At 56.7% G+C, this 55,961-nt stretch carries 54 protein-coding genes and 4 pseudogenes (1 of these 58 only partly in view); 25 read left to right on the top strand and 33 right to left on the bottom strand.

The annotated features are described in order from the left end of the window. Together fhuB and fhuF are read left to right on the top strand one after the other, a co-directional pair. Nucleotides 1-1,102 carry the 3' portion of a Fe(3+)-hydroxamate ABC transporter permease FhuB gene (gene fhuB / locus QFZ34_RS06665; protein WP_307278474.1) on the top strand. Its footprint begins 884 nt before the window's first position, so 1,102 of the gene's 1,986 nt are visible here — the last part of the coding sequence; its start codon lies off the left edge, out of view; its stop codon occupies nt 1,100-1,102. After that, nucleotides 1,099-1,839 carry a siderophore-iron reductase FhuF gene (fhuF, locus tag QFZ34_RS06670; RefSeq protein ID WP_307278477.1) on the top strand — a complete coding sequence of 247 codons (741 nt, stop codon included), beginning with the start codon at nt 1,099-1,101 and terminating at the stop codon, nt 1,837-1,839. Before fhuB ends, fhuF begins: the two co-directional genes overlap by 4 nt. Nucleotides 1,840-2,309: 470 nt before the next feature. Here the strand turns inward: fhuF and QFZ34_RS06675 are convergent, their stop codons facing one another. Together QFZ34_RS06675 and QFZ34_RS06680 are read right to left on the bottom strand one after the other, a co-directional pair. Then, the gene (locus tag QFZ34_RS06675; protein WP_307278480.1) at nt 2,310-2,708 is read right to left on the bottom strand and encodes a nuclear transport factor 2 family protein; all 399 of its coding nucleotides are present in this window, start codon (nt 2,706-2,708) and stop codon (nt 2,310-2,312) included. A 140-nt stretch (nt 2,709-2,848) separates the two neighbouring features. Next, nucleotides 2,849-3,802: an NmrA/HSCARG family protein gene (locus QFZ34_RS06680; protein WP_307278483.1), complete on the bottom strand. Its 954-nt coding sequence runs from the start codon at nt 3,800-3,802 to the stop codon at nt 2,849-2,851. Between the two features lie 132 nt (nt 3,803-3,934). Here QFZ34_RS06680 and QFZ34_RS06685 point away from each other — a divergent pair, with 132 nt between their 5' ends. Beyond that, complete coding sequence (locus QFZ34_RS06685) at nt 3,935-4,357, top strand: winged helix-turn-helix transcriptional regulator (protein WP_307278486.1); 423 nt, start codon at nt 3,935-3,937, stop codon at nt 4,355-4,357. A gap of 276 nt (nt 4,358-4,633) precedes the next feature. Here the strand turns inward: QFZ34_RS06685 and QFZ34_RS06690 are convergent, their stop codons facing one another. The 7 genes from QFZ34_RS06690 to QFZ34_RS06720 form a co-directional block, all read right to left on the bottom strand. Beyond that, the gene (locus tag QFZ34_RS06690; protein ID WP_307278488.1) at nt 4,634-5,173 is read right to left on the bottom strand and encodes an alpha/beta hydrolase family protein; all 540 of its coding nucleotides are present in this window, start codon (nt 5,171-5,173) and stop codon (nt 4,634-4,636) included. 117 nt (nt 5,174-5,290) lie between these two features. Next, on the bottom strand, nt 5,291-5,455 hold the full coding sequence (locus tag QFZ34_RS06695; protein WP_307278490.1) for a hypothetical protein: 165 nt from the start codon (nt 5,453-5,455) through the stop codon (nt 5,291-5,293). A gap of 153 nt (nt 5,456-5,608) precedes the next feature. Then, entirely contained in the window at nt 5,609-6,565 is a 957-nt protein-coding gene (locus QFZ34_RS06700; protein WP_307278493.1) for a quinone oxidoreductase family protein, read from the bottom strand. Nucleotides 6,566-6,970: 405 nt separating this feature from the next. After that, nucleotides 6,971-7,315 (bottom strand): hypothetical protein, encoded by a 345-nt coding sequence (locus QFZ34_RS06705; protein ID WP_307278497.1) that lies wholly within the window; start codon nt 7,313-7,315, stop codon nt 6,971-6,973. A 123-nt stretch (nt 7,316-7,438) separates the two neighbouring features. Beyond that, nucleotides 7,439-7,840 carry a RidA family protein gene (locus QFZ34_RS06710; RefSeq protein WP_028733444.1) on the bottom strand — a complete coding sequence of 134 codons (402 nt, stop codon included), beginning with the start codon at nt 7,838-7,840 and terminating at the stop codon, nt 7,439-7,441. 117 nt (nt 7,841-7,957) lie between these two features. Then, complete coding sequence (locus QFZ34_RS06715) at nt 7,958-8,698, bottom strand: SDR family NAD(P)-dependent oxidoreductase (protein WP_307278502.1); 741 nt, start codon at nt 8,696-8,698, stop codon at nt 7,958-7,960. A 260-nt stretch (nt 8,699-8,958) separates the two neighbouring features. Beyond that, a complete protein-coding gene (locus QFZ34_RS06720) occupies nt 8,959-9,816 on the bottom strand; it encodes an alpha/beta fold hydrolase (RefSeq protein ID WP_307278505.1) in 858 nt (285 codons plus the stop codon). A gap of 132 nt (nt 9,817-9,948) precedes the next feature. Here QFZ34_RS06720 and QFZ34_RS06725 point away from each other — a divergent pair, with 132 nt between their 5' ends. Beyond that, nucleotides 9,949-10,509 (top strand): TetR/AcrR family transcriptional regulator, encoded by a 561-nt coding sequence (locus QFZ34_RS06725; protein ID WP_307278508.1) that lies wholly within the window; start codon nt 9,949-9,951, stop codon nt 10,507-10,509. Nucleotides 10,510-10,640: 131 nt separating this feature from the next. Here the strand turns inward: QFZ34_RS06725 and QFZ34_RS06730 are convergent, their stop codons facing one another. From QFZ34_RS06730 to QFZ34_RS06740, 3 genes are read right to left on the bottom strand one after another with little or no spacing between them, the layout of a single operon-like run. Beyond that, a complete protein-coding gene (locus QFZ34_RS06730; protein WP_307278513.1) occupies nt 10,641-11,156 on the bottom strand; it encodes a nuclear transport factor 2 family protein in 516 nt (171 codons plus the stop codon). A 40-nt stretch (nt 11,157-11,196) separates the two neighbouring features. Next, nucleotides 11,197-12,675, bottom strand: coding sequence for an aldehyde dehydrogenase family protein (locus QFZ34_RS06735; RefSeq protein WP_307278516.1), 1,479 nt, complete (start codon nt 12,673-12,675; stop codon nt 11,197-11,199). A gap of 47 nt (nt 12,676-12,722) precedes the next feature. Next, nucleotides 12,723-12,995 carry a putative antibiotic biosynthesis monooxygenase gene (locus QFZ34_RS06740; RefSeq protein ID WP_307278519.1) on the bottom strand — a complete coding sequence of 91 codons (273 nt, stop codon included), beginning with the start codon at nt 12,993-12,995 and terminating at the stop codon, nt 12,723-12,725. Nucleotides 12,996-13,169: 174 nt separating this feature from the next. Between QFZ34_RS06740 and QFZ34_RS06745 the strand changes: the two genes are divergently transcribed. After that, entirely contained in the window at nt 13,170-14,081 is a 912-nt protein-coding gene (locus tag QFZ34_RS06745; RefSeq protein ID WP_307278522.1) for a LysR family transcriptional regulator, read from the top strand. A 597-nt stretch (nt 14,082-14,678) separates the two neighbouring features. On the opposite strand, the gene QFZ34_RS06750 is transcribed toward QFZ34_RS06745, so the two are convergent. From QFZ34_RS06750 to QFZ34_RS06760, 3 genes and pseudogenes are all read right to left on the bottom strand, one after another. Beyond that, a complete protein-coding gene (locus QFZ34_RS06750) occupies nt 14,679-15,416 on the bottom strand; it encodes an SDR family NAD(P)-dependent oxidoreductase (RefSeq protein WP_307278524.1) in 738 nt (245 codons plus the stop codon). A gap of 95 nt (nt 15,417-15,511) precedes the next feature. Further along, complete coding sequence (locus tag QFZ34_RS06755; RefSeq protein ID WP_307278527.1) at nt 15,512-16,465, bottom strand: zinc-binding dehydrogenase; 954 nt, start codon at nt 16,463-16,465, stop codon at nt 15,512-15,514. Between the two features lie 68 nt (nt 16,466-16,533). Beyond that, nucleotides 16,534-17,132: pseudogene (locus QFZ34_RS06760) on the bottom strand (NADPH-dependent F420 reductase). A gap of 192 nt (nt 17,133-17,324) precedes the next feature. Here QFZ34_RS06760 and QFZ34_RS06765 point away from each other — a divergent pair. From QFZ34_RS06765 to QFZ34_RS06775, 3 genes and pseudogenes are all read left to right on the top strand, one after another. Continuing rightward, nucleotides 17,325-18,255: pseudogene (locus tag QFZ34_RS06765) on the top strand (LysR family transcriptional regulator). 173 nt (nt 18,256-18,428) lie between these two features. Continuing rightward, complete coding sequence (locus QFZ34_RS06770) at nt 18,429-19,193, top strand: 3-oxoacyl-ACP reductase family protein (RefSeq protein WP_307278530.1); 765 nt, start codon at nt 18,429-18,431, stop codon at nt 19,191-19,193. Nucleotides 19,194-19,380: 187 nt separating this feature from the next. Then, nucleotides 19,381-19,563: a hypothetical protein gene (locus tag QFZ34_RS06775; RefSeq protein WP_307278533.1), complete on the top strand. Its 183-nt coding sequence runs from the start codon at nt 19,381-19,383 to the stop codon at nt 19,561-19,563. Between the two features lie 171 nt (nt 19,564-19,734). Here QFZ34_RS06775 and QFZ34_RS06780 read toward each other — a convergent pair whose 3' ends face one another. Next, entirely contained in the window at nt 19,735-20,661 is a 927-nt protein-coding gene (locus QFZ34_RS06780) for a LysR family transcriptional regulator (protein WP_307278537.1), read from the bottom strand. Between the two features lie 141 nt (nt 20,662-20,802). Here QFZ34_RS06780 and QFZ34_RS06785 point away from each other — a divergent pair, with 141 nt between their 5' ends. Then, the gene (locus tag QFZ34_RS06785; RefSeq protein WP_307278541.1) at nt 20,803-21,801 is read left to right on the top strand and encodes a zinc-dependent alcohol dehydrogenase family protein; all 999 of its coding nucleotides are present in this window, start codon (nt 20,803-20,805) and stop codon (nt 21,799-21,801) included. Further along, nucleotides 21,798-22,127, top strand: a complete 330-nt coding sequence (locus tag QFZ34_RS06790) for an antibiotic biosynthesis monooxygenase family protein (protein ID WP_307278544.1) — start codon at nt 21,798-21,800, stop codon at nt 22,125-22,127. Before QFZ34_RS06785 ends, QFZ34_RS06790 begins: the two co-directional genes overlap by 4 nt. A gap of 483 nt (nt 22,128-22,610) precedes the next feature. Here the strand turns inward: QFZ34_RS06790 and QFZ34_RS06795 are convergent, their stop codons facing one another. From QFZ34_RS06795 to QFZ34_RS06810, 4 genes are all read right to left on the bottom strand, one after another. Next, entirely contained in the window at nt 22,611-24,032 is a 1,422-nt protein-coding gene (locus QFZ34_RS06795; protein WP_307278548.1) for a sensor histidine kinase, read from the bottom strand. Next, entirely contained in the window at nt 23,965-24,639 is a 675-nt protein-coding gene (locus tag QFZ34_RS06800) for a response regulator transcription factor (protein WP_307278550.1), read from the bottom strand. Before QFZ34_RS06800 ends, QFZ34_RS06795 begins: the two co-directional genes overlap by 68 nt. 4 nt (nt 24,640-24,643) lie before the next feature. Continuing rightward, complete coding sequence (locus QFZ34_RS06805) at nt 24,644-25,258, bottom strand: hypothetical protein (protein ID WP_307278553.1); 615 nt, start codon at nt 25,256-25,258, stop codon at nt 24,644-24,646. Between the two features lie 165 nt (nt 25,259-25,423). Further along, a complete protein-coding gene (locus QFZ34_RS06810; RefSeq protein WP_307278554.1) occupies nt 25,424-25,729 on the bottom strand; it encodes a hypothetical protein in 306 nt (101 codons plus the stop codon). 434 nt (nt 25,730-26,163) lie between these two features. Here QFZ34_RS06810 and QFZ34_RS06815 point away from each other — a divergent pair, with 434 nt between their 5' ends. Together QFZ34_RS06815 and QFZ34_RS06820 are read left to right on the top strand one after the other, a co-directional pair. Next, nucleotides 26,164-27,081 carry a LysR family transcriptional regulator gene (locus tag QFZ34_RS06815; protein ID WP_307278556.1) on the top strand — a complete coding sequence of 306 codons (918 nt, stop codon included), beginning with the start codon at nt 26,164-26,166 and terminating at the stop codon, nt 27,079-27,081. 127 nt (nt 27,082-27,208) lie between these two features. Beyond that, a complete protein-coding gene (locus QFZ34_RS06820) occupies nt 27,209-27,928 on the top strand; it encodes a L,D-transpeptidase (protein WP_307278558.1) in 720 nt (239 codons plus the stop codon). Nucleotides 27,929-27,983: 55 nt separating this feature from the next. Here the strand turns inward: QFZ34_RS06820 and QFZ34_RS06825 are convergent, their stop codons facing one another. The 4 genes from QFZ34_RS06825 to QFZ34_RS06840 form a co-directional block, all read right to left on the bottom strand. Next, nucleotides 27,984-28,952, bottom strand: a complete 969-nt coding sequence (locus tag QFZ34_RS06825; RefSeq protein WP_307278560.1) for a LysR family transcriptional regulator — start codon at nt 28,950-28,952, stop codon at nt 27,984-27,986. Between the two features lie 38 nt (nt 28,953-28,990). Beyond that, a complete protein-coding gene (locus QFZ34_RS06830) occupies nt 28,991-30,007 on the bottom strand; it encodes an aldo/keto reductase (RefSeq protein WP_307278561.1) in 1,017 nt (338 codons plus the stop codon). A gap of 138 nt (nt 30,008-30,145) precedes the next feature. Then, on the bottom strand, nt 30,146-31,246 hold the full coding sequence (locus QFZ34_RS06835; protein WP_307278564.1) for a Gfo/Idh/MocA family protein: 1,101 nt from the start codon (nt 31,244-31,246) through the stop codon (nt 30,146-30,148). A 123-nt stretch (nt 31,247-31,369) separates the two neighbouring features. Then, on the bottom strand, nt 31,370-31,627 hold the full coding sequence (locus tag QFZ34_RS06840; RefSeq protein ID WP_307278567.1) for a hypothetical protein: 258 nt from the start codon (nt 31,625-31,627) through the stop codon (nt 31,370-31,372). Nucleotides 31,628-32,085: 458 nt separating this feature from the next. On the opposite strand from QFZ34_RS06840, the gene QFZ34_RS06845 reads away from it, so the two are divergent. The 5 genes from QFZ34_RS06845 to QFZ34_RS06865 all read left to right on the top strand — a co-directional run bounded on the left by QFZ34_RS06845 (nt 32,086) and on the right by QFZ34_RS06865 (nt 36,763). Continuing rightward, nucleotides 32,086-32,940, top strand: coding sequence for a pirin family protein (locus QFZ34_RS06845; protein ID WP_307278570.1), 855 nt, complete (start codon nt 32,086-32,088; stop codon nt 32,938-32,940). A gap of 317 nt (nt 32,941-33,257) precedes the next feature. Beyond that, nucleotides 33,258-34,376 (top strand): NAD(P)-dependent alcohol dehydrogenase, encoded by a 1,119-nt coding sequence (locus QFZ34_RS06850; protein WP_307278572.1) that lies wholly within the window; start codon nt 33,258-33,260, stop codon nt 34,374-34,376. 47 nt (nt 34,377-34,423) lie between these two features. Continuing rightward, the gene (locus tag QFZ34_RS06855) at nt 34,424-35,503 is read left to right on the top strand and encodes an MBL fold metallo-hydrolase (protein WP_307278575.1); all 1,080 of its coding nucleotides are present in this window, start codon (nt 34,424-34,426) and stop codon (nt 35,501-35,503) included. 133 nt (nt 35,504-35,636) lie between these two features. After that, nucleotides 35,637-36,362 carry an alpha/beta fold hydrolase gene (locus tag QFZ34_RS06860; RefSeq protein WP_307278578.1) on the top strand — a complete coding sequence of 242 codons (726 nt, stop codon included), beginning with the start codon at nt 35,637-35,639 and terminating at the stop codon, nt 36,360-36,362. A gap of 194 nt (nt 36,363-36,556) precedes the next feature. Beyond that, a complete protein-coding gene (locus QFZ34_RS06865; protein WP_307278580.1) occupies nt 36,557-36,763 on the top strand; it encodes a hypothetical protein in 207 nt (68 codons plus the stop codon). A 388-nt stretch (nt 36,764-37,151) separates the two neighbouring features. On the opposite strand, the gene QFZ34_RS06870 is transcribed toward QFZ34_RS06865, so the two are convergent. Further along, nucleotides 37,152-38,051: a LysR family transcriptional regulator gene (locus tag QFZ34_RS06870; RefSeq protein WP_307278583.1), complete on the bottom strand. Its 900-nt coding sequence runs from the start codon at nt 38,049-38,051 to the stop codon at nt 37,152-37,154. Nucleotides 38,052-38,531: 480 nt separating this feature from the next. Between QFZ34_RS06870 and QFZ34_RS06875 the strand changes: the two genes are divergently transcribed. Both QFZ34_RS06875 and QFZ34_RS06880 read left to right on the top strand, forming a co-directional pair. Then, nucleotides 38,532-39,125: a nitroreductase family protein gene (locus tag QFZ34_RS06875; RefSeq protein ID WP_307279024.1), complete on the top strand. Its 594-nt coding sequence runs from the start codon at nt 38,532-38,534 to the stop codon at nt 39,123-39,125. Between the two features lie 1,433 nt (nt 39,126-40,558). Beyond that, nucleotides 40,559-41,503, top strand: coding sequence for an aromatic alcohol reductase (locus QFZ34_RS06880; RefSeq protein ID WP_307278586.1), 945 nt, complete (start codon nt 40,559-40,561; stop codon nt 41,501-41,503). A gap of 126 nt (nt 41,504-41,629) precedes the next feature. On the opposite strand, the gene QFZ34_RS06885 is transcribed toward QFZ34_RS06880, so the two are convergent. Further along, nucleotides 41,630-42,109, bottom strand: coding sequence for a winged helix-turn-helix transcriptional regulator (locus QFZ34_RS06885; RefSeq protein ID WP_307278588.1), 480 nt, complete (start codon nt 42,107-42,109; stop codon nt 41,630-41,632). A gap of 36 nt (nt 42,110-42,145) precedes the next feature. On the opposite strand from QFZ34_RS06885, the pseudogene QFZ34_RS06890 reads away from it, so the two are divergent. The 3 genes and pseudogenes from QFZ34_RS06890 to QFZ34_RS06900 all read left to right on the top strand — a co-directional run. Beyond that, nucleotides 42,146-42,579, top strand: a pseudogene (locus QFZ34_RS06890) (DNA helicase); the annotation flags it as partial. Nucleotides 42,580-43,100: 521 nt separating this feature from the next. Continuing rightward, complete coding sequence (locus tag QFZ34_RS06895; protein ID WP_307278591.1) at nt 43,101-43,661, top strand: ATP-binding protein; 561 nt, start codon at nt 43,101-43,103, stop codon at nt 43,659-43,661. A 259-nt stretch (nt 43,662-43,920) separates the two neighbouring features. Further along, a complete protein-coding gene (locus QFZ34_RS06900; protein WP_307278593.1) occupies nt 43,921-44,829 on the top strand; it encodes an agmatinase in 909 nt (302 codons plus the stop codon). A 577-nt stretch (nt 44,830-45,406) separates the two neighbouring features. Here QFZ34_RS06900 and QFZ34_RS06910 read toward each other — a convergent pair. Further along, a complete protein-coding gene (locus tag QFZ34_RS06910) occupies nt 45,407-46,534 on the bottom strand; it encodes a hypothetical protein (protein WP_307278596.1) in 1,128 nt (375 codons plus the stop codon). Between the two features lie 152 nt (nt 46,535-46,686). Here QFZ34_RS06910 and QFZ34_RS06915 point away from each other — a divergent pair, with 152 nt between their 5' ends. Then, on the top strand, nt 46,687-46,917 hold the full coding sequence (locus QFZ34_RS06915; protein ID WP_307278599.1) for a helix-turn-helix domain-containing protein: 231 nt from the start codon (nt 46,687-46,689) through the stop codon (nt 46,915-46,917). A 231-nt stretch (nt 46,918-47,148) separates the two neighbouring features. Here the strand turns inward: QFZ34_RS06915 and QFZ34_RS06920 are convergent, their stop codons facing one another. Then, nucleotides 47,149-47,406 carry a hypothetical protein gene (locus tag QFZ34_RS06920; RefSeq protein ID WP_307278602.1) on the bottom strand — a complete coding sequence of 86 codons (258 nt, stop codon included), beginning with the start codon at nt 47,404-47,406 and terminating at the stop codon, nt 47,149-47,151. A 203-nt stretch (nt 47,407-47,609) separates the two neighbouring features. On the opposite strand from QFZ34_RS06920, the gene QFZ34_RS06925 reads away from it, so the two are divergent. Together QFZ34_RS06925 and QFZ34_RS06930 are read left to right on the top strand one after the other, a co-directional pair. Then, nucleotides 47,610-47,942: a type II toxin-antitoxin system RelE/ParE family toxin gene (locus tag QFZ34_RS06925; protein ID WP_307278604.1), complete on the top strand. Its 333-nt coding sequence runs from the start codon at nt 47,610-47,612 to the stop codon at nt 47,940-47,942. A 4-nt stretch (nt 47,943-47,946) separates the two neighbouring features. Beyond that, nucleotides 47,947-48,273, top strand: a complete 327-nt coding sequence (locus tag QFZ34_RS06930) for a helix-turn-helix domain-containing transcriptional regulator (protein WP_307278607.1) — start codon at nt 47,947-47,949, stop codon at nt 48,271-48,273. A gap of 640 nt (nt 48,274-48,913) precedes the next feature. Here the strand turns inward: QFZ34_RS06930 and QFZ34_RS06935 are convergent. From QFZ34_RS06935 to QFZ34_RS06955, 5 genes and pseudogenes are all read right to left on the bottom strand, one after another. Further along, nucleotides 48,914-49,054: a hypothetical protein gene (locus QFZ34_RS06935; RefSeq protein ID WP_307278609.1), complete on the bottom strand. Its 141-nt coding sequence runs from the start codon at nt 49,052-49,054 to the stop codon at nt 48,914-48,916. Between the two features lie 22 nt (nt 49,055-49,076). Then, nucleotides 49,077-52,238, bottom strand: coding sequence for an efflux RND transporter permease subunit (locus tag QFZ34_RS06940; protein WP_307278612.1), 3,162 nt, complete (start codon nt 52,236-52,238; stop codon nt 49,077-49,079). A gap of 11 nt (nt 52,239-52,249) precedes the next feature. Next, nucleotides 52,250-53,449: an efflux RND transporter periplasmic adaptor subunit gene (locus QFZ34_RS06945; RefSeq protein WP_307278615.1), complete on the bottom strand. Its 1,200-nt coding sequence runs from the start codon at nt 53,447-53,449 to the stop codon at nt 52,250-52,252. Nucleotides 53,450-53,525: 76 nt separating this feature from the next. Beyond that, nucleotides 53,526-53,690, bottom strand: a pseudogene (locus tag QFZ34_RS06950) (2Fe-2S iron-sulfur cluster-binding protein); the annotation flags it as partial. 343 nt (nt 53,691-54,033) lie between these two features. Further along, nucleotides 54,034-55,911, bottom strand: coding sequence for an adenylate/guanylate cyclase domain-containing protein (locus QFZ34_RS06955; RefSeq protein WP_307278617.1), 1,878 nt, complete (start codon nt 55,909-55,911; stop codon nt 54,034-54,036). Between the last annotated feature and the right edge of the window lie 50 nt (nt 55,912-55,961).

Consider the following 55,961-nt stretch of genomic DNA (forward strand, 5'->3'; position numbering starts at 1 on the left):
GGATCAGGGGGCAAAACTCGCTTTCGGTGGCATGGAGATTCCGGCCGGATCGGTTACTGCTCTGCTTGGCGTGCCATTGCTATTCTTTCTATTGAAGAGACTGCGCCCGATGCCGCCCGCGGCAGCCGATATCTGGACTGCGAAACTTACCAGAGCGGGCAGCACCGGGCGAAGAATGACCGCGCTGCTTGTTCTGCTTGTGGCTTCTCTGGTCCTTGCACTATGGGTTGGTCACGATGCCAATGGATGGCAGATGGCAATGGGAGATAACTTTGCCGCACTTTTGCCATGGCGTCTTTCCCGTGTGATGGCTGCTCTCGGCGCAGGATTCCTGCTCGCGGTCGCCGGTACCTTGCTGCAACGGCTTACCGGCAACCATATGGCGAGTCCGGAACTTTTAGGAATATCGTCGGGCGCTGCGCTTATTCTGCTGGGGGCGACATTCTTTCTTCCTGAACTTGGCAGGCCGGCAATGATGATGCTCTGCTCCCTTTGCGCCGGGCTCATCCTCATGGCATTTTTCCGCATCGACAGTCGGGCGGCATTGTCACAGGAAGCGATGCTGCTGGGCGGCGTGGCAATTGCAACATTATTATCTTCCTTCCTTGCCATCCTTCTGTTTCTTGGGGATCCCAGGGTGCTTCGCGTCCTCAGCTGGCTTTCCGGTTCAACCTACTCGGTAACGGGCGGAGAAGCAGCTATCCTGCTGATTGCCAGTCTTGTCGCCGTTGCAGTGTTGCCTTTCTTTGCACGGTGGCTTGCAATTCTTCCCCTAGGACCCGCTGTGCCAATGGGAATAGGTGTGGCGCCCGAAAAGAGCCGTATGCTCATTGGTGCGGCAGTGGCCTGCATGACAGGAATGGCAACCTTGATCGTTGGTTCCTTGAGTTTTGTCGGTCTCATGGCTCCGCATCTGGCGCGCATGTCCGGGATGCGGTCGGCTCTTGTACAAACTTATGCAGCAGGGCTGATCGGTGCCATCATAATGGTTTTCGCTGATTGGCTTGGCCGACATATTGCTTTTCCCTGGCAGATTCCCGCCGGATTGCTGGCAACCGGTCTGGGAGGGGTCTATTTCGTCATGCTGGTGCTCCGACGTTGAGCGACCTGTCCGGCATATTCCGAGGCCCTTTGGCCGAATTCCGTCACGTCTTTGCCGGCGAAGGGGATTTGCGTCCGATGGTCGACGGGAAAAGCATACTCGCGCCGGAGTTCCTGGAATCGTTGCTTAGCCAATACGCCAGCGTTTATCCAAAACCTGATACTGTCGCCGTGGCCACGCAATGGTCCAAATGGCATTTCTCGCTTTTGCTGCCACCCGTGGTTGCTGCCCTGCTCGTGGCGCAGCATGAACTGCCGGTGGATCTGTCTGATACGGCTATTGTCTTGTCGGACGATGGACGGGTGGAAGCCTTTCGCCTTTCAGGTCGCGGGCGCGACATAACTGCCGGTGACGTATCAGATAGCCTGAAGAGGCTTATTGACGGACACTTGGCTCCGCTGATTGCTTGTCTGGCAGCAGTCACCAAAGCCCCGGAAAAAGTTCTGTGGAGCAATGCGGGCAATGTGCTCGAAAGCGTGCTGAAGGAATGCGGAACATGGCTCGCGCCCGACCATTCGGGGCTTGCCAATGCGAACAGGCTGCTGACCCGGCGTGTTCACACAGATGGCACACGCAATTTTCTGTTCGAGCCTGTACGGTATGTAAAACACGGAAACGAGTTGATAAGGCGACGGAAAATATGCTGCCTGCGGTACCGTCTTCCGTCACTGAGTCTGTGCAAAAGTTGCCCCTTGGCGTTCTCGAGAAAGAACTCGACAGGGGATATCCGTTCGTAGAATACTGGGACGCGCAGATGCTGTTCCATCGCGGAATTTATCAGATGAGCGAAACTAGCTAGACGATCCCAATGAATTTGTTTGTCACAAACGCGCCGCAAAATTCATTGATGCAAAGGAACGATTGCTGATTCAACAAAAACTTGCGAATGTTTAGCTGTAACAGAAAATCAAAGGGCCGACTTAACTACAGTCGCTAAGGACTGCACTAGCGGGTCTGCGGTTCAATTCCATTCAAGACCGAGGCTTCGGCATTCCCAAAACTGGACAGGATGGATCGCGGAGTTTCGCGAGGTGGCAGCGAAAAACTTTTCAGGTGCTTCTGTATCAGAAGCGGCCATGTGCAACCCGCCGCACGCCGCTACGCTGTTAAGTCCCCTTCGATTGTTGGCGAGAAGGAGAGGTTGGCGTTTGACACTCCCGCCTGCCGCTCTGAGGCGGCGCTATCGGCGTCCCAACAAAACCAAAGATCAACCAAATGTCTCCTGCACATACATGAGGTCAGTATATTCCCTCACGATCGCGATTTTTCCGTCTCGGATCTTGAAGAGAAAGAAATACTCGTTCTCATAGATTTTGCCCAACTTTGTGGTCGCTCGCGATCGAACCTCTGCGGCGACACTGTCACCCTCGCCGACCATGTTGATGATTTTCATATCGAGACCAGTCGTGTAGGCCGAAAACATGTTACGGAACATGGATGCGGCCTCTGCTTTGGTCTTCGTTCCTGCGGACGAAAACAGGTTCGGCTTGCCGTTAACCCACCATGTGGCGTCCTCAGTCATGGCATCAATCAATCCGTCCAAGTTCGACGTTCTGAAATGGTCGCAGAATTCTCGTACGATTTGCTTGTTGTCTTCTGTGCTCATGGTTGTTTTTCCAATGTTGAGGCTGAGGGGAAATTGGGCGCCGCGCGGGCTTCGAATGCAGCCAAGGGCCTGACCCGTGCTGTCCGGCGTCGGCGTCCACGGGACGATCGTCCCACGCCTGCTGACGCCGGTGTGAAGGCTCACAGACCGAACTGTGTTTTGTCGCCGCGCCATCCAGTCGACTTCAGGAACTGCTCCCACGAGAGCGTCTCCGGATTCAAGCGACGGCTCCATTCCAGGTCGTGTTCCTTACCGAAGTAGCCATACTCGACGGCAAACTCGACCATGCCGATCAACTCGTCGACAAGCAGCTCATTGGCGGCGAAACCCGGGAAGAATTTCAGAAGCTCTTCGCGCTCAAAAGCGCTGCGGTACTCGGCTTTGACGCCGGTGACGCGCTGGAATGTATCGACCATCTCGCGAGGAGACAGGATGTCGCCGACGATCGGGATCGTCTTGCCCTTGAAGGTGTGAGGGTCGGAGAGCACGGAAAGCACTGCCGGGCCGGTCGCAGTGACCGGATCGACGAAGGGTGCACGGAAATCCTCCGGCAGGTAGATCGGCATGAGAAGCGTGTCGCCGTCCATCTGAGGTACATAATATTCCAGGAGGTTAGTGTAGAAGAAGGCCAGCGATACGAACGAATGCGTTATCGGCAGCGTGCGAATGTAGTCGGCGACAAGGGCCTTGTCGGTGAAGTGCGGGGTGAACTTTCTGCCGCCGGAGATTTTGTCGACATTTTCGAGGGTCGAGAAGACGATGTGACCGACGCCGGCCTCGACCGCTGCATCTGCCAGCTGTTTGCCGAGCACGAACTCGGCATTATCCTGCGGCAGGAGCTGCGGCGTCATAAGATACGCGCCGTCGGCGCCCCTGAAGGCCGTCACAAGGTCCTCCTCGTGGCCGAGGCCAAGCGGCGCGACTACGACTTCGGCGCCGAGATCCGCCAAGCTGCGGGCCCCGACAGAGTAACGATTGCGGGTGAGCGCCCGCACCCGATACTGTTTGCTCTTGAGCAGGGCAGTGGCGACACTCCGACCCTGCTTGCTGGTGGCGCCAACAACCGCGATTAGCGGCATTTGTTCGGTAGACATTGAAATTGGTTCCCTACTTTTGATGCGTGGCTGGAAACGCGGCGCATCAGGTAGCGCCCCTTCTTTCCATGCAACCCAAATAAGGATATGATGACTGTTGGTGAAGTACGTACAAATAGAGCATGTAGTATCATGAATGATAGTACCCCTTTAAAACGCAAACGCCGGACGGCTCATCGTACCGGCTGCGCTGTGGAAGCGACAATCTCTGTCATCGGCGGAGTGTGGAAACCGGTGATCCTCTTCCATCTGCTCGACGGCAAATTGCGCTTCAATGCTATTTGCCGCCTTACACCGGCGGCAACGCCAAGAATGATCACGCTTCAACTCAGAGAATTGGAGGCCGATGGCATCATCAGCCGGATCATTTACCCCGAGGTGCCACCAAAGGTGGAATATGAGCTCACCCAGTTGGGGCAATCACTGGCTCCGGTACTTGTCAGTATGTGCGAGTGGGGGGAGAAACTGCAGGAACTCAGCGGGCTCCCAGTCGATACGGGGGCATGTAGAAGCACGCTGAGGCAGGAGGCAGTTCTTCAAGAAAAGATCGCTTAGCTGCCGTCTAAAGCATCCTAGGTGTTATCCTTTAAAGACAGTAAGACTGTCCGGCTAAGAACCTTAGCGCGAAAGAAGATTGTCACGCGACAGGTCAAGAACGGTGATGCGGATGCGGTGTCCGACCCACCTGATCATCTGGTAATGAAGATTTTCGATAAGCGATACTCCTGTGCGTGTGACCAGCAAGCGGAAAGGGACTGACCGCTATACTCCTTCTCCGCAACTTGAAAAATGACTCGAACGTTGGGCAACGAACTGACACCTCTAGACGAATTAGTGCAGCGATATATCGGGCAGATTAGGGTTCAAGTAGCGCGCGTAAAATGCGGCCAGCCGATCAATCGCTTTACCCACGTACTCCGGCTTGTAGTACATGTCGTAGTGACCGGCACCTTCCACGACCATGAAATCTTTCTCGCTGGAAGGCGAAAGGTCAAACAGACGTTGGCCTGACTCGTACTGACCAGTGGTCCCCCGCCGACCTCCAACAATGACCTGCAGAGGTTGGGTCGATAGTTCCGGGACAAGGCTAGAAGCGTCGAAACTCAGTATGGAGCCATAGCTGACGAATAGCAGGCGGTTCGTGGAATTCGGGTGGCGATACTGGGACTCCCGGTAAAACCTGATGGCTTCGAGCACATCCGGGTCCGTTATGCCCACATTTTCGGCCTCCTTCAGACTATCAGGGATCCAAGGATCCCGACGCTGCTCGCCACCAAGCGCTTCGGCCGGTCCGCTGGTTCGCCACGTCCACCAGCGTTTGGCGATGGTCTGGCAGCAGGCGGCGAAGCGCTTCGCCGATGTCGTTGGCAACGACCGTTCCAACCGCTCTGAACCCGCATTCTGACAAGGCAGCGCTGATCGCGTAGCCTCCACCGGCGCAGATGCCAAGAAGACCAATGCGATCAGCATCCACGTAAGCCAACGTTGTTAAATAATCGATCGCGCAACGAAGATCTTCGATACGGGCAGCGGGGCCTCAAGGTCCCGTGGTTCGCCACCCCTTTCGCCCTGATGGGACGGATCGAAGGCAAGAGCTATAAAACCTTTCTTCGCCAACTTTTCCGCATATATCGCACCGATCTGTTCCTTCACGCTGCTTCCGGGCGTCGCCAGAACAATCGCCGGATACGACAGGCTGCCATCGAACACCCGGGAGGCAGATGTACATTGCCGGCAACTTCAATGTTTCCGTTTTTGAATGATGTTGGACTACCTGTCGATCTTGAATTTCTCATACTCAGGAGTTCAGACCTTCATTACGACCCGCCCCAGAGGCTTTGCCGTCTCTGCGTGCTCATGCGCGGAGGCTGCATCCTTGAGTGAGAACGTCCGATCAATAACGACCTCCAAGCGCCGGTCGGTCGCGGATTTCAGGAGGGCGTCGACCGTTTCGTGTACCGCGGGCCTTTCGAACAGGGCTCCCATGAACACGCCGTGTAGCGTTTGGTTATTCTGCATCGGTTGCCATAGTTCGACGGCTAGACCGCCTCCGCCTGCATTGCCGACGAAAACCAAGCGTCCTTCGGGGGCGAGCGCCGACAGCGAACCCTGCAAGGTCGAGCCGACCGGATCGATGACGAGATCTGCACCCTTGCAACCCGTCAGCCGCCGAACCTCTTCGACCACATCCTGGTTGTGGCGGTCGATGAGATGTGTCGCACCGAGCGCGCGCAGGCGCGCCTGCCTGTCATTGCCACTGGCAACGGCGATTACCTGCGCCCCAGCCTGACGTGCCAGCTGAACTGCAGCAAGTCCGACACCACCTGCTGCCCCATGGATCAGCACCGTCTCTTCAGCCTGTAACTGTCCCTTGGTGCTTACGCAGTGATAGGCCGTACCGAATGAGATCGGCAGTACCGCGCCCTCGGCCATGCTCAAGCCGTCGGGGACCAGCCATGTGCGGGTTTCCGGCACCGCCCAGAGTTCGGCATGGGATCCCTGCATGTCGAAAGCCGCCACCTGCTGTCCGACGGTTCGGTGCTTCACGTTTTCGCCGACGGCAACAATCGTTCCCGCGGCGGCGTAACCGACAATCCACCGGGATTGCTGTTTCGTCGAACGGCGATTGACTAGGTCGCCTCCCTCAATGGAGATACTCTCGACGGCAATGAGCACATCACCCGGCCCACAGGCTGGATCCGGCATATCGACATACTCGAGAACGGCTGGAATACCAGGGTTGTCATATACTGCAGCTTTCATCTGTTTCTCCTTTTCCGTAACGGCGGGCCCACTGTTATTCACCGACCCCAACTTGTAGCGCTCAGCCACTCTGCTGAAGCTGACTGGTAAGGGTTGCGCAACGCTTGAGGGGCCGGATCGTGGTCGTCTCCCGTACTACCGGGCACCATTTGGGTTGCTAAAGGGCCAGACGCCTGAAGCCTCCCAGTCGTTTGAGAGCTGCTACAGCGGCTGAGCTTTTCTTTTGAAATAATAATGAAAGACGAAGTGCGCTGGGGAAACGACCGCAACCAATTCCCACCCAGCGTCACCGAGTTCGTTCATCTGATGATTATCGAGCGTTTTGTCGACTGTCAGGTATTCCCATTTCATGATGGACCTCGTTTATTGCTGTTACCGATTGCTTGCGACAGGTGAAGGAGTTTGTCAGGGCGTCGTGGTGTGCGCAGACTGGGTCTTCCAATAGGTGTCGATGATGTTGCGACAGTTCTGAACGACATGATCGCCAACCTCCGGGTTTCCTCCCCGTAGCGTATCCGGATTGCCTCCGCAAAGGCGCACGAACGTTGCCTGTTGAACCGCAAACGTAAAATAGCCTTCACTGGTCGGTTCGAAGCTCAAACCGGCGTCCCGGACGCTCGCTGCAACTTCGATTGCTGCATCGGAGATGGCGCGAGCCACCTTCTCAAGCATCTTCTGTTCGGCTGCTTGCTGGATATCTAGGAAGGAGCGCTCTTGGGGTGTGGGAATGGGGCAGCTGTGGGTCTTCATCACGTTCTCGTTGGTGGAAGGCTGAGGTTCTGATCGCGGTGTGCGATCAGCTGGCTGCAGCCATGGTTCGCCCATTGCTCAGCGCGACTAGTCATTGTGCACTAATGCGGCCGTGGCAGGGTGTCATTCCAGGATGGCAGTGACACGAATCTCAATTCGCATGGCAGGGAGCCCAAGGGCTTCTACACCGGTTTGCGTCCAAATCGGAGCGCGATCGGGCATGTACCTACGGAAGAGACCGGCAATTGTGTCGTTCACAATCGGCGGAAAGCCTCCAACGTGGTAAGAATTAACGTGGACGACATCCCTCCACTCCGCCCCAGCCGCGGCCAAGGTTCGCTGGACATTCTCAAACGCTCGCTCGATCTCGCTCACGATCGAATCGGGGATTTCGAGTTCATCGTTCCATCCGCCTTGGCCGGATATCTCGACGCGATCACCGATCTTGAGCGCTTGTGAAAAGTGCAAAAGCTCGTGGAATTTCTGCCCGTATCCGGGTGTGACGAAAAGTTCAGGCTTGGCCATCAAGTTCTCCTATTGTCAAAAGTAGAAACATGGAGAAGGCGCCCACCGAAGTGATCAATGGCCGGCATGCACAGCCGATCAACGGTGGGTACCATTCTCCTATTCGGTACGAGAAAATCAGGCGATCGCACCGCCGTCCGCGGTAAGAATGGCGCCCGTGATGACACTCGCAGCTGGACTTGCGAGAAATACGACAGCGTTCGCGATTTCGCGCGGTTCGCCGTAGCGCCCCAAGGACGTCAAGCTCTTCTGCAAGTCTGCAGCTGGTCCATCCGCCGGGTTGCTCTCCGTGTCGGTTGCTCCGGGTTGCACGAGATTGACCGTGATGCCACTCGGACCAAGTTCACGCGAAAGACCGCGTGTGAAGGATGTGAGTGCTGCCTTGGACATTGCGTATGGTGTAATGCCGGGAAACGGTACCCGCTCACCCAGAGCCGAGCCGATTGTGACGATGCGACCGCCTTTGCCGAGATGCGGGATGACGGCTTTCGCGAACAGGACCGGAGCCCGTACGTTGACATCCATCAACGTCTGATACGCTGAGAGATCAAGGTCCGCGACCATTCCATTGTGGCCAATCGCGGCGCTGTTCACAAGGATGTCCAGCCCGCCCAAAACGGAGAGGGCCTCGCTTACTGAGCTAGCAATTGCCTCTGGGTCGGCACTGTCGGCCTGGATCGCAGCCACACGGCGTCCCAACTTTTCGATCGCTTCCGCTACCTTTGAAGCCTTTTCGGCGGAGCGTTGGTAGGTGAACGCAACATCCGCGCCGTTTTCCGCCAACGCCAATGCAATCGCAGCACCAATTCCTCGCGACCCGCCGGTTACCAATGCACGTTTGCCTTTGAGATTGATCATATTTCTGTTCCTTTCTCCTAGATAAGTTGATGTGTTCCAGACCATTTGCGAAATACCGAAGCTGCGAACCGAACTAGCGAACAATATTTTGTGGAGCCTGCTGGCATGCGGTAGGGGCGCGACGCGCAAAACTCTGTCGCGTGAGCTGGAACGCTGGGACTGGCTAATTAAACCTGTACCTGTCTCCCGCGTAGCTTCATCATTGTCTCCTTTTCTATGACCCTGAAGCTCAACTTGACCGCGAGACTGTCGTATCGAGCTCAGACATGTCTGATCAGGAAGCTCCGGATGAACTGAGCAATCTCATTCGCGTGTGTTTCCAAGGCAAAATGCCCCGTATCGAGCAGATGGACCTCTGCGGCGGGCAGGTCACGCTTGTAGGCCTCGGCACCCGCCGGTACGAATGCTGGATCATGTCTGCCCCAGACCGCCAGGAACGGTGGTTGATGATCCCGGAAATATGCCTGAAACTCTTCATACCGGTCGATGTTTGTTCTGTAGTCGAGGATAAGATCGAGCTGAATATCTTCCGCACCCGGCCGCGACATGAACGCGATATCAAGCTGGTAGCCATCGGGCGAAAGTCGCTCCTTTGATGTCCCGGTGCGGTATTGCCAATTCTCGATCACCTCAGGAGACAGGGACGCTCGACATGCCTCTCTGTTTTCGGCGGAGGGGTCCCGCCAATAGGTCTCCCAAGCGATCCATTCTTCACTGAACCCGTCGATGTAGGCGTTACCATTCTGGCTGATTATGGCAGTGATCCGCTCCGGATTGGCCGTCGCCATCCTGAAGCCCACCGGTGCGCCGTAGTCGAACACGTAAAGTGCATAGCGGCTGAGGCCGAGCGCCTCTGTAAAGCCTGTCATGATGGCGGCGAGGTTATCGAATGTGTAAGCAAACTCCCCACGTGGAGGAGAGATCGTTCGACCAAACCCGGGAAGATCTGGTGCGATGACCCGGTACCGATCTGCCAACAGCGGGATCAGATCACGGAACATGTGGCTGGATGACGGAAAGCCGTGAAGGAGAAGAAGGACCGGCGCTTCCTTCGAACCAGCCTCTCTGTAGAAAACCTCGATGTCTTTAACCTTTTGCGTTTTGTAGCTCACGACCATTTTGGAACTCCTTCTCAAAGGTCTCGGCAAACCAACAGTAACGGATGGATGTAAAATACGACCGAACGGTCGGTTGTCAACCCTTTAAGGTTGTTGTATCAAGTGTCGTAGAACTCGGCTCGGAGAAAACGTATGAAAGTCTTGAGAGAAACGATCGTATCAACTGCGAGGGAATTGTTTCGATCGAAAGGGTATTCCGGGGCGTCGATGAACGACCTCGCGGATGCCGTGGGCCTGAAGAAATCATCGCTATACGTCCGCTTTCCCAACAAAGAAGCTCTCGTTCCGGCGGTCCTCGATCTCACCTTGCAAGAGACATTCGGTCAAAGAGACCTCGGCTCCCGGCAATGGGACGTAGAATTCATCGAGGTCATAGAACTAATTGCAGCCACTCTCATTGATCGCGGGCGATGCGTAGGCCTGCATCTGGCTTACGGCACAAGTGACGATACCCCGATTGCGAAGGATGCTGTTCGAGCCTTTTTCCAAGCGCACCGCGATCATCTGTCGAGCATCTTGTCCCGCGTCATGCCTGTTGATGTGGCTCGAGACATCGCAACCGACACGTTAGCCCGATTGGAAGGTGCCACAGCTTTTGTTGCGATATTCGGCGAGAAGGATGCCATGAAGCGAGCGGTTCGACTTTCCATTGAAGAAGCCCAAAAGGCGGCCGAAACCGAAAGCTTGGTCTGACCGCTAGTTATTGATCAGTGGTATTGGCCGGAACGCTACCGCGTCAAAGTGGAGTGACGGGGTGGCGGGCACGGAAGTCATCGCAGCTCGGAAACTCCGACCTGCCACCTTGAGTACGAGGGCCATATTCCTCAGACGGTAATTTCGGACCCGTCCGGGTTCGCTTTGATGGAATACTCGCCGCTATATCTGAAACTGCGGACAGTTGCGAAAGTATCTTCCATAAACTGCACATAAGACAGTTTGCCGTTTTCACCGCGTGCCAGAACCGAGAAAGGCGACGTCACCTTTTTACCCAACACATTTGACGTGTAGGTGAACGTGCCGAAGATCGCTGCGCCGTCCTTATTTTCGAAACTGTCCTGGATTTCGAAGTTGTCTGTCGTCCAGTAACGGCCGACATCGATAAAAGTCTGAACTAGCCCTTCTGTACCTTCGTTGGTACCGGCCCAGGGCATGATCCTCTTCAGCTCCGGGTGCTCATAGTTCAGCGAAACGTAAATGAAATCGTCCGTCGTGAATTGTTTGACGAAATCTAGGTCAGTCGGGTTCGACAAGATCGACTGCAGGATTGCCAGAGGTGAGTTTGTCGACGCAGGCGCGACTGTGGAATGCTTCTGGGAAAGAACGTGTGCATTGGTGGACATTGATGGTCTCCTCGTTGCGGGTCATTAAGAAATTTAGGTGTCAGCGTTGCTTTAAGCCCGGGTTCAGCGCGATGTGCTTGTGTTCGATGAAATCGTCGAGCGCAGCAAGGCCGTTCAAGCGGCCAAGACCGGACTGCTTAAAGCCGCCTTCCTCGGTCCCGTCGTAAACTTTCGCCCAGTCGTTTATCCACACTGAGCCGACTTCAAGCGCTTGTGCGACACGCAATGATCGGTCTACATCGCGCGTCCAGATGCTAGCCGCGAGGCCGTACTCGTTATCATTGGCGAGTCGAATCGCGTCCGCCTCATCGTAAAATCTCTGGATCGTCAGCACCGGACCAAAAGTCTCCTCCTGTATGATAGGGAGACTATTGTCGGAGACTTCCAGAAGGGCGGGGCGGAAGAACGCTCCGCTTGCGAGCAAACCCTCTTTGATGGGACCGCCACGCTCGACCACCTTCGCCCCGGCTGCGATAGCTGCCTCGACAACACCATCAACCCGCTCGACGTTAGCGCGGTCGATCAAAGGCCCCATGTCGCTGGAGGGGTCGGCGGCGGGGCCGACTTTGACGTTGCGCAACCGCTCAGCCAAGCCGTCGCGAACGGCCTCGTATTTGCCATTCTCCACGAGCAAGCGGGAGCCCGTCATGCAGAATTGGCCGCTAAAGACCGTCAACGCCTTTTCCAGAACCGGCAAGGCGGCATCAAGGTCTGCATCGTCAAAGACGATCATCGGCGTTTTGCCGCCGAGCTCCATTCCGAAGCGCTTGAGATACTTTGCGCCGGTGCTGCTAATGGCTCGTCCCGTACGGGTTGATCCGGTGAAACTAACGACCGGAACCTCCGGCGAGTCTACGAGATAGGCAGAACCCTCAGGCCCGCTCTCAAAAAACAGATTGATCACGCCATTCGGCAGGTCTTCTGCTTCGGCCATAATCTCGGCCATGACGCTTGCCGTCTGTGCGACTTGCGCCGGGAGTTTGATGACGGTGGTGCAACCAGCAGCCAGCGCTGGAGCCAGCGAGCGGATCGTCAGAATAACCGGAGAGTTCCAAGGGGCGATGACTGCCGCGACCCCCATCGGTTGCCGAAGGATCAGGGAGATGCTCCCCGGCTTGGGTGTCAGTGCCCGTCCACCTTCGACCAGCGCAGTCGCTGCCGAGTAGCGAAGTTTGCTCGCAACCATGTCCAATTCGAACGCGGCTTCTGCCTTCACCTTGCCATTCTCCAACGACAGAATTTCAAGCAGTCTGTCGCGGTTTCGTTCAAAGGCGCAGGCTAGTTGATCGAGCACGCGCGCCCGTAATTCGTGATCGTGGGCCCACATGGTTTCACGAAATGCCTTAGAGGCTGCTGCCACCGCAAATTTCGCTGCCTCCAGACCATAGTCGGGGTAATGGCCGATTACGTTATAGGTCGCTGGGTCGATTGACTGTTGCAACTGACCTTCTTGGCACTGGGATCCGTTGATCCAATTGAAGGCTTTGCGGCTCGTTGCGCCGTCGGGAGTCATTATCATATCTCTGGATCCTCAAACGTTTGCGTGATCGTCCAAGAAGGACGAGATTAGAGCCGGCGTCTCGATTGCCACCGCACAATTGCCTTTTCGATTTTCGCGACAATTGTCCTCAGTGCGGGCTGGCTAACGTTGGTGACAATCGGCACGATCATGAGCGTTGCGGCCAATACACGCAGTGGCAGTGGCCAGTTTTGCGTACGGTCGCCCACAAGCCAAATAATCAGAAGGACGATCGGGTAGACGGCGAGCCAAACCATCACGGTCGTTTTCAAGCGTTCGAGTATCACCTGCCGCACGGGGTCATTGCTTGCTTGATCCATTATCCGTCGCGTTGAATGAACAACGATGGAGGATATGTGCGTGAGTGAATGACATGATTATCTCTTCCCAAAGCTTTGCTCGACACTCTGGCGGCGATTTGCGCCAGCGCTTGCATATTGGAGAATCTCAGCAATTGACGGAATGGGGGTACTCGTCGCATCATACCGGACATAATGTCGTCAATCGTCTCAATAGATTCCCTCAGCGGCCTTGTCGCGTTTTCAGTCGCCGTCGAAACCGGAAGTTTCGCGGCGGCGGGAAGGAAGCTTGGCCTATCCGCATCGGCCGTGGGAAAGGCGGTGGAGCGACTTGAAGCGCGCCTAGGTTTGCGGTTGTTAAACCGTACGACCAGATCACTAGCCGCGACCGGCGAAGGGGACATTCTATACCGATACGTCGCGCGCATCTTGAAAGAACTGCAAGATGCTGAGCAAGAGCTTCATCTGGTCCAAAAGGCACCCCGAGGTCGCCTCAAGGTGAGCGTGCCCACAGTCTTAGGACGCAAGATTATCATGCCGGCGCTCCTCGATTTTCGGACCCTCTTCCCAGAGGTGACGACCGATATCAGCCTTGATGATGTGAAGGTCGATATTATCGAGGGTGGATATGACGTGGTGCTGCGACTTGGTGAGCTAGACGACTCGATCTTACGCGCGCGAAGAATCGGACCACACACATTCATAACGTGCGCCTCACCCGAATATCTTGCCCGCCGCGGCATTCCGCAAAGTCCAGCAGATCTCCATGATCATTGTTGTGTTTATTATCGTTTCCCCACCACCGGTCGGCAGGAGGTTTGGGCGTTCAAGAATTCACACCAAGCGGTGCCAATCAAGCCCTGTGTCGTTCTGAACGACGGCGAGGCACTTGCATCCGCGGCACTTGGTGGATTGGGGATCATTCAGGCGCCAAGCTATCTCGTAAGCGATGATATTGCGGCGGGGCGTCTCCAAGCCGTTCTCACAGATTACACGGACGAACGTGGCAGCGTTTCGCTTGTCTGGCCCCCTATGTCGGCGAGAGCGCCTAAAGTTCGAGCCTTCATTGATTTTATGGCCGAGCGCGTTTCTCAAAAGCTTTATTGAGGTAGCACCCAAGATCCGTTGCCCATCGCCATCAGACAAACTGTCTGTTTAGTTTTTATGGCTTAGCGAAAGGGCAACGTGGAAATGCCTTTGATAAATCACGCAGAAATGCACGGACCGAAGGTTCGTATCAGTTCAAGGCGTGCATCTGAAGTGAGAATTCCAATGAGGCATGGATACGCATTAATTACCCACCGTCGTGGCAACTGAACAATGCCATCAACGACAAGATGGTGCCGCAAGCGGGCTGGCAGCTTACGGCATCCAAGGTTGAGATGGCGGACATTTGAGTATGGGTTAGTCGTGACTAAAACTGCTTTCACCACACTACGTCACTCCGCCGAGTGGTGGCGGATCGAGATAGATTGGCTTTCCGCTGGAGAAGCTTTGCTGAACCTCCCTCGTAAAATCATCAACGAGCACGCGATGCCCCGCGCGACGGGCCGGGCCGGTCCTATAAGACACGCGACCTAGACGACGTTCTAGCAGGCTATTTGATTATGGTGCAAAGTGGAATGAGTGGAGAGCTAGTAGGTGGTGGTATTTAGTTAGCTCCCACTCTCCCATGTTACAAGTCACGGACCCGCTGGCGTGTGTTTAGGTCAGCGTGCCGCCATCAACGGTCAGGATGGTTCCGGTGATTTGTCGGGCCGCACCAGATGCGAGGAATGCTACTGCAGCCCCGATATCCTCCGGCTCGCCGTACCGGCCAAGCGGAATTAAGGCACGCTGGAAATCTCCGAACTCGCCCTCGGCCGGGTTCATTTCCGTGTTGGTTGATCCCGGCTGAACGAGGTTGACAGTGATGTCACGAGGGCCAAGTTCTCGCGCCAGACCGCGGGTAAATGATTGAAGTGCCGATTTGGTCATTGAATAAACCGTCGACGGTCCGACAATGCGTTCTGCGCCTGCGGAGCCGATTGTGACGATCCGGCCACCTTTGCCAAGATACGGCATCGCGGCTTGCGATGCCAGGACCGGGGAGCGAGCGTTGACAGCAAAAAGGGCGTCGATCTCGGCGACGGTGAAATCCGCCACATCCTTGTAGATCGCGATAGCCGCATTGTTCACCAATATGTCGAGGCCGCCCAATGCCTGCGCCGCTTGATCAACCGACCGCTTGACCGCCTCGGGGTCCATGCTATCAGCCTGGATAGCCAACGCCTTGCGCCCTTTGCCTTCGATCGTTGCGACAACTAGCGCTGCCCGATCAGCGGCGCGTTCGTACGTGATCGCAACGTCGGCGCCTTTTTCGGCCAGAGCGATCGCGATCGCGGCCCCAATGCCGCGGGAAGCACCAGTCACAAGCGCACGTTTACCTGCTAATTCACTCATCGATCATTCCTTTCGTTATCGACAGGGGAAATGTTTCGCCCGGCCGCCTTGCGGTGGGCGTCTGTACGGCCTGCCGCCGTACGATTATTTTCAGGTTACGCGATCAGGACCGGCAGACCCCTCAAGCGGCGGTTGTCCATGTCGTCATGCGCTCGGGCTATCTCATCGAACGGATAGCGTGTGGTTTCGAGATCACTGAAAATGCCTGAGCGCAGCGCATCCCAGAGCTGAGAAGTTGCGATCTCGACTGCCGGTCCCCGGACGTATTGAGGAGAACCACCGCTGCGGACATCTATCTCCCGTAGCACAAGATCGGGGGCCGGCGCTGGCTGACCCGACGCCGCTCCAATCGCGGCAATCACGCCACCATCACGGACGCTTGACACGCCTAGCGGGAAGGTCGCCCGGCCGACCAAATCATAGACGACGTCGACACCGTCAGGTGCGATCGCACGGATCTTGGCGGCGATGTCCGGCTCGCCAGCGCGGAAAGCATGCGTGGCACCGGCCGCGACCTTGTCAAACTTGTCCGGCGATCCGGCGACGCCGATCACGATTGCGCCCAGCGACTTTGCCCAGCGAGACAGGATGGCGCCCACGCTTCCCGATGCCCCAAGGACCAGCACCGTGTCGGCGGACTTGAGATCGTGGAGACCACGCATCCCCATCCAGGCCGTCCCACCCTTCGCCAGGAAGGTCGCCGCAGTCTCGTTCGAGATATCGGCGGGCAGGCGGATGAGCGGCGCGGTCGGAATGATCCTCTCGGTGGCATATGCACCTTCCGAAAAGAAGTAAGCCACTCGGTCGCCGACCGACAGCCCCTCGACGCCGGATCCGACCTTGGTGATCGTCCCGGCTGCTTCGAAACCGGGAACCGCCGGCAACGCCATCGGATACTGGCCCTTTCGTATCATCGTATCGACAAAGTTGAGGCCGATCGCGTCCTGAATGAGCCTGACCTCGCCGGCTCGTGGCGCGCGCAGGTCTTTCTCGATGATTTGCAGGACGGAGGGGCCGCCGGTTGACTGCATTTGAATGAATTTTGACACGATATCGTCTCCCGGTTTCAGATGGCTTGCGGCGCTTCCGATTGCAGACGGATGGAGCGCAGCGATGTTCAGTCAAACTTGACGAGGTTGAGAGCAGGCAACGGACCGCGCCGGGGAACTGAACCAATTGGCCGCCGATCGATAGGGAGCCGAGATCGATCCCGAAGAAGCCGATGCGGTCGATGATGGCGGCGACCTCCGCTTTGGCCCTAGTGTCGTCGCCGGAATATAACAGGACTCGCCTGCCGCCTTCCGACTGGGGGTCGCCCGACAACTGTTCGGGCGTTAGATGGTTGAACGCCTTTACGACGCGCGCGCCTGGCACAAGGGCGGTGAAAATATCCGTGGAGGTGCGGCCGCCAAGGTCCGCAGGTCGGTAGAGCGGCGCTTCAATGGAGTTGTTGGCGTCGATTACGATCCTGTCGTCGAAGTTCAAACCGGCGAGCGCGCCAGGTATCTTTGACCACGGGACTGCCACAAGAACGATGTCTTGCGCTGCGGCCTCTTGCAGGCTTCCAGCCCGGATCGTGCTGCCGAGCTTCGAAACAAGCGTCGTGAGGCTTTCCGGTCCACGGCTGTTTGCGATCACGGCTTCGATTCCTGCCTTGCCGAGCGCCATGGCAAATGCGGCTCCTATGTTGCCGGCTCCGATGATTCCAACGGTCATGATCCAGTGCTTCCAAGTCAGTTAGCGGTTGTTTTGGCGGCGGCCGGTCCTTCTGCTCCATCCTTGGCCTGATGCCGCTGGTGTCGCAGAAACCCGGTGTTGCTGTTGACCCGAATATGACTGGCAAATACACGCAACATAAGTCATAGATGGATTGTTTTAGTTTCAATCAATGCTTGAAGGCTGATGATTATGGAAACCCTTGCAAACCTTGAGGCGTTCGTCCGAAGCGCGGAAGCGAGCAGCTTTTCCGGGGCTGCTCGGCGTCTTTCGATCACACCGGCCGCAGTCAGCCGGAACGTTGCGATGCTGGAACGGAACCTCGGCATACGGCTGTTTCACCGCTCGACGCGGAAATTGACCTTGACCGAGGCGGGAGAGTCCTTTCTGGCAAGCATCGGCGACAGCCTCAACCACCTTCAGGGGGCAATCGACGGGGCATCACAAACGAAGGGTGAGCCTGTCGGCGTTTTGAAGCTCAGCATGAGTTTAACGTTCGCTATGGGATACGTTCTTCCCGCACTGCCCGACTTTCTGGCCCGTTATCCGGGCATCAGACCTGACTGGCATTTCGACAGCCGCAAGGTCGATCTTATCGCCGAGGGCTTCGACGCCGCGATCGGCGGTGGTTTCGAACTCAATCCAGGCATCGTTTCCACGACGCTCGCACCCGTACACGTTATCGCAGTCGCATCGCCCGGCTATTTTGCTGGACGTCGCCGGCCGGCCAGCCCCGCCGATCTTGCCGATCATGCCGGGATCTTGATGCGATCCTCGAATTCGGGCCGGATCAGGCAATGGCTAATGCGCGACGCCCAAGGGCGCGAAGAGCGCGCGCTGCTCAACGAAACGATAGTGATGAGCGACGCCGCGCCCATGGCGCAGGCGGCAATTGCGGGGTTGGGCATTGCATTGTTGGCCGTACCCGATGTGCTGCCGCATTATGGAAAGTGGTGCGCTCGAACGAATCCTTCCAAAGTGGTATGCCGATGCCGGATCTATCTCGCTGTACTATTCAGGCCGCGTACTCCAACCGCTGAAAACCCGCGCTTTCATCGACTTCTATACTGAATATTTCCGTAGTGAGCGTCTTAGCGCCCGATTTGCAGGCAGTCTCCAATAGCGTCCACACTTCCTCGTCATATTCTCCGAAAACCGCGCATCGGGACCGCATCAAATCCTTCTATACTCAATAGATGCTTGAATATGATCCAAATGATATGTCGCTAATAGCTTAGGGAAGGAATGCGCAAATATTACTCCACAGAAGCACTAAGCACGAAAATGGAGTGAAGAATGACTGAAGTAACTTCTACCCGATCCCTCCCGCTGAGCGGCAAGACCGCACTTGTTACCGGTGGCTCGAGGTCTATCGGCGCATCGATCGTCCAGCGTCTGGCAGCGGATGGCGCCCAGGTCGCCTTCACCTATCGCGGATCGCCTGCGAAGGCCGAGGAAGTCGCTGTCGCAATCGAACAGGCAGGCGCGCGCGCGCTGGCCATCGCGGCTGATGCCGCTAATCCGGATGCGATACGCGCCGCCGTCGCCGCGACGGTCGATAAGTTCGGCGGCCTGGACATTCTGGTGAATAATGCCGGTATTGCCTTTGCCGGTCCGATCGACGAAATCGCATTCGATGACTATCAGGCAATGCTCGCAGTCAACGTAACAGGCGTTTTCGTTGCCACGCAGGAAGCCGTACGCCATATGAAGGATGGCGGCCGGATCATACAGATCGGCAGTTCGATCACGAAATATGCCGGGGTTCCTGGGCTGTCAGCATACGGCCTCACCAAGGGGGCAGTCGCCGGCTTCAACCGGAGCTTGGCTCATGACCTCGGGCCACGCGGCATCACAGTCAACACAGTGCATCCGGGCCCAACCGACACTGACATGAACCCTGTTGATGGCGAGTTTGCCGCTATGCAAATCTCGCGTATCGCGGCGGGCCGCTATGGAAAGCCTCACGAAATTGCGAGCGTTGTCGCATTCCTTGCAAGCCCGGAAGCCTCCTTTGTAACGGGTGCCGACATTCGGGCCGATGGTGGTTTTACGTCCTGAAAGATGCCGGAGCGAAATGCAACATTCGCTTCGACGACCCAATCGATTTCCACACCTCACCAACCAATCAACGGCTCAACGCGGGCTTTGACAGATACGGTTGCAAGACGCCGTTGGATGGTCGCGGGTTGGTGTGGCCGAAAACGACCACGCTGAGTCGAGTCTGCCTTAATCCGAAGGAAATCCCTTGTCTGAGGTAGCGAATTCAAAAGAGCGCAATGATCAGTTTGACGAGCCACCCGCTTCGTGGCTATCCGTGTTATCGCTCGCATTTGGAGCATTCTGTCTGGTCACTGCGGAATTTTTGCCCATTACTCTGCTGACGCCGATAGCGACTGAACTGGGTGTTTCCAAGGGTGTGGTCGATTAGGCTATCACGGCTACAGTTGCTGCAGCTGGATCGCCGGGCCATTTTTAATTTTAGTATCAGGTTTTCTGACCGTCAATAATACGTCAAATCATGCCTTTCAAGCGGAAAGCCGCGTCGATCCGCTATGACCTAGTGTTCGCGCGCGTGTCGGAAGCGGACAATAATCACGTGTCATCGACGGTGATCGAGGATGTTTTCTAGCCCTTTATCCCAGTAGGGTTTATTGCCGAACCGGTTGACAAGCCAATCGATGAACACCCTCACTTTCGGTGCCAGTTCGCGAGAACTTGGATACAACGCCCAAAGCGTCTGGGTTGAGACCAGTGGGTACTCTGGAAGGACTGGTACGAGGGCGCCAGACTGCAGCTCTTCCGATGCACACCACGTGGCCATAAGAGCGATGCCGAGCCCGGCAGAAGCTGCGTCGCGGACCGCGGTCCCGTCATTGATGCGAATGCTAGGGGTGATACGCCGCTCAATCACCTGTGCATCTTTTCCTCGAAACGTCCAAAGATCGAGCGTGCCAACGACGAGGCATGTGTGTTCAGCTAAATCGCCAGGTGTCTTTGGCCGACCGCGTTGCTCGATATACTCGGAGGACGCAACCAGCATCCGGTTGTCTGGTGCAAGCCGTCGCGCAATGAAAGACGAATCACTGAGCTCGGTGTAACGAACCGCCACATCAAAGGCACCTTCGACAAGATCAACGATGCTGTCCGAGATCCGGAGATCGAGGGTCAGTTCAGGATACTGCCTACAGAATTGGGGCAGACCTGGCACAATATGCATCCGCGCGAACGAGGCCGGAGCAGCAACCCGCAATGTGCCGCGAGGCGCGGCTTGCTCTCGCCCAAGCGCCGCTCGAGCGGATTCAGCCGCATTCACAACATTTTCTGCATGCGGCAGAAAGGCGAGGCCGTCCTCGGTCAGGGTCGCTTGCCGTGTCGTGCGATGAAGTAGTCTGGCGCTGAGCTTTCGCTCCAGCGCCGCCAGTCTGGCGCTGGCTCCCGCCGGCGTTAAGCCTACGTCGCGAGCTGCAGCGCTGATGCTGCGGAGTTGGGCGATGCGTATGAACAGGTTCAAGTCGTCTACATCCATGAGGTCACTTTCAAAGCTTTGTTGAAACTGATCCTAAAGCAGGTCAGCTACCAAAGGCAATCGTGGTAAATCATATATCAAGCATCACGACGGCGCCATGGTTGGTGAGCCCGTCAAAGCTTCTATTAAAGGGATATCACCATGACCAAGACCATGAAAGCAGCCGTCCTCACTCGCTTCGGTGGCCCGGAATCGTTCGAACTTTCCGACGTGCCGAAGCCAGTTCCCCAGGCGGGAAAAGTCCTGGTTCGCGTTCATGCCACGTCCGTCAATCCCTTGGATTATCAGGTTCGGCGCGGCGACTATCGCGACTATGTCCCATTGCCGGCAATTACCGGTCATGACGTTTCCGGAGTAGTTGAAGCCGTCGGTCCGGGAGTCACAATGTTCTCTCCCGGAGACGAAGTCTGGTACACGCCGCAAATATTCGATGGTCCGGGAAGTTACGCCGAGTACCACGTTGCAAACGAGAATATCATTGGAAGGAAGCCCGGCGCCCTCAGCCATCTGGAAGCAGCCAGCCTAAGCCTGGTCGGCGGAACAGCTTGGGAGGCCCTTGTCTCACGTGCTGCCCTGAGGGTGGGAGAAAGCATACTGATCCATGGCGGCGCGGGAGGGGTAGGTCATGTGGCAATACAGGTCGCGAAAGCCATCGGCGCAAAGGTCTTCACGACGGTGCGCGAATACAACTTCGAGTTTGCTCGAAGTGTCGGAGCGGATGTCGTCATTGACTACAGGAAAGAAGATTATGTCGACGTTATCATGCGGGAAACCGGAGGCCTCGGAGTCGATGTTGTGTTCGACACCCTCGGCGGTGACACATTGTCCCAAAGCCCGAAGGTGCTCGCGCAACTTGGCCGCGTCGTCTCGATCGTGGACATTGCACAGCCGCAGAACCTCATCGAGGCATGGGGCAAGAACGCGAGCTACCACTTCGTCTTCACGAGGCAGAACCAAGGCAAGCTCGACGAGCTGAGCACACTAGTGGAACGCGGTCAGCTGCGGCCGCACGTGGGCGCAGTCTATTCGCTCGCCGACCTTCCGCTTGCCCATACGCTGCTCGAGAAACCCAACAACGGCTTGCGGGGTAAGATCGCGATTGCCGTTGACCCATCGGCCGACACAGAGGTGCAACCATGATTTATGAGATCGCAGTGCTGCCTGTCCACAAGGACAAGATAAGCGAATTCAGGCAGGCATTCGGGGACGTTGTTCCTATGCTCACACGGGCGCAGGGTTACCGCGGCCATGTTCTCGCCCAAGGGATCGAAACGCCGGAGGTATTCAATCTGATCGTGCGATGGCGCTCGCTTGACGATCATATTCCGGGTTTCGAGGCGAGCGAAGACCACGAGCAGTTCATGGGAGGCATACAGGAATACTTTTCGGAGGAACCGACGGTCTATCATCTCGAGGGCGACGCCTTAGCCGCAAGCGAACACGACAAAGGAGAGGTCGCTGCCTAACACGAGCGACCTCCGCCATGCCAAGCAACAGAGCGTGTGCCAGAGAAGCGCAAGGGAGGAGCCTGTCAGTTTCTTCCGGTGCTCGATCCACACATCAAAAGTATGGGAGATGAGTTCACGGAGCTCTCCTGCGGCATTATCTTACCTGGAAGATAGCACGCAGAAGCGACGTAGGACGTTTGGGTTTCATCTCTTTCCGCGATCAGTTCGCGTCTTCATCAGGTAGGTTTTGCCGCTTGAAGAAGTAATGAAGGACAAAATGGGCTGGCGAAACGACTGCGACCAATTCCCAACCGTTTACGCCTAACTCGTTTAGCTGCGCGACCTGCAACGTCTTCTCAACTGTTAAATATTCCCACGTCATTTTCTACCTCGTCTTTTCTCAATCTACGTTCTCAACGTTTTCATCTCTGGCTCGATCTCGGCGTACGCGGATATCGTAGTCCGGATCCTCACCTTTGTTGGTGTGCGGTGCCAGTCCTCCTAACCACTCCCTGCAATCTGCAATGCGTTTCGCCAGCGGATAGCGAATACGCTGCCCTGGCCGGGTGAGGATTTCAGCTCTATAAAGCCGCCATGCTTTTCGATGATCTCGTTGACCATGCTCAAACCGAGACCAGCTCCGGATCCATGCGGATTCACGCGATAAAACGGTTCGAAAATGCGTGAATGACGTTCCGCCGCTATGCCGATGCCGTGATCTGAAATTAGGACAGCTCCATCGGCCTCCACCTTGACCGCGATGTCGCCGCGCCCGCCTCCATACTGAATGGCATTGCGAACGAGATTGGAAAAGGCGCGGTCCAACGCTTCGTCATCACCTTCTATAGACACTTTGGAGACATCGGTGTCGAAAGAGATTTCATAACCTTCGGAAATCGCGAACGGCGCGAGATCGGCGACGACCTTTGACAGGAGATTGGTTAATTCGATTTTCTTCGAGATCGGCGGGTTCTGTCGATATCGCTCGATATCCAGGAGTTGGTTTGTGATGGCGGTCAACCGCTTGATGCTCCTTTGAATATGATGTTTTTCTTCGCTTTGCGGCAACGTGTCTGCTCGAACCTGAACGATGGCGATGGGCGTGCGCAGTTCGTGGGCTGCGTTAACGAAAAAGCGCTCTGTTTTCTCGAACCCAGCGTCGAGCCGATTGAGAGCGAGATTGATCTCCCTGACGACCCGCAACAGCTCTTTGGGCAGTCCATTTTCGTCTACCACACCCCCACGGGCTTCGAAATCGACCTTGTTCAATCGGTCGGTGAGCTTCCTTAGGGAGCGGAGCGACCATTTTGTCACCCAGGGGACACCGACCAGGGTGACTAACAGAAGTATGAGGGCGGGGACGCCGATTGTTATTTGACCCACCACAAATACGAGCTGGTAAAGGGACATCGACACACCACCAGCCATAACCGTCGCTTCACCAGCTGCTGTCTGAATTTTATCAATTGTGGCCTGTCGATCGGGGGCATCGACGTAACCACGGAGTTCGACGCTGCGAAAATTGTCAAGGAAACCAGCGTTATCGCCGATATCTGTCGGGATCTCGCCGTGTGTGAGTGTTGTGCCATCTGCAAGACGAACCGCAAACCATGATGTAGGCCGCTCAGCCATCACAGTTTGGAGTGCCTGCGTGGGGCTGACCGCGACGACACCATTTTGGTCAATCGTGACGGATTTTGCAATTTCCTGCGGGTACCACGTCGATGGAACCGCGCCACGGGGCGCACTCAACATCGCGATGTATAGAACGAGCCCGAACGAGGCGATGATGGTGAGGAGCTGAAGCGTGATGAAGCCGAGTGTGAAGCGCCAGCGGAGAGAATGATGGGACATGTTATTTCTGCTCGTGGAGGAAGTATCCGACGCCCCGAATGTTACGGATGATGATATCCGCGCCAGCATCCACCAGTTTGCGCCGGAGGCGCGACATGTTGGCTTCCAGCGAATTTGACTGGATCTCGTCGTCGAAGGAGTACACACTTTCCTCCAACGAAGATCGCAGCACCGTTCGCCCGAGGTTCTTGAGAAGCGACTCGATGATCAGAAGTTCTCGTCGAGCAAGTTCCTGCCGGATGCCGTCAACGTAAAGGTCTCGTGTTACCCGATCATAACGGACATTGCCGGTCGTTATGACGTTTGCCTTGGCCTCAGGCGTTCGGCGTGCCACTGCATTAAGGCGGGCGACCAATTCATCGACCTCGAACGGTTTGGGCAGATAGTCATCGGCGCCCCCGTTAAGCCCGGCAATCCTGTCTTTTGTGGATCCCCTGGCGGAGATGATTATCGAGCGCGGTGGATTGGCTGTTTGCCTGATCTCGGCGAGCAAAGTGCTGCCGTCACCGTCGGGAAGCTGGCGATCGATAAGAACAACATCGTATCGTTCGATGGCGATCGCTTCTCGCGCCGTGGCGAGATCCGCCACCGCCGCCAGTGCGAAGTCATGTCTCGAAAGCGCTGTCCGAAGCGCTTCGGTCATTTCGGGATCGTCTTCGACCAGCAGGATTTTCATGTCGCTAAATAAAGTACCTTACGAGATAGATGATTTCAAAGACTTCATAGACTGCGCCTAACAAAAGGAGCGGGACGACAAGGGCGTAAAGCGATAGGACATGCGCGACTGCCGCCATGTATCTTTGGCCGACAGACCGCTTTTCTCCCGCCAAAGGCAGGAAAATGGTGCGACCGGTTAAATAGGCGCCGAAGGCCGCGACGATATAGGCTTGGAACTCAATCAGGACCGTGATGGAGTGAGGGATCATCGCAGCCGCATAAGGGCCAATCGGAGCCAGCGTGACACCATAAGCCGCCGCAAACACCATCGCGAACACGACGCCGAAAAAAGGTACAAGAAACGATGGGATCGAAATGAGCATCACTACGATCCCGAGATTGACCGCCAACGTTGCGGATGCTGCATAGAGGACGTTTCCGCTGATATAGACCTGCACGGCAAGGTCGGTGCGCACTATCCCAGATATCGCATCCAAAACGGATTGCTGTATTTCTGGGGTCAGGAGCGTCACTGTCGTCGTCGCTGCAAACAGGCCGTAAAATGCTGCATTGACGGTAATAAACTCAGTTTTGTGGAGCCGGATGAGACGTAGCGCGTCACGCAATGGATTGAACATGAGCCGTGAGTTCCCGTTTTTTTGGTGCCTTGATCAGATGCTGACTAGGATGCGCATGATCGGTCGAAGGCTGGCGCACATACGTCCCAAGACCGGCTTCCATTAGCCGACGGTTGGTCAATTAAGTCGGACTTGATCAGCTCAAGCCTCCAACCGAACTTGAGCCTAGTCCCGCTGTCTCTCTCTCCTCAAGCGCTCGTGCTGCCGGCGCGCATCTTCCGCCATGATTTGGCTTAGCCTTGCCGATTCAAGGGTCCGCAATTGCGCGTCGTCACGACGCTGCTGCTGCTGGAGCATGCATCCGGTATGAGATGATGATCCGTATCGCGCGCCCATTCCAGAGCAGGTGTCGAGGTCGGAGTAACGTTCCTGTTCCGGTGTCTGGCAGCCGGTCAGGATAAGGAGACCTGCGAAAACCGTTCCGGCACATAGGCGTCGCATGAAGACGTGATCTGGGGAGGCTTTGCTCATTTCATGTACCTTCATTTTAGCTAAGTTGTTCGATTGCGAGAACGAAGCGCGATCCCGCCGGAAGCTTATGGGATTTCACTGTTACGCAGAAATTACGTGATTGCCGGACCAAGTTTGCACTCACCGTTGACCCCGACGCGACGTCATAGTTTAGGCAGTGTGTCGATATTGTTTGAGTGTGGGCGGCTCGCGAGGCATCGAGGTCCGTCGACGATGCGAAGTTCGATATGACTGCACTTGAACTTATCCCAATTGAAACGCTGTTCGGCACACCGAAATTTTCGCGGGCGCAGATTTCTCCCGATGGCCGACTGGCAAGCGCTGCCGGATCGATAAGATTGAAATTTTTGGCGGTTTGCCGTTCCCAAACATCATCACGCCATATTCTAAACTCTTGGTTATGACCGAAGTCAGTTATAACCAAGAGTAATATTATGGATATCAACGTTGCTTTGAAAGCCTTCATCCGCACCGTCGAGAAGGGTTCGATTACTGCTGCGGCACGGGACCTCGGGGTAACGCAGCCGGCTGTTACAAAGCATATTTCGAACCTCGAACGGCACGTTCAAGCCAGGCTTCTGGAGCGCTCGTCGAAAATCGTTCGCCCGACAGCGCATGGGCTGGAATTATACGAGGCGAGCCGCATGGCGATCGCATCGATCGACGCCGCGCTGGAGGGCGTTCGCATCAACACGGGTGAGATTGAAGGCAATCTGAGAATTCACGCCCCATCTTGTATTGGTGTTGGCCATCTCGAGCGGATTGTTGGAGAGTTTCAGGATGAGTATTGCGGGATTTCCGTCGAATTAGCTCTCGACGAGCGCACAATCGATTTGGTCTATGATAACTTCGATTTGTCGCTTCATTACGGAAAAATCGAGGATCAGGAGGTCATCGTACGCCGCATCGGGTGGGTGGAGCGATTTCTCGTCGCGTCCCCTCGTTACCTGAAACAGGTGGGGGAGATTGAAGATAAACAACGGCTTTCGGAACTTGAAGTCATTGGTACCCCAAAGATGCTCGCTCAGCGCAGTACCATTTCCTTATTGGGACCTAGCGGGCGCGCTGAGGACGTTATCGTCAGGCCGATACTCACCACGAACAATGCGCATGTGATGATTGCAGCACTTTTACGTGGCCGGGGCGTCGGACTGGTGCAGAAGAACCTCGTATTGGATTTGTTGGCCAGCGGCGAACTTGTAAGGGTGCTGCCCGAATATTGGCTCCGATCTACCGAAGCTTTCCTTGCTTATCCGTCCACAAAGTTCATGCGACCGGTCGTTAGAGCATTTACGGACTTCGTCATGCCGCGCCTCAGAGCCATAGAAGGAATTTCCTCGGAGCAGCGGTAGCCGTCCCGGCATAACCAATGGTTATGAGGGCTATCACTCATGCAGATATGGAATAACAGGTCGGTGGGAGGATACTGTGCGATTCAGGCAATGTTTGCCAGGCGCAACCCGAAGGTCACTTTCCATAATGCAATATCGAAACAGTTTCATATCGCGCCGTAAGTTCATACTCGGTTCTCTGGCGGCGCCGGCCATACTCGGCGGATGCACAACAGTGCAGGAAAGGTCGGCGTCGAACTCGCCTCAGCCAATTACCGATCCAATGCCTTCACCGATCGAGCGGGAACTCGCTTCCCGATACGCTGCGTTTGAAGATGGCGGACATTTCGTTCCCGCAGTTCCTATTGAGCGAATGAACCCGGAATACCTCACGCAGCGCGTTGCCGACCCTACCGGCGAGGCGCCGGGAACTGTTGTCGTCGACACGCCAAGGCGATTTCTCTATCTGGTGGAAAACGGCGGAAGCGCGTTACGATACGGTGTCGGTATCGGGCGAGATGGATTTTCCTGGGAGGGCAACGGATATATCCACTGGCGTCAGCATTGGCCGCGATGGAAGCCCCCAAGCGAGATGATCGCGCGGCAACCCGAACTGGAAAAATACTCTGTAGCAAACGGAGGGATGGATCCTGGTCTCCATAACCCGCTAGGCGCTCGCGCCCTTTATATTTTCCAGAACGGAAAAGATACGCTATATCGTCTCCACGGCAATCCCGAATGGCAATCCATCGGCAAGGCTGTTTCATCCGGCTGCGTGCGCCTCATGAACCAGGACATCGTGGACCTTTATGAGCGCGTTCCGTTCCATGCGCCGATCGTCGTGCATCAGACGCCGATGGCCGTGTGATATTGAAACTAGCCTTCAGCTCCCGGTGCTACTATGCGGCGCTATGGATTGTCCGCTAGTAGTACTGCCGGGCAAGATCGGCGCAGATGTTTTCCGAAGGAAGCCATACATGAGGGAACGCTGCCAGGATGCCGTTTCTCAGCCATTGCTGCGCCGGATGCCCGTCATTGCGACGATGCCAGGACAGCACGAACGGGATTGGGTTCAGGGGGAGCGGAAAATCGAATACAGCGAGGCGCTCTGCAAAGCCTGAATGAGCAACGACGCTTTCGATGACGGTCGCAACCATGTCCGACGATGCAACCAGTGGCGGTGCCCCATGCATATGGGGAATGGTCATGGCCGACCGCCTGTTAAAATTCTTCGAGGCCAGCGCAGCATCCGCAACATCGAGGCCCTCATTGTCAGGCGCGACCAGGATATGTGTCAGAGATAGGAATGTCTCGGCATCGAACCGGCGGTCCAGTATCGGATGATCCTTCCGCAAGATACAGACGAACCGCTCCTGGAAAAGTCGGGCGCTAAGGATACGACTTGTGGGCGTCGGAGGAATTCCGACAGTCAGATCGACGCCGCCACTGTCGAGCATTGTAATCGCGTCATCGCGGCTGGCGTAATCCTTGACCTTGATATCGATGCCGGGGGCCTTGTCTTCAAGCAGCGACAGTAGGCGCGGCAACATGACGGAACCTGCATGGGCCGAAACGCCAATGGAAAAGGACATCGTTGACTTACCGGGATCAAAAACCTGAGTGAATTGCAATGTCCGCTGAATTTCCCGCAGCGCAAGCGAGATGGGTTCGGCAAGTTCCACCGCCCGAGGTGTAGGTTGAAGACCGTTCGGCCCGCGAACGAACAACTCGTCTCGCAGCAGAAACCGCAGTCTCGACAAGGCCGCGCTCATGGCCGGTTGGGTCCTGCCGATACGGCTTCCAGCGCGTGTCACATTACGCTCGGAATTAAGAGCATCAAAGGCAACAAGAAGATTGAGATCGATCCCATGTAAATTCATGGCATGGATCATTACGCACTTCCTTCATCGATCTCAAGCATGTTTCTGTTTCACCGCGAGTGTCCGTTTCCGTCATTCAGCAACCAACCCGGATATTCGACCGGAAGACGACTGACCGCATCGAGCTTCGCCATGTCATTATCATCCAGGTCAATCAATGCGGCCCGAATGTTTTCTTGCAATTGCTCGATGCGCTTGGCGCCAACGATGACAGTCGATACGACACTTTGCTTCAACAACCAGGCGAGTGCTATTTGTGCCGGACTGCAGCCGCGTTTCTTCGCGACAGCTTTCAGGACTGCGATCAGCGGCTCTCCCCGGATGCGGTCGATGGGTGGAAAATCCAGTTCTGTCTGCCGGCCAATGGCGGCATGACCGCCAGCGGAATATTTTCCGGTCAGATATCCGCCGGCGAGCGGACTCCAGACCATGAGGCCAACACGTTCCGAGGAAAGCAGCGGGCCGATCTCCCGCTCCAGATCGCGCCCGACCAGTGTGTAATACGCCTGCAGCGAGGTGATCGGTGCGAGGTTTCTGGCGCGTGTTATTCCGATCGCCTTCATGATCTGCCAAGCGGCCCAGTTCGACAGGCCGATGTAGCGGACGTCACCAGCCCGGACGAGCATGTCGAGCGCTTCCAACGATTCCTCTATCGGTGTCGCGGAATCGAATGCGTGGATCTGGTATAGATCAATGTGGTCCAGACCAAGTCGGCCGAGGCTTGACCGGCATTCGGAGATTATGTGCCCTCGCGAAGCGCCGCGGTGGTTTGGTCCATCGCCCATAGCGGAGGCGACTTTGGTGGCGATCACGACATCCCTGCGCGACACACCAAGGTTCTTCAGCGAGCGTCCGAGTATTTCTTCGCTGCGTCCGTGCGCATAGACATTTGCGGTATCGAACAGGTTTATGCCGGCGTCGAGAGCGGCCTTGACCAGTGCATCGGCATCCTCCTGTCCAAGTCTCCCTACTTTTCCCCATAAACCGTCAGTCCCGCCGAATGTCATGGCGCCGAAGCAAAATTCCGACACGAACAATCCGCTTTCACCGAGCTTGCGCATTTGCATGATGTTGTCCTTGCTTCCTATATCCCGAGTTCGGCAGATGCCGAGCCCTATGGTGTTCATGGCGTTGCTGTACCAAAATGTGATTGCAGAGGGACTCGGCATTCGTTGGCGGGCACCGAGCCCTTCCGCGACGACATATCAAATGATCTGCTGCCGCTCGCCCGTTCTTGCAGCAAGCTCGACTGCCGCGATCAAACGGCTGTTATGGCTGGCATGGTCGAACCCGGGAGTGGTGTACGTGCCGTTTGCGAGATCGCGTCCCAAGCACGCATAGACCTCCCCGACATTGATGGCGGCGCCTGACCAGAATTCGGCCGCGGTCGGGCCGACACCGTTGGCGACCGGCCTATCGGGCGCAGCGAATTCCAAGCTCGATGACAGTGAAATGTCGCCGACCTGTACGCCTGCCAGATGATTGCCGGTCAGCTTCAGCCAGCCCTTCGAACCACGGATCTCGAAAACAAAACTCGCCTCATCTACAGGGACGCCCGCCAGAATCTGCACGGATACAGGCGCCCCGCTTGCCGTCTTGGCGATCAGATCGAGATGATCGGGAATCTCTCGCTGTGAAGTCTCGCCTGTATCGACGATCTCGATCTCCGGCCAGAGCAACTCCGTGCGCGCATCAACCTCGACAATGTTGCCGAGCACAGCCTCGATGACGTCGAGCACGTGGCCTGCCGTGATCGTCATGAAGCTGGCGCCGGAAGCGGCCTTGTTGAAATAGTCGTACATACTCGGAGATTGCGGACCGTAGCCGAATGTGGTTGCGCCGACACGCGCGGACATCAGGCGACCAAGCTTTCCTGACGCGACCAGTCCCGCCGCACGTCGAACGGCAGGATTATGCCGGCCTTGCAGGCCGATCGCGGTATGTAAAGACCCGACTGCTGCAGCCATATCGTTTGTTTCCGTCAGCGTTGCGCCCAGAGGCGCCTCGCAATAGACGGCTTTACCCGCCTGCAAGGCGGCCATCACGAGATCCTTATGCGCGGGCACCTTCACGGCGACCGTGATGACGTCAATAGTCTCGTCGCTGATCATGGCGTAAGGATCGGCAAACCAGAGTTCTGCGCCGAATGCTTCGGCCGCCGCCTTGGCGCTTTCCTCGCGTCGGGTCGCGACAGCCGCCAGCGTCAGGTGAGGTTGTGACGCCAGGGCAGGCACGTGCGACGCGCCTGCCCAGCTTGCGTGAGTGTCTGCTCCGATAATACCCACACGGAATTTCTTATCCGCCATCTGTAATGCTCCAAATCACGTTGCGGAACGCGACCTCGCGCCCTGAGCGAGACGTAGCCGACCCTCGGTATTGCGATGAAATCGATAAATGGTATGCGTAAACATCCATGCCATGGATATTGCCTAGCGCGGCGGCAGCCATACCGCTGCCATAAGCAGTATTGCCCCGGCCGCCGCTATGGCAATCAAGACCAAGCGCACCTGCAACGGCACGGCCGGAGGATGCCAACGTATTCCTGTTTGCCGCTTGGCGCTGGCAGTCGCATCGTAAGGATATACATCTATGATGGGCGTTGGTTTCTCTCGGCGAATTTCCGCCAGCTTATGGCGGATACGAATTGCGAGGAGCACAGCCAGATAGGCCGCTGTTGTGAAAGCCAACACCGCTGCCGAGGGCGCCCATAGAATTGATTGCTCCAAAAAGGACGATGAAACTCAGGAGTTCTCGGCTGCCTTTCTGCAGTGCGCTCGTGATGCCGACACCAGTGCCGGCCAGAAAAAACATGGCCGCGAATGAGATCACTGCCTGGGACAGATAAAACTGTGGCAGATGCTCGAGGCTCGGGAAAGTCCCATGCTTCCTCAAGGAAAAAAAGCTGCGAACACGCTGCGTCAGTCTCATAATCGTACTCTCGTTGTTGGGTTGTCGGCATCAATCCGCAGCAGCGTAACGTAACTCCGGTGGCCTGGGGCGTTGCTGGTTTGGCAACATAGGGTTCGGGGTACCGGGACTTGTTGCGAGCCGCCTCTCGTTCAAAATAGCGACGCAACGTGGTGCACTACACGTTCGTTGACAGAGCGGACGGGTTTCACCTCTCAACTTTACGAGGGCAGCAAAGATGTTTCAAAGGTCCATCGACAGCATTACAACCACACCGCCTCTCGGCCCCGGTTTTGCGGGAGAGCGGCACAAGGCGGCCCTCGTCGTGGCGCCGGGAGATTTTCCCGCGACCGACCCATTCTTTCTGATGGCGGACGACCATGTGACGGGAGAGGGGCAATTCGGCGAGGCGCATCCTCATGCCGGCCTGGAGACGGTCACGTTCATGCTTCATGGCACCATGGAGGATGCCGGCGGACGCCTGGTCGAAGGCGACGTGGAGTGGATGACTGCCGGAAACGGCATTGTGCATTCAGAAAATGCCCAGGTCTCTGCAGGGATGCGTTTGTTTCAGCTATGGCTGGTTCTTCCCGAGCGGGAGCGCAACATGACGCCAAGGGTGCAGATCCTCAGACGGGACGAGATGCCAGTTCACCGCGGTGACGGCTTCGAGGCGACCATTTACAGTGGTTGTTCGGCGGGGATCGTCGCACCCGCGAAGAACGCCGTGCCGGTGACGCTGATCGATATCCGGCTTGAGGCAGGGGCCGAGTTCGAACAGGCACTTCCGTCATCATACAATGGCTTCGTCGTCGTCATCGCCGGCGAGATAGAGGCGGGCACCGGAGCGACGGTTCTCACCGTGGATCAAGTTGGCTGGACCAGTCCGCTCACGGCTGACCGCGATAGCGCCATGAGGCTGAAGGCAGGGAAAGACGGCGCGCGCGTCCTCTTGTATGCAGGTGAACCGCAAAAGATTAGCGTCGTGGCCCAGGGTCCATTTATCGCGGGCTCAAAAGACGAGCTTGCCGGCTACTACGCCGCATATCGACAGGGTAAATTCCCGAATGCCGGCACGATGCGACCTGTCTGATCCGCCTGTCCGGCGGTGTGAAGCCACCAAGGGTTTCATTATCAGCAACGCGACGTTCCGCAATTGCTCTCTTTTTCGAGCCGACGGCGTGGATATGTTCAGGAACAGCAGGACCGTAAACGGGTTGAGAAAACCAGCCACTTCACCGCCGTAACGCTCATCAACCAAAGGTCGAGCGGAGCGGATCGAGGTCTTTCAAACATGGATCGTAGTTGTTCCGTGAACGAGATCATTCGGCCTCAAGTATCGGAAAAGACAATGAGACATATCTGCAATTTTCAAAATGCTCTGATTGATATCAGCCAATGGAGGAAACGATGACCCAGGCAGCGACCGCAGCCGTACTGGAAGAGAAAAACGGCCCCTTCATTCTGCGTGAAGTGACGCTTGAGCGGCCACGTCCCGACGAAGTGCTCATCCGCATGGTTGCCACAGGCATTTGCGCGACGGATGCGCATGTCAGGCAACAGCTCATGCCGACGCCGCTCCCGGCGATCCTCGGCCATGAAGGCGCCGGCATCGTCGAACGTGTCGGATCTACCGTATCGCATCTCAAGCCCGGCGATCACGTGGTCCTTTCCTATCACTCCTGCGGACACTGCAAGCCCTGCATGGCTTCCCATGCAGCCTATTGCGACCATGTCTGGGAAACGAATTTTGCCGGAGCCAGGCTCGATGGAACGATTGGCGTTGCAGCGCCAGGCGGAGAAAGGCTTCATGCGCATTTCTTCGGCCAATCCTCATTCTCTACCTATGCGCTTGCTCACCAGCGCAACGCAGTCAAGGTGCCGGACGATATTCCCCTTGAACTGCTTGGGCCGCTCGGTTGCGGCTTCCAGACCGGCGCCGGCTCGGTTTTGAAAGCCCTGAAAGTGCCGGTCGGCGCCTCGATCGCAATCTTCGGAGTAGGGGCAGTAGGGCTTGCAGCAATCATGGCTGCCAAGGTTGCCGATGCGGCGACTATTATTGCCATCGATGTCAATGCGGAACGGCTCGAGCTCGCTTCCGATCTCGGCGCGACGCATTGCGTCAACCCGCGTGAGCAGACTGATGTTGCCTTGGCGATCAGGAATATCACCTCTCGTGGCGTCGAACACGTTCTCGACACCAGCGGCCGGAAGGAGAACCTTGATGCCGGCATCGGCGCACTTGCTCCGATGGGGAAGTTCGGTTTCGTCGCTTTCAACGACCATTCGGGCGCGGTTGTAGATGCATCCCGGCTAACCGTGGGGCAAAGCCTCATCGGGATTATCCAGGGCGATGCCATCTCCGGCCTAATGATTCCGGAACTGGTCCGCCTTTATCGAAACGGTCGTTTCCCCTTCGACAGGCTGCTTACCTTTTACAACTTCGCCAACATCAACGAGGCATTTGACGATGTCGCGGCAGGGCGCGTCATCAAGGCCGTTCTACGATTTCCCCCGCAAGCCGCTTAACCGCCCACTTTCTTTCGATATCCCAAACATTATGGAGGATTGATCACATGTGCGACCGACACCAGAAGCTGATCAGAGCGACCGACGAGCCTAACTTTTTCGGGATCGACCATTACGGCTTTCCGCAGGCCGGGGAACACCCCGCAGATCCGCCGGGATATTATCCTGAATATTTCTCTTCCGAACGCTTCCAGAGGCTCGGCTACCACGTGGAGGAGCTTCGCGGCGGATTCTACTGGGTCACCAGTGGCGGCTATGACGCGGCCTTCGTCGTGACCAGCGACGGTGTCGTCGCCATCGACGCACCGCCGACGATCGGCGAAAACATGCTGGCGGCGATCGAAGACGTCACGGACAAGCCGGTAACGCATGTGATCTACAGCCACTGGCATACGGATCACATCGGCGCCGCCTCGGTCTTCGGGCCGAATGTGGAAATCGTGGCGCACGAAATTACGAAAGACCTACTGGAGCGTTTTCCGGACCCCAACCGGCCAGTGCCGACCCTGACATTCGAAAAGGATCATCTGCTAGTCGTGGGCGGCGTCACGCTGGAACTGTCCTACAAGGGTGAAAACCACTGCCCCGGCAACATCTTTATTTATGCGCCGGCGCAAAAGGTGCTGACCGTCATCGATATCGTCAGCCCTGGCAGCGCCACCTTCATGCACTGCGACGCATCGCAGAATATCACTGGCTGGTACGAAGCCCAGAAACAGTTGATGGAGTATGACTTCGACTTCCTCGTGGCTGGCCATCACATGAAATACGGGACGCCGGAAACGGTCGCGGCTTCGATCGGATATTTTCAGGACGTTCTCGACGGAGCTCAGGCAGCCGTGGATCGCTTCAGCCGGTCAGACGCGCTCGTCAGCATCCTGGAGGGTGCCGGCTGGGACCAGGTGTTTTCCGGCACCGAGAACTGGATCAATTCGATGGCCAATTTTGCCACGAAATACGTTCTGGAAAAAAAGAGCAGCAACGGACAGCTCTGGTCAGAGCGGCTTGCCGGCGTGACAACCCAGACGAAATACCACGCCTATACCGTGCTGGAGTCCATCCGTCTGGAAAGGCCGCGGCCGAACTACCGCCTGCGCGGCGAAAATCCACCGCCGTTCCTGACCTGAGCCGGCACTACCCTCCAGCCCAATCCCTAAATTGAGAGGGCAGGGCCTCAACCGGCCATGCCCAAGCCTCTCATGAGAACAGGCTGGATGTCGCGCGGCTTAAGACCTCAATCACAATCTAAGGAGATACCATATGCCTGCAGTACTCGTTCACGGCGTTCCTGATACGCACCGCCTTTGGGATCGCGTTCGCGCCGAGCTCAAACGGACAGACATCATTGCCCTGTCCCTCCCAGGTTTTGATGCACCGATTTCCGACGGCTTCAGGTCAACCAAAGAAGAATACCTTGCGTGGCTGATCGAGCAAATCGAGGCTATTGGAGAACCAGTGGATCTGGTCGGTCACGACTGGGGATGCCTCTTGACGGCCCGCATCGCTTCGGTACGTCCCGATCTGGTTCGAACCTGGACTGGTATCAACGGCCCGCTCGACCCCGAATATAAGTGGCATTATCTGGCTGAAATCTGGCAGAAGCCAGGTGAGGGCGAAAAGTGGATGGCAGCTCTTGACGCCGCCGAGTTTGCTCGAAATCTCATCGACGCCGGGATGCCTCCCGAGGATGCTCATGAATCGGTAAGCCATATCGACGATCAAATGAAAGCAGGCATCCTAGCGCTCTATCGGTCCGCAATCAATGTTGGTGCTGAGTGGAAACCTGGACTGGCAAGCGTTCAGGCGCCAGCACTCGTCATCTGGGGTATCGACGACCCTTATCTACCGAACCGTTTTGCAGACCTTCTCGGAGAGGCAACCCGAGCCCGGGCCGTTGTCAAGCTACGTGCGACCCACTGGCCTTTACTGAACGTGCCAAGCGACGTGGCGCGGGATTTGGAAGCGCATTGGGCCACAGTTCGCTGAACGCCTGAAAAGAAATTTATGATCGATAACGATATCCGTCGTGACGTTCCTGACCATTACGCTGCGAGTGCGGCGTGATGGCATTCGATCCCCACCGAGAGGCCCGGCCGGCGCGCAATCCAGTCACCCTCATCCCGAGTCGGCCATCAGGCGACTGGACTCGATCCGGTGATCGTTCTTAGGAGAAGGCACGCATGACCAAAGAAGTAACATTGACCCGACGCGATTTGGTAATCGGCATCGCGGCACTGACCACAGCAGCAAGGAAAGCCGGATTTGACTCTTGGATTGACGTTGACACGGGGTTTCGGTGCTGCGTCGTTCCAGACGCGCTACCGTCTTATCGGCAATCACCGGGCGCGGGCCTTGGCCCTACGGCAAGGACGCGCGCGTTACTTTAGCGACCGAGTATGCCGATCTTCCAAAGTCTACCAGAACGTTCGCTCCCGCCGAAATTCGATTACTGGTGGCATGAACACCTCCATCAACTGCTCTGCACCAGCAAAGGCCAGCTGCAGAGCAGCTGGCCTTTGCTTTTCCTTGGTTGTTATCGCGGACACTTCACGTCCTCGTAGTCATCACCCCTATCTGCCTTGGGTCGCGTATTTTGCCGGAGGACCCAACCGCGGTCACGATCTGTGCAAAAAATAGCGAGCTGCGCGCGGAATGCCGCTCTGATGGAACGAGCATTATTGGAGTTGTTTTCTGAGACTTAGAACGGTTGGTCCTAAAGGTGCCGCGTCTTTAAAACCCCAGGGCGAGCATCGAACGTGAAGAGCGGCAATCGCATCAGACCTCACGTTCGAATTTTTCATACAGGAAGCTCACCAGCGCGCGCACTCTAGCGATGCCCGCGCGTGCTGGCGGCATCAATATGTGCAAATCTGCTCCCGCGTGACTATATCCCGGGACGAGGACTTCGAGATCGCCTCTGGCGAGCGACTCCTGAACCATGAAGACGGGCAGGACCACGATACCAAGTCCGCCGCGCGCGGCGGCAAGCATCATTTGACCATTGTCAGTGCGAAATTGTGAGTTCACGCGGACTTGTTCCCACCCATCCGGACCTTGAAAACGCCAGCTGACCGTATCAAAGGAGTAGAGTATGGCGTTATGAGCAGCCAGTTCAGCGGGCTTTGAGGGGCGCCCTCTGGCTTCCAGATAGGAAGGACTGGCGACGACAGCCCAGCGGACCTTTGCAAGTTTCCTCGTAATCAGCGCGGAATCGGGGATGCTTCCGATCCTTACCGCCAAGTCGTACGCCTCGGCGACAAGGTCCGGCTGACGGTCTTCAAAGCGGACATCGAAATGAATCCGGGGGTGGAGATGGGCGAACTCTGCCAGCAGCGGAGCGAGACAGAACTCTCCGAAAGCCACGGGAACCGAAACTCTAACCAGACCAGATGCTTCGGTCGTCGACCTCACAACCATCTCCTGCGCGGACTCTAACTCGGCCAACCCAGAAGCTGCTCGAACATGATACTCGCGGCCAACATCTGTGAGACTTGTTCCCTTTTGGGAACGTGTGAGGAGCGTTGCACCTAGAAAATTTTCCAGGCGACTGACGCGGCGACTGACGATCGACTTGGCGATCCCCAAACGGCTGGCCGCACCCCCGATACTACCAGTTTCGACCACCCGAATGAAGGAGATCAAATCCAAGATCTCAACAGACTCAGGTTCCGCCATTAGCAACCCCACACTCCGGTAATTGCGGGTATTGCAACACGGAGTGTGCAATATTGTCAAGTTTCCAATTTCGACCCGGCGCTCGCACTAACGTACTCCTGCAACATGAGAGGGCGCAGCTGAACGAACGAAACCGCAGAGGTTACAGTGCTTGGTGAAAATCACTCTCCACCGTCGCGCTAAGAGCACGAGCGGTATCCACTGCAGCAAATCAATGGCTACAAATCAACTGTGGCCCGTCATCATGGCCGGCTTTGGGAAAGGCAGGTTGACCCTCCGCTTGCGAGCTCTGCCGTAGCGGCCTCACCCCTCCGGATCGTATTAACGCTGCAAGGGCGTGTCGACGTCGTTCGTATTTCTGCAACAACGGGTTTCGCCTTGGTAGCCTATTGCACCGACGATCCAGGCCTCATGCTTGATACGACAGAAAACCAGGAGATTAAATTGGACCTTTCAACCGAAAATTCCGCTAGCCGCAGTATGATGGTGCAACTTCTTGCAAAACGTCGGACGCAGTATTCACTCGGCAAAAACATCGCGCTTCCTGACGAAGACGTCGATGCACTTATTCGCGAGGCGGTTCGCCTATCACCCTCAGCGTTTAATTCGCAAAGTTCGCGGGTTGTGATCCTGCACCGCGACGAAAATCAAATACTCTGGGACATTGTGAAGTCGGAGTTGAGTCATATCGTTGAAGGAGAGGCGAAGAAGCACTCCTTCAGAAAGATCGATAGCTTCGCAGCAGGAGCAGGTGCTGTTCTTTTCTTCGAGGACCGGAATGTGGTCAGGATCTTACAAGATCAGTGGCCACTATACGCTGATCACTTTCCAGATTGGTCCGAGCAAGCCTCTGGTATGGCTCAACTTTCGGTCTGGATGTCGCTCGCAGGCGTGGGAATTGGAGCCAGTCTTCAGCATTATAACCCGCTGATTGACGCAAAGATCAAAAGGCATTGGGACATACCTGAGACTTGGAGATTACGCGCACAGATGCCTTTCGGTTCCAACAAGGCGCCTTTTCCCGCAAAGACAATCATTTCCGATGATGATCGCTTTCGAAGCTTCTTTCGCTAGACCTATGGCTTCTCTAAACGGCAGTTTTACCGGCGCCGACGTCGCCCCGACGGACGCGGAACCTACTCGTAGTCTTGCGTCATTTTTTTGCCAAGGCTTCGAGAAGCAAGAAAGATTGTGCGGTGCAAGTTTGTGCGATGGTCAGATCCCCGGTGGGGAGCGCGGCTCGTGACCCGTCCCAACTGACATTTTACGGAGTAAAAAATCCAACACTGGCTGGACAAGCTGATCGATCTTGCTTCTCTTCGGGGCGACGAGAGTATTCTCAAGGATGCTCTTACACATCTCGCCCAACAAACCGGCTTTTCCGCCTATGCCTATCTATATATCCGACCGGCCCACACGATCGCCTCATCAAATTACCCGACCGAATGGTGGGCGATCTATTTCAACCGATATACGAGACCATCGATCCGATCGTGAAACGCGCAAAGTCTGTGAGAACAGGTGTTCACGTGGAACGGGGATGAAGAGAGGCGACGCCTTTTGTGGTGTCGACTAACGGACAGGTAGCCAAAAAGTTATCTTTCAAGGCTTGATCATAATAAACGGTTCGTCCGAAGAGGACTTAAAGTGATTCCAGTCTCTCGAGGCTATTGAATCGATAATCGGATTGATGCGAGTCCGCTCGTGTTCCAGCAGTTCATCTGTACTCACCACACTTGATCCTCAATACAAGCCAGCTTTTCCAGCACTAATTGCATTTTAAATAGAATGTGCCCCGGCTACACATAAAGATCATGTAATGTAAGGTTATGGAAGTAAGCTCTTGGTATAACTACATAACTGGCTTCTCGCCCTATTATGTATCCCTCGGCACCCACTGTCTCACTCGCGAGTTAGCGTGCTAATGGGTATTGTATACATCTGCGCTACAATCGAAATCGGTCAAAACTGGTCTATTATCGGCATTTTCAAAGGAAGGGTTGCTGACAACTTCCCTGCTTGTACGCAGCAGTAATCCGTAGGTCGCGGCCGACGAAACAGCGCTTCATGTCGTTACGAATTCGATTGCCCGATAGAGCTGTGACCACGGAGCCGCACCAGTGATGGCATCAGAAACGATAAATAACGTCTGAAGTCTGGCCCACAATCATTCAGTAGATGCTCCAAAGTGACGTTATCCTTGAACGAGAACTCTAGGCTTCGCGATAAGTCAGCAACTCTCAGTTGAACTTTGTTGGGAACGGCTTTGCCGGTTCGGCGAAAGCGGTGTTTCCCTATCACATTAACTAAGCGCGACAGGCTGTTCCGATAACTGCCACCGTGAGTTTGATCGCTTGAATGCGCCAACAGCGGACATCACATCCGCCGATCCGTTTCGTCTTTGCCCGCCCTCAGTTTTGCTGCAGTATCATCCGTGTGCCTTCTTTTCTTCGTGCTCGCACCTTGCCAAGTAGTGGCGACATTGAATTTTTGAAGGATTGAAAACTATGAATCAAACAGCTTCCAACGTGAAGTCCCGGAATATCCTCGTGCTGGGCGCTGGAGAACTCGGCATGCCGGTCCTGCGCAATCTGGCCGGTCGCGCAAAGGACATTGACGGTGCAACGATAAGTGTCTTGTTGCGCGCCAGCGCCGTAGAGTCTGACTCACCAGCCAAGCAGCGCGACATCGCTGAAATTCGCGATTTGGGGATTGAGATTGTCGCGTGCGATTTGGTGAAGAGCTCGGTTGACGAGTTGGCATCTCTGTTCTCGCAGTATGACACCGTAATTGGCTGCACGGGTTATGCGGCTGGGATCAACACCCCGATGAAGCTGGCAAGGGCCGCTTTGCAGTCAGGAATTCCGCGCTATTTCCCGTGGCAGTTCGGTGTCGATTTCGAAGCAATCGGTCGTGGTGGTCCACAGGACATTTTCGACGCGCAGCTTGATGTCCGTGAACTCTTACGCTCGCAGGACAAGACCGAATGGGTCATTATCTCCACCGGCATGTTCATGAGCTATCTGTTCGAGCCGGAGTTCGGTGTCGTCGATCTGGAAAAGAGCGCGGTCAAAGCCCTCGGCAGCTTTGATACAGCCGTTACATTGACGACACCTGACGACATCGGCGTGCTCACTGCTGAGGTCGTCTTTTACGAGCCAACCATCAGCAACGAGATCGTCTTCCTGGGGGGCGATACCGTCACCTATGGCAAGCTTGCGGACAAGCTGGAGACGGGATTAAACCGCCCCTTCAGCCGGTCCGAATGGACTGTTCCGGTCCTTATGGAAGAACTGGCAAACGATCCCCAAAATATGATGCGCAAGTACCGAGCGGCCTTTGGTATCGGGCGAGGCATGGCATGGGACAAGGCCGACACTTTCAACGTGCGTGAAGGCGTCAAGGTTACTGATGTTTCCCACTGGATCAACGCGAACCTGACGGCCAAGTAACGGGGCTTAAAGGTGCGATGGGGGAGCGCTATAATCTCGCTTTCCCCCGTCAAGCTTTGTCAGAAACTCCATCTTCAGCAGGGGCGTACCAATTTCTATGGCAATCACGGAGCGACGGCGTCTGTGTCAGGATTTCCGAGGCGTTTGCCAGGACGGCTTTTCTGGCAGACGGGAATCAAAGCCCTCGCGGGACTTTCGAAACTCCTCCGAGTTTTCGACGACCCATGTCCACAGCGGAATCATACGAACGAGAAGACCCATTCCCAATTCTGTTAGTTCGTATTCTACCCGCGGCGGCATCTCTACAAGATCGTAGCGCGTGACGAGGCCATCTCTTTCGAGTTGGCGCAGAGTGCGAGTTAGCATCCGTTGGGTGACGCCATGCATTCGTCTTCCAATATCTGCGTGCCGAAGCTTGCCGTAAACGCCCAGGGTGTGAATGACGCCAAGCGACCACCTATTTCCTGCGTGGGTCAGAACTTCACGTCTCACCCCATCTTCATCCTCGCGAAGCCCATCGCAAACTGCTTGAGAGTAGCTAAGGATTTCTTCTCTGGTCATTACTTTTGCCTCTGGGTATGTCCTTCGTTTCGTTTTAACAGCCATCCCGGTATATTGTGTGGTATTGCAATCACACCTTATCGTAGTGCCTTGATGTTTACCTTGGAGTTTACGGAACAACAGGCGCGGAAGCACCTCAAATCGCTGGAGGCGGATGGAGGCAGCATTGTCGATGGCATTCAAATCTTCACATCTGATCAAATCAGCGCTGACTACATCATCGGGAACATGTCTGGACTGGAACCGGGTACAGTTGCCGTCATCGATTATCTTCAACTGCTCGACCAGCAGCGAACTAAACCATTGCTTTCCGAACAACTCCAGACCCTGAGCGACTTTGCACACACGACCGGCGTCATATTCGGGTTCATTTCGCAGATAGACAGGTCGTTCGAAGGAAAGGCAAACGGCTTCCTGACATTGACATTCGCTTACCAAATTTCCTCGATCTCAGCGTTTTCAGAAAGGCATGCTTTCTTCACAACGGAGAGATACAGCTCCAAGACGTCGCTTAATCGCCAGCCGCGACCCCATCAAGGTCGCGGCACTCCTCCTGCTAAATATCCGGAATGGCGCAACGTCGCCGTTGGTGCTCTTCGCTTCGTTCCTATATTCGCCAACCATACAACTATTCGGTACGCGGGGGACGACCAGTATGTTCACAGCTATCTTTTCAGGGCGACCATTGAATAGACACGATACAAAAGGCTTTCAATAGGAATTGTAGACCTTCAGGCTACAATTAAAAATGCCCTAAATTAGTCTATTATCGGCATTTTCAAAGGAAGAGTTTCTGACAACCACCAAGTTTGAACAAATGCTGAAAATCAGGGCAATACTCGGCAAATTTTCACAGCTGATTATCGGTCGTGTGTTCGAATCGTCCGTTCTCGATCAGCGTGATGAATTCCGAATTGGCCAGATTCCGATCATCGGTTACGCTGCAGGTATAAGTCGCTAAAGTCTTCGCAAAAATCGGGGAGAATTGCGAACGCTTGCGCGATGCTGGGACGGTAGAAAGATGGGGATGACGGAGATGGTGAAACCTTCGATCTACATAACTGGCGCATCGTGTTCCGGTGTAACGACGCTCGGCCGCTCCCTCGCGTCATATTCGGGGGTGCGACATGTAGATTGCGACGAGTTTTATTGGTTTCCGACCGACCCGCCGTTTACAACGAAGCGCCCGCCTGCGGACCGCGTTCGCCTGATACGTGAGGCGTTGGGCGAGGGCGGCTGGGTGCTGTCGGGATCGTTCGACGGTTGGGGAGATTCTCTTATCGAGGACGTTGATCTGATCGTGTTCATCTACACTCCAACCCCAATACGGATGGAAAGGCTCGTAGCGCGGGAATGGGAGCGATACGGAGACAGGATATTGCCCACGGGCGATATGTATGAAATTCATACCGCATTCGCTGCTTGGGCCGCTCAATATGACAAGCCGGACTTTCCGGGACGAAACCTGGCTCGACATGAGACTTGGTTAAAACAGCAAACTGCCCCTGTGTTGCGTCTCGACGGAACGCAAATCCCGCAGGCTCTGGTGGCGCTTGTGTTGAATTGGGAGAGCCAATGTGGGAGCAAGAGCACTTGACATGGACGGCACACTGATCGATTTCAGCAAAGTCATAGAAAGCGTTGGCGCGGTCAAGCGAATTTGTCACATCCGGCTCGGGACAGCACCCGCATAGACATCGCGCATTGCGATACAAGCAGACAGACTGCCTTGAACCGGAAGGCTCGCGGCTATCACTTGATCGCAATTCGCGATGATCAGGAGTTTGGAGTCGCATGACTCGGTTGCAAACTGGTAAGTCTCCTGAGACATAACTTGAGCAAAAGGGCTATCACGAATGACTGCGTCGCCTTCCTTCCTCGGCCTTCCCGATCGCCTCTCCGATGGCCTGCCGCGTGTGGTGATCTTTGGAGCCGGCCACGGCAGTACTTATCCCGGCAAGGACAGTAGTGCCCATGCCTTGGCTGCCGACGTAATCCGAGCCGCCAGTCAGGACGATGCCGGACTGTTCGAGCACTGGGATTTTGATCTTGACGGCCCACTTTTCGAGGGCAAGCAGGTCTGCTGCATCGACGCCGGCGACATTCCGACCACCCGTCATGACAATGCCGGCAACCGGGCTCGGATAGAGGCGAAGACGCGCGAGGTTCTGGCATTGCCGGCTGTGCCGATTATGCTCGGCGGGGACGATTCCGTGCCCATTCCCTTTATCGCGGGCTTCGCAGATCACGGGCCTGTTTGGGTGTTGCAGATCGACGCCCATATCGACTGGCGCGAAGAGGTAGATGGCGAGCGCTACGGCTATTCGAACCCTATGCGCCGGGTGAGCGAGATGGCCCATGTGGCCGGCATGGTGCAGGTTGGCATGCGCGGCGTCGGTAGCGCCCGCGTCACAGAAATTGAGGCTGCCCGGCACTATGGCAGTCGTATCGTGACGGCCCGTGAAGTTCACACCCAGGGCGTCGAAGCGGCTCTTGGGCATATTCCGGAAGGAGCACGGGTCGTCGTCACTCTTGACTGTGATGGCCTCGATCCGAGTATCATGCCGGGCGTGATGGCCCGCAGTCCTGGCGGGCTTACCTATACTCAGGTGATCGACCTTATCGCGGGCGTTGGGAAGCGGGCCAGGATCGCAGGATTTGACTTGGTAGAATTATATGCTCCAGCCGATATCGACGGCCTGTCAGCCCTGACCGCCGCGCGCCTTCTTGTTAACGCGATTGGCACGATCGTTCGGCAGGTCTGACCCATGACGATCGGCTTGAATGCGTTTCACCCAGCGCCAAGGCGTCGACCAGCGGCGATTGGCGCGGCCGGTTGCAACAGCCCTCTTAAACGGTTGATTTTTCATCGCACCACCGTCCAGGGTAGGTACCGAACCAATCCGCTCGAGTTGCCCGGAGGTAAATGATGGTTGTAACAAATCGCGGATTGGCTGTTTTTCTGCTTTCCGGCGGAAGCGTGGCATGATCCGGTTCAAGTCACCGGCGCAATGCCAGCGTTTTGTTTCTTGTCTTGGTCCCGTTTTTAATCTCTTTCTTCTTGACCACAAACATCAAACCGCCAAATGAACATTGCTAACTCTGTAATGCAGCCATAAACGTTTGGAACGAAGTGACTGTGTCGCATCCCGCGTGAAAAAGCCCTGCGTTTGAGATTTGGCCTGCACAACCATGGCGCTACATCCATATATTTGGCATTTCTGATCGGACAGTAGTTGTGTAATCTGCCGCATGTAGGAACAGCGAAGAGCATGCCAGGACCAAATCCCGCGTCGCCCTCTTTGCGTCCGGTGGATTGAATGCCAGCGCCCGCGATGCATATCACGACAATGCCCGCAACATCTTTTGCACCTTGCGCGAGAGCTCGTCGAGAGTTGCCATAACACGGTTCAACTGTGACAGCGCGGACAAGAGTTCCGGGGCATACCTGATGAGGTGATACTCGTTGATTTCGGAGAGCCTTGCGAGGTGCGCCACCGTCCGCTTGCGCAGGACAAGGCCAGCGTCCGATGCCATACGCGTACGCGCACTGAGATCGTGCCGAAGATTGCGGATCGTTGCGGGGTCTACGCCTTTAGCGAGTAAAAAAGCATTCAGATAGAGCTCCATCGCATGGATGGCTAGAAGACGAAGTGGAATCTGGCTGGTCTTGGGAAGGCCCTCGCCGAGCTTGCTGGTTGCGTCCTGATACTGCGTCGCCAAGTTTAGAATGCCTCGTACGCCTGCTGCTTTGCCATGATATCCAAATCCATCGCATGGTTTCGGCTCGCGCTTCTCGGCAATGCGGATAAGATCCTTCAGCATCGTTCGCAGCTCAGGCCACGGTGTATCTTTGAGCTTCAGGTTGGCGTCGTGCGTAACGATCAGGCAATGGAGCTTTGCAGTGACTTCGGTCAGCGAGGAGGGCGGCGTGATCCACATGACACGTCCGGCAATCCCGGCCCGTTCCGCGAGCTCTTGTTCGAGGGCGACGGTCTCGCCGTATCCCAAACGCCGATCCGCTTCCTTCCATCGTCTCCGGTGCGATCGAAGCTCGGCTCGCAGCCGAGACAGATGGTGGGCATCAAGTTGAGGGGCCATTCGATTGATGTCGGCAAAGGAGTGAACCTCGGTGACGCCATGTATTCCAACATTCGACACCGTCACGATCGGAAGACCGCCGGACTCTTCGAGTAACTGCTTTTCAAGCTTTTGTCTAAGTCGGGTGACCCTCATGTGCTGCTGGTGGCACGCATACCAGCGAGGCCACATTTTTCTTACGGGCGTGGGGCCACTCGGTCGCCCGTGATCCCCGCGTTCCGCAACAAGCCTGCTCAGCAGGCGTGCGGTGATGGGAAGAAGGTTTCGGCGGTCGATGTTATGCGGCAGGCTTTCTGACGTGCCGTGCTCTGGTTTTTCTTTTCTACGGGTGATTGCGGGCAAAGTTCTGCTATTGTCAGAATCAGCCATGATCCGAGCTCCAGCTAGCTAGGGTTGCGGTCAGGTCGAGCAGGGCGGTTGCAACGCCGTGCTCGGCCGTCTCCAAATGATGCGAGACCTGCATACTTTAGTACAAAAACATGGCGGATCAACTAAATTCGCCTAATCTAGGCGATTTTATAATGTTACCAGTTCAATGCCGGATGGCGCGCGCAGCTCTTGGCCTCAAAATCGCGGAACTTGCGGAACTGGCAAAAATGTCTACCAACACGATTGTCCGCTTTGAAACAGGCAAGGAACTCAAGCAGTCGACAATCGACGATCTCCGCGTTGTGCTGGAAAATGCCGGTGTGATTTTTATTTCCGAAAACGGGGATGGTCCTGGCATCCGCTTAAAGAAACCTGCTTCGTGAAATCAACCGATGGCTTGGCGAAACAGTGACTCCGGTCCGGAGTCGACGCTCTTTCGATTGGGCTGCAGAGAGCTGGAGGGCCGTGGGTACGTTGGCCCGAAGGTGGACAGTGGGAAGGCTTTGCAGTGTTTCAATGGAGCAGAGTCAGAGCCACCGGGATCAGGTTCGAGCCTTTGTTTATGATAGTTCAGAGCTTTCGCCGGTCGAGGATGGGAATGCGGCGCTACAGATCTAGCGTGAGCCGGAAAGTATTGTCCGCCTAAGATCATCAGTCGCGCGCGATGTTGCCCGGCCCCTTCGAAGCCGGCCATCCAAATCCATAAGGCGGCGCTCGAGACGCTGCTTTTCAGCCACCTGTTCCAGATGGAAACTGCCTTCGGATATAGTTTCGACATCACGGAACTCGGTGAGTTCTGATTTGCTGCCTTTGTGTATCGCCGTTTTTCTGCTCAGGACTGCGCCGATTGTCAGGCAGACGCGTCGTCTCATCCATTTTTATGGCAAGGAATTGCTGTGCTTGCTGCGCAGCTTCTACCTTTTTCGTCGGCTTCTCATGCTGACGGGCACTGTGCCGGATCGAAAGCCTACCCGAGTTCTTGTAGAATATCGCCAACCTCGGCTTGCACAAATGTTAATAGGCCGCTGCAAGACATCTCTTGCGTAACGTTTAAAGGTGTCGTATATGATACTTTATGAGTTTGAAGATCGAGGTATACGAAGATGAGCGCGGGTTCCGGCCTTTCGAAGAATGGTTCGATAAACTCCCGGCCGCGCACGCCGCAAAGGTCACCACAGCTGTGGTGCGGCTTGAAGTCGGCAACCGTTCAGGATTGAAATCTGTTGGAGAGGGTGTCTGGGAGTGGCGGATCGATTGGGGCCCTGGTATTCGGATTTACCTCGCCTTCGACGGACTAAGGCTCATAATTTTGCTTGGTGGTGGCACTAAAAGTCGGCAACAGGCCGACATTGCTCGATCTCTGCAACGATGGTCCGACTACAAGCGCCGTAAGAATACAAAGGAGTAAAGTCATGGTCTTGTCTCGAAGTTTTAAGGATACTGTGAAAGCGCGCGCAGCACGCGATCCGGCGTTTCGAGCAGCGCTTCTCGGTGAAGCTGTGGAGGCGTTCGCAGCTGGGGATGCCGATTCTGGGAAAGCTCTAATAAGAGATTACATCAATGCGACAGTCGGCTTTAACCAACTCAGCGAAGCTGTGGCAATGGATCCAAAGAATTTGATGCGAATGTTTGGACCGCGTGGGAATCCGCGTCTTACCAATCTGTCGTTGGTCCTTCGGGAGCTCAATCGTCGTGAGTCAGTACATTTCAAGGTTGAGCCTGAGCATTTGGCTGGCTAAACCTTAATTCGATACAGATCAATTGATCTGTATCGAATACCTGTCACTTTTGGTTTGGGTTGCTTCGTTCCTATTTTTGCCAACTATTCGGTACGCGAGGGACACCAGTGTGTTCACAGCCCCTGTCCTTTTTCAAGGGCACCATTAAATAGGCACTACAGGCTTTCAATAGGGATTGTAGACCCTCAGGCTACAATTAAAAACTCCCGAAAATCGCTTGTTATCGGCATTTTCAAAGGAAGGTTTCCTAACAGCTTTCTTGTCTGAACGCAGCAGTGATCTGTAGGTCGTTGGTTCAATTCTCTTTAAGGACGAGGAGTGTGGGCCATAGTGCAGTCATTAAATAGTGAACGTGAATGACCGAGATCGGGCCGTAAGCAGCCGGTCAACCTAGCTCGCTCCGATAAGGTGGACCGGGTGTGGCAAAGCTAGCGTCGATTTCCGGGCACGGTGCGGTGTGGCGCGGCAATCCCGATGGTAGATCAGATGTAGCTGCTGCTTTACACTATCGCTGTGTCGCACGGCTCTTTCTGCGATCAGCAACAGGCGCGCGAGACGTCAGGCATTTAACGCGGAAGTCAGCTTCCTCAAGCGAAGCGACCTTGCCGAGGGCCGGAGAGCAGCTCTCGCGCAGCCGCCGTCACTGCTCAAGCCGGGCTTCAATCGCCGCTTTGTCGACGATCGACCACACTTGGACAATGCGGCCCCGATCGAAACGATGATGGTCGGCGAGATATACACCCGACGCCTGCTCGCGGTCAGGTTCGATAGCGACGGACATGTCAAGGCCTCACCGCCTCGCCTTAAATCGCAGGGCGTTCCTCGCTGGGCTGCGCCGCGCGACTGGACCTGATCCGCCGACACATCACATAAAATGGCGGGGTGAAGATCAGGCCGAACAAGGTGACGCCGAGCATGCCCGCGAACACGGCTATGCCGAGCACCTGCCGGAGTTCGGCGCCAGCTCCCTGGGCGATCACCAGCGGAACCACGCCGAGAATGAAGGCGAGCGAGGTCATAATGATCGGCCGCAGCCGAACCCGCGCCGCCTCAATGGCGGCTTCCGCCGGGAGCGCACCCTCATCCTCGCGCTGACGGGCGAATTCGACGATGAGGATGGCGTTCTTCGCCGCGAGGCCGATCAGCACGACGAAGCCGATCTGCGCCAGTATGTTCATGTCCATCGATGTGACGAGCAGGCCGCTGATCGCCGCGAGCAGGCACATCGGCACGATCAACATGACGGAAAGCGGTAGCATCCAGCTTTCATATTGCGCGGCGAGCAGCAGGAACACGAACACGATCGATGCGGCGAAAACAATCAGCCCCGAGTTGCCGGCGAGCCGTTCCTGCAAGGCGAGTTCGGTCCACTCAAAACTGTAGCCCTCCGGCAGCTGTTCCGCCGCAATCTGTTCCATGCGATCCAGCGCGGTGCCGGTCGACGTGCCGGGCGCGGCGGTGCCCTGCACCTCGGCGGCGGCCGCGAGATTGTAGCGTGGCACGCGATAGGGGCCCGAGCGCTCCTCGAAGGTCGCAACCGAGCTCAGCGGGACCATGGCGCCTGAATCGCTGCGGGTCTTGAAATTGGCGATCACCGCAGGGTCCTGGCGGAAGGCGCCGTCGGCTTGCGCGCGCACCTGGAAGGTGCGGCCGAGGAAGTTGAAGTCGTTCACATACGATGAGCCGAGATATACCTCGAGTGCCTCGAACACCCGGCTGGAGGGCACGCCGAGCATTTCGGCCTTCACCCGGTCGATGTCGGCATAGAGCTTCGGCGTGGACGTGTTGAACGGCGTGAAGACGCGCGCCAGCTCGGGATGGCGGCCTGCCTCGGTGATGATCGACGCAATCACTGCCTCGAGGTCCGTCGGCGTCGCACCGTTGCGGTCCTGCACCATCATCTTGAACCCGCCTGCATTGCCCATGCCGCGTACCGAGGGTGGTTTGATCGGAATGACGCGCGCCTCGGTGAGGTCCGCCAGATGCCCCGGTAGCGCCGCCATTATGGCGTCGACCCCGAGGCCGCGTCCGGCGCGTTCCGCGAACGGATCGAGGAGCACGAAGCCGATGGCGCTGTTAGACGCATTAGTGAAGGTCGCGCCGTCGAGGCCGGCGATGGTGACAACATGGGCGACGCCGTCGGTCTCCAGCAGCCTGGCCGACAGATCATCCATCACTGATTCGGTGCGCGACAGTGCAGAACCGGGAGGCAGCTGAACTGCGGTGATAAAATAGCCCTGGTCCAGTTCCGGGATGAAACCGCGCGGTACGCGTTCCATCTGGAAGGCTGTCAACGCCAGCAGCCCCGCATAAGGGATCAGAATGAAGGTGCCGAGCCGCAGCACGCGCCACGTCAGCGCGCCATAGCCCCGCGCCAGCCGGTCGAAGCCGGCATTGAACACCTTGAACCCGCGTTGCACCCAGCCGAATGGGCCGCGTCGCGGCTGGGAATGAGACTGATGCGGCTTCAGCAGCAGGGCGCTAAGCGCCGGGGTGAGGGTAAGTGAGACAAAGGCGGATATGATGGTCGAGGCGGCGATGGTGACGGCGAACTGCCGGAAGAACTGTCCGGTGATACCGGACACCAGGGCGGCAGGGATGAAGACGGCGGACAGCACCAGCGCAATGGCGACCAGCGCGCCCGATATCTGGTCCATGGAGACATGCGCGGCATCCCGGGGCGACAGCCCGCGCGCGAGATGCCGCTCGATGTTCTCGACGACCACGATGGCATCGTCCACCACGATGCCGATCGCCAACACCATGCCGAGCAGCGAGAGGTTGTTAAGCGAATAGCCGAGCGCTGCCATCACCGCGAAGGTGCCGATCAGCGAGATCGGAATCGCCAGAATCGGGATAAAGGCGGCGCGCCAGCTCTGCAGGAACAGGAACACCACGACCACGACCAGGATGACCGCCTCGGCGAGCGTCTTGTAGACCTCGTCAACCGATTCCTGGATGAATTGCGTCGGGTTGAAGGGGATTTCATACGCCACGCCTGCCGGGAGGCGCTGGCCCAGCCGACCCATCTCCGCGATCACGCGCTCAGCTGTTTCCAGCGCATTGGAGCCGGGCTGTTGGTAAACAAGGACTGGCTGTGACGGGCGACCATCGAAGCGGGCGCCGGCGCGATAGGTCTGCGCCGTCAGCTCGACCCGGGCGATGTCGCGTACGCGGGTGACGCGGCCATCGGCATCGGTGCGCACGATGATGTCTTCGAACTGGGCCGGCTCTGACAGACGCCCCAACGCTTCGACATTGAGTTGGAAGGCGCTCTCGGTCGGCGTCGGCGGCTGGTTGACCACGCCGGCGGCGACCTGGACATTCTGCGCACGCAGCGCCGCGACTACCTCGCCGGCGGTAAGATTGCGCGCCGCGATGCGGTCGGGATCCAGCCAGACTACCATGGCATAGTCGCGCGATGCGGCAAGGCGCACATCGCCGACGCCGGGAACGCGCAACAGCGCGTCGCGAATCTGCAGCGTCGTGTAATTGGCGAGATAGAGCTGCGTGCGGGAATCGTCCGGCGAGAAGAGCTGAATGCCTATCAAAAGGTCCGGTGAGGTCTTGCGCACCGTGACGCCCAGCCGGCGCACGTCCTCCGGCAGGCGTGGCTCGGCGACCGCAACGCGGTTCTGCACCAGCACCTGCGCGTCATCGATGTTGGTACCCAGGGTGAAAGATACGGTAATGGAAAGCTGTCCGTCGCCGGTTGCCTGCGAGGACATGTAGAGCATGTTCTCGACGCCGTTGATCTCCTGCTCGATCGGCGCCGCCACCGTGTTGCTGACCACCTCGGCCGACGCTCCGGGATATTGCGCGTTCACTACGACGGTGGGAGGGGCGATCTCGGGATATTGGGCGACGGGCAGGGTAACATAGCCCGCCAGCCCGATAAGCACGATAAGGATCGACATCACGCCCGTAAAGATCGGCCGGTCGATGCAGAAATGAGCGAGGCGCATGGGTTCCCTCCTTAATCGCCGGTCGAAGCAGCGATGGCCGCCGCGCGTGGCTCGCCCTCGGCCGGCTTGGCAGTCACCTTTTGCCCGGGACGCGCGCGCAGTAGGCCGCTGACCACGACGCGGTCCTGCGGCCCGACACCGCTGCGCACGATGCGCATGCCGTCCGCCTGGCGCGCGCCGAGGTCGACCTTGGAAGAACGCACCGTGCCATCGGCGGCGACGGTGAGCACCATGCGGTCGGCCTGATCCGTCAGCAGTGCGGTTTCCGGCACCATTGTCGCCGCGTTGCTGCCCGAGAACGGCATGCGTACGCGGCCGAACTGGCCCGCAATGATGCGCTGCTCTGCATTAGGTAGCAGGGCGCGAGCGCGAATGGTGCCGGCCCCGGCTTCCAGCCTGTTGTCGACGAAGTTGACCGTTCCCGCGAGCGGCCAGTCCTTGTCCGACTGCCCGCGCGCCTGAACCGGAATCCGACGTCCGTGCAGCAGCGGCAGGTCGCCGCTGCGCGCGGCGGCCTGATATGCTATTAGGTCCTGCTCGCTGATATCGAAGACGAAATACACCGGGTCGAGCGCGACCAGGGTGGTCAGCATTGCACCGTTCGCCACCAGCGCGCCGGTATCGACCCGGCGATTGGAAACGCGCCCGGCGAAGGGCGCGCGCACCTCGGTAAAGCCGAGCTCTATCTCGGCGCGGCTGACCGCCGCCTCCGCCAGCGCGTGGGCGGCATCGGCGGCCTTCTTCTGCTGGCGGCGCTGGTCGAGGGCAGCTTGCGACACGGCATTACTGCTCACCAGTTGCTCCGCCCGCCTCAGTTCGAGACTGGCGAGTTCGACCTGTGCTTCCGCGCCGGCCCGCTGGGCGCGTTCCTGTTCGAGGGCGGTGCGGTAGGGCCGGGGATCTATGACGAACAGCAATTGCCCAGCCTGGACGATCGCGCCGTCTTCGAAGGCAATGGATTCGAGGTGACCTGTGACGCGCGCCCGTATGTCGACCGCCGCGCTCGGCTCGAAGCGGCCCGAAAACTCCCGCCAGTCGACGACATCACGCACGATCGGCGAGGACACCAGCACCGTGGGCGGCACGGGCGGCCGCGTCTGTGCTCGTGCCTCCCATTGCGGACCGGCGAGGCGCCAGGTCAGGCCGGATGCGACGAGTGCCGCTGTGAGGGAAAGTGCGATGCCGGTGATGAACCTGCGATTAAAGGACATGAGGGTTTTCCATTGTCGCGGCACTGAAACCCTGCCGCAGAGTTGCGGGCGCCTCGTAGGGCGAATGAGCCGAAGTTTATGGGGCGGCGTGTGCGAGGCCAGCACGGATGCGGGCATAGGTGCCACAGCGGCAGATATTGCCATCCATGTCGATATCCGCGGCGGTCGGTTGCGCACCTTCCGGCAGGGATTTAAGGAATGCTGTCGCGCTCATGACCTGGCCGCTCCGGCAGTAGCCGCAGTGCCTGCTGAGAGAGCACCGCCGATTGGTGCAACGACGGCGATCAGATATTTCTTCATGACAATCTCGCTTTTGGTTGGATGGTTAGGACCATTCGCACAAGCAGCCTAAAAGAGACTTGTCGCAGAGTTGTGCCGGTGAACTGCGGAATTGTCGCAAAGTGTCACGAGACGGTGCTTCGAGACATTTCAATACAAATTGGCTGCGGAGCTACCCGGATTGTGAATACCAATGGTACTGAACCCGAGGTTTTAAGTATGCCTGTCAGCTTGATTCAACTGCCGAACGTTACGGGTACCAACACTATGTTGCCCCAGTCTGCCCCGCAGAATGGTCTCTCTTCTCATGCCGTTTCCGGCGCTTTGGCCCGCGCCAGGTCTTGCAAAAATTCATCCATCAAAGGTTTGTCGCCAAAACGGCGATAGGCCCTTTCTGCTTCCAGAGAAAATGTCGGACGAATTGCGATCAGGCTCGTCATGGTCGCGTGCGCTTTCTCCAGATCCCCGTCCGCACCCTGAACGGCCGCCTGAATAAGAAGGCAGTTTGAATCACGGGGCGCCCTAACGAGACACTCGGCAATGACTGCAGCGGCCTCTTTGCGCTGGCCGTCAGCGTAAAGTGCCTGACCGTGCACGTACGCATAGTATTCCGGTGCCATGGGATGCAGGCGCCGCGCTCGCTCCGCATTGGCGACGGCATCTCTATAATCCCCAAAACGAACCTGAGCCTTGGCAAGGGCCATCATACTGTCGGGATCGTTAGGGTTCAGGTCTACGGCGCGTTGGGCAGCTTGAAGCCCACCGGAATAGTCGGCCTGCAGCGCGAGCCCGAAGCTAATGACCTGGTATCCAAGGCCGAGATTAGGATCAAGGCGCACGGCCTGCCGTGCTTCGCTCAGGCCGAGGTCGAGTTCGGGCGCGGTCGACTGACCGCCAGGTCGCTGCGCGACTTCGGCTATATAGGTCAGCGCGAGGCCCGCGCGGGCTGCGGCATAGGCCGGATCCATTTCCAGCGCGCGCTGATAAAGCTCACGGGCTTCTAGGATAGCGTTCTGGTCAGTCGCGCCGTGCCGATAACGGGTGCGGGCCTGCAGGACAAGATCATACGCCTGCAGATTGTCTGTCGGCCGCTGCGCCGCCGCCGCTGCTTCGCTCTTGCCAATATAAGGCGCAAGTTGTGCGACGATTTCGGTGGTGAGTTCGCTCTGGACGGTGAAGACGTCCGCGACCTTCCTGTCATAGCTGCGCGACCATAAGTGCGCGCCGTTGCCTACATCAATGAGCTGCGCCGAGACCCTTAGCTGATCTCCTTCGCGGCGCGCGCTGCCTTCGATAACATAGTCAACGCCGAGCTTTGCCCCGAGCTTACGTACATCTGTATCCTGCCCCCGAACGGCGTAGGTCGAGTCGCGCGCGATAACCTGAAGCTCTGGATTCTGGGCGAGAGCGGTGGTGACATCTTCCGTCAGGCCATCGGCAAAGTAGGGGTGGTCGACGTTGCCGCTCATGGTGGCGAAGGGCATAACGGCAACGGAGGGTCTTGGGTCTGCACGGGTTCGGGTCTGGTCGAGAGAAAGCACCGCCGGGATTCGGCTGACCATGGCCGCCAGTGGCAGAGGCGCAATCTGGGTTCCGATGAGAATGAGCATTATCGTGGCCACACCATAGGACCAGCGTGCTGCCGTACTCCGCAGGACCATGGGCACCCGGGGCCAGGCAGTCCATGGGGAGCCCGAGCGACGCACGCGGTAAACATTAAGGAGCTCGGGAATGTTTTTTGCGCGCCTGCGGCCGACCTTGGCGAACAGATCGCCGCGATTGCGCTCCGCCGCCATTACCACAGCACCGCTGACGAATATGTGGCCGGGTTCTGTCATTGCCTCAAGCCGGGCCGCTACGTTGACCCCGTCCCCATACACATCGCCATTGTCCTCGATGACATCGCCGAGGTTGATGCCTATGCGCAGCTGGAAAGGCCCTTTGTCGAAGCCTTGCTGTATTGCAATCGCCGCATCAACAGCCTCATTCACGCTCGGGAACATCGTAAGGAATCCGTCCCCCGTCGTTTTGAAAGTCCGTCCACCATGGCGGTTGACAGTGGGGGCGATCAGAGCGTCGAAGACAGCGCGTAACTCCGCATAAGTGGCAGTCTCGTTTTCAGCCATCAGGAGACTGTAGCCGACAATATCAGCGGCCATGATTGCCGCGAGCTTGCGTTGCATTATTGGTCTCCCGACGGATTGGCCTTGGGCGTGCTGGAACTGCTTATAAT

This window comes from Phyllobacterium ifriqiyense (assembly GCF_030817885.1).
Classification (GTDB): Bacteria; Pseudomonadota; Alphaproteobacteria; order Rhizobiales; family Rhizobiaceae; genus Phyllobacterium; species Phyllobacterium ifriqiyense.

Bases quoted from the DNA above. Each gene is read 5' to 3' on its own strand.
- QFZ34_RS06675 (WP_307278480.1), bottom strand. From the start codon at position 2,708: ATGAGCACAGAAGACAACAAGCAAATCGTACGAGAATTCTGCGACCAT.
- QFZ34_RS06680 (WP_307278483.1), bottom strand. From the start codon at position 3,802: ATGTCTACCGAACAAATGCCGCTAATCGCGGTTGTTGGCGCCACCAGC.
- QFZ34_RS06685 (WP_307278486.1), top strand. From the start codon at position 3,935: ATGAATGATAGTACCCCTTTAAAACGCAAACGCCGGACGGCTCATCGT.
- QFZ34_RS06700 (WP_307278493.1), bottom strand. From the start codon at position 6,565: ATGAAAGCTGCAGTATATGACAACCCTGGTATTCCAGCCGTTCTCGAG.
- QFZ34_RS06705 (WP_307278497.1), bottom strand. From the start codon at position 7,315: ATGAAGACCCACAGCTGCCCCATTCCCACACCCCAAGAGCGCTCCTTC.
- QFZ34_RS06710 (WP_028733444.1), bottom strand. From the start codon at position 7,840: ATGGCCAAGCCTGAACTTTTCGTCACACCCGGATACGGGCAGAAATTC.
- QFZ34_RS06715 (WP_307278502.1), bottom strand. From the start codon at position 8,698: ATGATCAATCTCAAAGGCAAACGTGCATTGGTAACCGGCGGGTCGCGA.
- QFZ34_RS06720 (WP_307278505.1), bottom strand. From the start codon at position 9,816: ATGGTCGTGAGCTACAAAACGCAAAAGGTTAAAGACATCGAGGTTTTC.
- QFZ34_RS06725 (WP_307278508.1), top strand. From the start codon at position 9,949: ATGAAAGTCTTGAGAGAAACGATCGTATCAACTGCGAGGGAATTGTTT.
- QFZ34_RS06730 (WP_307278513.1), bottom strand. From the start codon at position 11,156: ATGTCCACCAATGCACACGTTCTTTCCCAGAAGCATTCCACAGTCGCG.
- QFZ34_RS06735 (WP_307278516.1), bottom strand. From the start codon at position 12,675: ATGATAATGACTCCCGACGGCGCAACGAGCCGCAAAGCCTTCAATTGG.
- QFZ34_RS06740 (WP_307278519.1), bottom strand. From the start codon at position 12,995: ATGGATCAAGCAAGCAATGACCCCGTGCGGCAGGTGATACTCGAACGC.
- QFZ34_RS06745 (WP_307278522.1), top strand. From the start codon at position 13,170: ATGTCGTCAATCGTCTCAATAGATTCCCTCAGCGGCCTTGTCGCGTTT.
- QFZ34_RS06750 (WP_307278524.1), bottom strand. From the start codon at position 15,416: ATGAGTGAATTAGCAGGTAAACGTGCGCTTGTGACTGGTGCTTCCCGC.
- QFZ34_RS06770 (WP_307278530.1), top strand. From the start codon at position 18,429: ATGACTGAAGTAACTTCTACCCGATCCCTCCCGCTGAGCGGCAAGACC.
- QFZ34_RS06780 (WP_307278537.1), bottom strand. From the start codon at position 20,661: ATGGATGTAGACGACTTGAACCTGTTCATACGCATCGCCCAACTCCGC.
- QFZ34_RS06785 (WP_307278541.1), top strand. From the start codon at position 20,803: ATGACCAAGACCATGAAAGCAGCCGTCCTCACTCGCTTCGGTGGCCCG.
- QFZ34_RS06790 (WP_307278544.1), top strand. From the start codon at position 21,798: ATGATTTATGAGATCGCAGTGCTGCCTGTCCACAAGGACAAGATAAGC.
- QFZ34_RS06795 (WP_307278548.1), bottom strand. From the start codon at position 24,032: ATGCTGGCGCGGATATCATCATCCGTAACATTCGGGGCGTCGGATACT.
- QFZ34_RS06800 (WP_307278550.1), bottom strand. From the start codon at position 24,639: ATGAAAATCCTGCTGGTCGAAGACGATCCCGAAATGACCGAAGCGCTT.
- QFZ34_RS06805 (WP_307278553.1), bottom strand. From the start codon at position 25,258: ATGTTCAATCCATTGCGTGACGCGCTACGTCTCATCCGGCTCCACAAA.
- QFZ34_RS06810 (WP_307278554.1), bottom strand. From the start codon at position 25,729: ATGAGCAAAGCCTCCCCAGATCACGTCTTCATGCGACGCCTATGTGCC.
- QFZ34_RS06815 (WP_307278556.1), top strand. From the start codon at position 26,164: ATGGATATCAACGTTGCTTTGAAAGCCTTCATCCGCACCGTCGAGAAG.
- QFZ34_RS06820 (WP_307278558.1), top strand. From the start codon at position 27,209: ATGCAATATCGAAACAGTTTCATATCGCGCCGTAAGTTCATACTCGGT.
- QFZ34_RS06825 (WP_307278560.1), bottom strand. From the start codon at position 28,952: ATGATCCATGCCATGAATTTACATGGGATCGATCTCAATCTTCTTGTT.
- QFZ34_RS06830 (WP_307278561.1), bottom strand. From the start codon at position 30,007: ATGCAAATGCGCAAGCTCGGTGAAAGCGGATTGTTCGTGTCGGAATTT.
- QFZ34_RS06835 (WP_307278564.1), bottom strand. From the start codon at position 31,246: ATGGCGGATAAGAAATTCCGTGTGGGTATTATCGGAGCAGACACTCAC.
- QFZ34_RS06845 (WP_307278570.1), top strand. From the start codon at position 32,086: ATGTTTCAAAGGTCCATCGACAGCATTACAACCACACCGCCTCTCGGC.
- QFZ34_RS06850 (WP_307278572.1), top strand. From the start codon at position 33,258: ATGACCCAGGCAGCGACCGCAGCCGTACTGGAAGAGAAAAACGGCCCC.
- QFZ34_RS06855 (WP_307278575.1), top strand. From the start codon at position 34,424: ATGTGCGACCGACACCAGAAGCTGATCAGAGCGACCGACGAGCCTAAC.
- QFZ34_RS06860 (WP_307278578.1), top strand. From the start codon at position 35,637: ATGCCTGCAGTACTCGTTCACGGCGTTCCTGATACGCACCGCCTTTGG.
- QFZ34_RS06865 (WP_307278580.1), top strand. From the start codon at position 36,557: ATGACCAAAGAAGTAACATTGACCCGACGCGATTTGGTAATCGGCATC.
- QFZ34_RS06870 (WP_307278583.1), bottom strand. From the start codon at position 38,051: ATGGCGGAACCTGAGTCTGTTGAGATCTTGGATTTGATCTCCTTCATT.
- QFZ34_RS06875 (WP_307279024.1), top strand. From the start codon at position 38,532: ATGATGGTGCAACTTCTTGCAAAACGTCGGACGCAGTATTCACTCGGC.
- QFZ34_RS06880 (WP_307278586.1), top strand. From the start codon at position 40,559: ATGAATCAAACAGCTTCCAACGTGAAGTCCCGGAATATCCTCGTGCTG.
- QFZ34_RS06885 (WP_307278588.1), bottom strand. From the start codon at position 42,109: ATGGCTGTTAAAACGAAACGAAGGACATACCCAGAGGCAAAAGTAATG.
- QFZ34_RS06895 (WP_307278591.1), top strand. From the start codon at position 43,101: ATGGTGAAACCTTCGATCTACATAACTGGCGCATCGTGTTCCGGTGTA.
- QFZ34_RS06900 (WP_307278593.1), top strand. From the start codon at position 43,921: ATGACTGCGTCGCCTTCCTTCCTCGGCCTTCCCGATCGCCTCTCCGAT.
- QFZ34_RS06910 (WP_307278596.1), bottom strand. From the start codon at position 46,534: ATGGCTGATTCTGACAATAGCAGAACTTTGCCCGCAATCACCCGTAGA.
- QFZ34_RS06915 (WP_307278599.1), top strand. From the start codon at position 46,687: ATGTTACCAGTTCAATGCCGGATGGCGCGCGCAGCTCTTGGCCTCAAA.
- QFZ34_RS06920 (WP_307278602.1), bottom strand. From the start codon at position 47,406: ATGAGACGACGCGTCTGCCTGACAATCGGCGCAGTCCTGAGCAGAAAA.
- QFZ34_RS06925 (WP_307278604.1), top strand. From the start codon at position 47,610: ATGAGTTTGAAGATCGAGGTATACGAAGATGAGCGCGGGTTCCGGCCT.
- QFZ34_RS06930 (WP_307278607.1), top strand. From the start codon at position 47,947: ATGGTCTTGTCTCGAAGTTTTAAGGATACTGTGAAAGCGCGCGCAGCA.
- QFZ34_RS06935 (WP_307278609.1), bottom strand. From the start codon at position 49,054: ATGTCCGTCGCTATCGAACCTGACCGCGAGCAGGCGTCGGGTGTATAT.
- QFZ34_RS06940 (WP_307278612.1), bottom strand. From the start codon at position 52,238: ATGCGCCTCGCTCATTTCTGCATCGACCGGCCGATCTTTACGGGCGTG.
- QFZ34_RS06945 (WP_307278615.1), bottom strand. From the start codon at position 53,449: ATGTCCTTTAATCGCAGGTTCATCACCGGCATCGCACTTTCCCTCACA.
- QFZ34_RS06955 (WP_307278617.1), bottom strand. From the start codon at position 55,911: ATGCAACGCAAGCTCGCGGCAATCATGGCCGCTGATATTGTCGGCTAC.